Below are 54,944 nucleotides of genomic sequence, written 5' to 3'. Positions count from 1 at the left end.
GCCCTGCCGCCGTGCCACTTGCTGTACCAGTTCCACCCGAATGTGGAGACCAAAGAGATCTCTTTGACTCTGTACATCCGCTCCAACGATTTGGGCCTGGGCACGCCGTTCAACCTTACCGAAGGCGCCGCGCTGCTGAGCCTGATCGGTCGCCTGACCGGTTACACGCCGCGCTGGTTCACCTATTTCATCGGTGATGCCCACGTCTATGAAAACCATTTGGACATGCTGAATGAACAGCTCAAGCGCGAGCCGTTCCCGATGCCGAAACTGGTGATCAGCGACCGTGTGCCGGAGTTCGCCAAGACCGGTGTTTATCAGCCGGAGTGGCTGGAGTTGATCGAGCCGAGCGATTTTTCGCTGGAAGGCTACGAACACCACGCCCCAATGACCGCGCCGATGGCGGTCTAGCCCCACCTGATCGTTCCCACGCAGAGCGTGGGAACGATCATCGGCTGCTAATGGCCGTGGCTGCGGCCGACATGGGAATGCTCAACCTCCGTCGCTACAACCCCGCCGCTGACCTCCAGCCGCTGCAAAATCCCGCACTGATCGATATCCGGCCCTTCGCTGCAACGTTGGCGCAGGTCGAGCAGTTGTGTCTGCAACGCCATCAACCCGTCGATCCGCGCCTTCACGTGATGAATGTGTTCGTCGATCAGCGCATTCACGCTTTCGCACTGATCCTGCGGACTGTCGCGCAGGGCCAGCAGGCTGCGGATTTCTTCCAGCGTCATGTCGAGGGTGCGGCAGTTGCGGATGAACGTCAGACGCTCGGCGTGGGCCTGGGTGTAGACGCGGTAGTTGCCGTCGCTGCGGGCCGGCTCTGGCAGGAGGTTTTCGCGCTCGTAATAGCGAATGGTTTCCACAGCGCAGTCGGTGAGTCTGGCCAGTTCTCCGATCTTCATGACGGCAATCTCCAAAAGGGTGCTTGACCCTATAGTGGCTACAGGGTCTTTACTTGGCAACAGGCACCTTTCCGGACGCGACCCAATGAGCGATTCCCTTCACACGCACAAACCCGAGGCTGATCACGATCACGATCACGATCACGATCACGATCACAGCCACAAGCTGCAGCCTGTACAGAAGCATGAGCATGGCAGCCACGGGGATTCCTGCTGTTCCGCCAAAGTGGCGGCACCGTCGCTGATCAAGTTGAGCGAAACCCCAACGGCCGGTGCGCGACTGAGCAATTTCCGCATCGACGCCATGGATTGTCCGACCGAGCAGACGCTGATCGAGAACAAACTCGGCAAACTCTCGGGCGTGCAGCAACTGGAATTCAACCTGATCAACCGCGTGTTGGGCGTCACCCATGACCTGCCGAGCACTGCGCCGATCATCGACGCGATCAAGTCCCTCGGCATGCTGGCCGAGCCGCTGGAGCAGGGCGTTGAACCGCCAGCGCCGGCGCCCGAGAAAAAGCACTGGTGGCCCTTGGCGCTGTCGGGTGTTGGCGCCCTGATCGCCGAAGTTATCCACTTCACCAACGCTGCGCCGAACTGGGTGGTGGCGGTCATCGCGCTGATCTCGATCCTCAGCGGCGGCCTCGGCACCTATAAAAAGGGCTGGATCGCACTTAAAAACCTCAACCTGAACATCAACGCGCTGATGAGCATCGCAGTGACTGGCGCGATCCTGATCGGTCAGTGGCCGGAAGCGGCGATGGTGATGTTCCTGTTCACCGTTGCCGAATTGATCGAGGCCAAGTCTTTGGACCGGGCGCGCAACGCCATCAGTGGCCTGATGCAGATGACCCCGGAACAGGCCACGGTGCAGCAGGCCGACGGCAGTTGGGTCTTGCAGCCTGTCAAAGCCATCGAGTTGGGTGCGCGGGTGCGGGTGCGTCCCGGTGAGCGAATCGGTCTGGACGGTGAAGTGGTGTCGGGCAGTTCGACCATCGATCAGGCGCCGATCACCGGCGAAAGCCTGCCGGTGGAGAAGACCATCGGCGATAAAGTCTTCGCCGGCACCATCAATCAGGCCGGTTCCCTTGAGTACTCGGTCACTGCGGCGGCCAACAACTCGACCCTGGCGCGGATCATCCACGCCGTGGAACAGGCCCAGGGCGCGCGGGCGCCGACCCAGCGTTTCGTCGACAGCTTCTCGAAAATCTACACCCCGGCGGTGTTCATCCTGGCTCTCGCGGTGGCGGTGATTCCGCCACTGTTTATGGGGGCACTGTGGTTTGACTGGATCTACCGGGCGTTGGTGTTGTTAGTGGTCGCCTGCCCATGCGCGCTGGTGATTTCTACGCCAGTGACCATCGTCAGCGGCCTCGCGGCGGCGGCGCGCAAAGGCATTCTGGTGAAGGGCGGCGTCTATCTGGAGGGCGGCTACAAACTCGATTACCTGGCGTTGGACAAGACCGGCACGATCACCCACGGCAAACCGGTGCAGACCGATTACCTGTCGCTTGATCCGACGGCGGACGAATCAGCCCCGGCGATTGCCGCAGCGCTCGCCGGTCGCTCCGATCACCCGGTATCCCTGGCCATTGCTAACGCGGCTGTGGATAAACAATTCGCTCCGCTGATTGTGGATAACTTCGAGGCGCTGGCCGGTCGCGGTGTACGCGGCGAAATCAACGGTCAGGTTTATCACTTGGGTAATCACCGTTTAGTGGAAGAACTGAACCTGTGCTCGCCTGAACTGGAGGAAAAGCTGTTCGCGCTGGAGCAACAGGGCAAGTCCGTGGTGTTGCTGCTCGACAAATCCGGCCCGCTGGCGCTGTTCGCCGTGGCTGACACCGTGAAAGAGTCCAGCCGCGAGGCGATCCAGCAATTGCACGCGCTGGGCATCAAAACCCTGATGCTCACCGGCGACAACGTCCACACCGCTCAGGCGATTGCCGCGCAAGTCGGCATCGACGAGGCCAGGGGCGATCTGCTGCCGACCGACAAACTGCAAGCCATCGATGACCTTTATGCTCGGGGCCATAACGTTGGCATGGTCGGCGACGGCATCAACGACGCTCCGGCGCTGGCGCGCGCCGAGATCGGTTTTGCCATGGCGGCAGCGGGCACCGATACCGCCATCGAGACCGCCGATGTCGCCCTGATGGACGACGATCTGCGCAAGATCCCGACCTTCATTCGCCTGTCACGGCAAACCTCAAGCATCCTCAAACAGAACATTGCCTTGGCATTGGTCATCAAAGCGATCTTTCTTGGGGTAACCTTCGCCGGGATCGCCACCATGTGGATGGCGGTGTTCGCCGACATGGGTGTGAGCCTGTTGGTGGTGTTCAACGGTTTGCGCCTGTTGCGCAAATAAGCGATGGGGGAAGGGTGTGCTGAGTGCCGAGCTGAAGGCGTTTTACATGGTTGCCCGCTTGGGCAGCATTACCCTGGCGGCAAAAAAACTCGGCCTGAGCCAACCCACGGTGACGACCCAGATTCGCAATCTGGAAAGTCAGTACTCGGTTGAACTGTTCTACCGTGGCGGCCGCCGCCTCAGCGTCAGCGATGAAGGTGCGCGGCTGTTGCCGATGGTGAAGGTGCTGTTGCAGCAGGAAGCCGACATCGAGTTTTTCCTGCGCAACAGCGGTCAGGTCCAGGGCACGTTGCGCATCGCCGCGACGGCGCCGTATTACATCCTCGATCTGGTGAAGACCTTTCGCGAGCGCTTGCCGCAGGTGGAAGTGTCGGTGGAGATCGGCAACTCCCAGCAGGTGCTTGAAGCGCTGGAGGATTACCGGGTGGATGTCGCGGCGTCGTCGCAGTTGCTCGACGATGCTCGGTTGATTCGCCGGGTGCTCGGCAGCGATCCGCTGGTGCTGGCGGTGCATCGCAATCATCCGCTGGCGGTTCACGAGCATGTGCCGCTCAGTGCGTTGGCCGGGCATACGTTATTGATGCGCGAGTCGGGCTCGACTACTCGACGCCTGACCGAAGAGTTGCTGGCCGGCGCCGGGGTGAGTTTCGGGCCGCTGCTGGAGATTGGCAGCCGTGAGTCGATCCGTGAGGCGGTGTTGCGCAACATCGGCATCAGCATCATCGCCCGACAGGAAGTGCCGCATGATCCGCAACTGCGCGTGCTGACCCTGGAGAATGCGCCGCAGATCCCTGAGTATTTGTACTGCCTCAAGGAGCGAAAAAACGCACGGCTGCCGGCGGCGTTTCTGGGGTTGGCGCAGGAAATGGCCCCCGCGTAATGATCGTTCCCACGCTCTGCGTGGGAATGCCTCAACGGACGCTCCGCGTTCGGCTCTTGGGACGCAGAGCGTCCCGGGCTGCATTCCCACGCAGAGCGTGGGAACGATCGGCGGTGAACCCAAATCCTCGAATACCACTATCAGCCGTTTTTGCCTCACTGCCACATGACGGACGCATTACAAATCTAGGATGGCCTTCATCTGCTTGATGAGGCCTGTCCATGAACCACTCGATCGCAACTGCCCTGACCAACCCCGGCGCCCCGATGAAAGTGCGTGGCGTGCAGAAACGCTTCGGCGCCTTTACCGCGCTGGATAACGTTTCCCTCGACGTGGAAGCCGGTGAACTGGTGTGCCTGCTTGGCCCGTCGGGCTGCGGCAAAACCACTTTGTTGCGTTGCATCGCTGGTCTTGAGAAGCAGGACAGCGGCGAGTTGTACCTCGGCGATCGCGACGTTTCCCACCTGGCGCCCCAGGCTCGGGACTACGGCATTCTGTTTCAGTCCTACGCGCTGTTTCCCAATCTCACCGTCGAAGCGAACATAGCCTACGGCCTCGCCGGCAGTGGTCGCGATGAAGTGCGCCAGCGTGTCGGTCAGATGCTGGAGCTGGTCGGCCTGATCGGCAGTGAGAAAAAGTACCCCGGCCAATTGTCCGGCGGCCAACAGCAGCGCGTCGCACTGGCTCGGGCCCTGGCGCCGGCACCTTCGTTGCTGCTGCTGGACGAACCGATGTCGGCCCTCGATGCCCGGGTCCGCGAGCACCTGTGCACCGAACTGCGCCAACTGCAGCGCAACCTCGGCATCACCACCCTGATGGTCACCCACAATCAGGACGAAGCCATGCTGATGGCCGACCGCATCGCCGTGATGAACAACGGCAAGGTCGAGCAATACGCCACGCCTCAGGAAATCTACGACCGCCCGGCCACACCGTTTGTGGCGGAGTTCGTCGGCCAGGGCAACTGGCTGCCATTCCAGCGCAGCAGCGACAGCCATGCCCGGGTCGGCGGGATGAACATGCGCCTGGCCGCCGATTCGGGCAACGCCGCATCGGGTCGTCTGTTTTGCCGTCCCGAAGCGATCAACGTCAACCCGCCCGTGCATGAAGAAAACCTGTTCCCGGCCAAGGTTCGCGAAATCACCTTCCTCGGCAACCGCTGCCGCATGAGCTTCGAACTCGATCAACTGCCGGGCCATGCATTGCTGGCGGAACTGGCACCGGAAGCCATGCCGCGCCTCGGCGCGCAGCAGATCATGGTCGCCTTGCCGCCGCGCTGCCTGCAGGTGTTTGCCTGATGAGCGCGAACCTCGCGCTGCCGATACCGCACAAGCAGGTTCGGCAGACCTCCCGTGCCGAGATCGGCGACCGGGTGTTCGTGGTCGGCGGCAAAGTCCTGTTGCTGGTGTTGCTCGGCGTTGCGGTACTGATGCCGTTGCTGGCGATCTTCTGGCGCGGTTTCAGCTCGGAAGCCGGGCAGGGCGGCGGTCTGGTGGCCGCCCGTGAATTGGCGACCAGTGCGAATTTCCACTGGTTGCTCGGCAATAGCCTGAAAGTTTCCCTGAGCGTGGCGGCGATTGTCGTACCGCTGGCTTACCTGTTTGCCTACGCCCTGCAACGCACCTTGATTCCAGGCAAAGGCATCTGGCGCGGCATGTCGCTGTTGCCGCTGATGGCGCCGTCGATGTTGCCGGGTATTGCGCTGGTCTATCTGTTCGGCAACCAGGGCATGTTGCGCGGTTTGCTCTCAGACAATATCTACGGTTTCTGGGGCATTGTTCTGGGTGAGGTCATCTACACCTTCCCACACGCGCTGATGATTTTGCTGTCGGCCCTGTCCCTGGCGGATGCGCGACTGTTCGATGCCGCCTCCAGCATGGGCGCCAGTCCGGCGAAGGCCTTTCGCAGCATCACTTGGCCGGCAACGCGTCAGGCTGTGTTCGCGGCGTTCTGTCTGGTGTTCACCCTGACCATCACCGACTTCGGCGTGCCCGTGGTGGTCGGCGGCGATTATCAGGTGCTGGCGCTGGAAGCCTACAAAGCCGTGGTTGGCCAGCAACAATTCGGTCGCGGCGCGTTGATCGGCATGGTCCTGCTGTTGCCGGCGCTGTTCAGTTTCGGTGTCGATGCCTGGTTGCGTCGGCGTCACGGCGATTCCATGAGCGGTCGAGCGCAGGTCTTTCAACCGGCGCCGTCGAAACTGCGCGACGGTTGCTACCTGACCATCGTGCTGCTGATCTGCGCGGTGTTGCTGCTGGTGTTCGGCATGGCGGTGTACTCGTCGCTGGTGAAATTCTGGCCGTACAACCTGTCGCTGTCGCTCAATCATTACCAGTTCAACGACACGGCGGGCGGCGGCTGGCTGGCCTATGGCAACAGCGTGAAGATGGCCTTGTGCACGGCGTTGATCGGCAGCGTGCTGATCTTCACCGGCGCCTACCTGATGGAAAAAACCAAGGGCCAGCGCGGACTGAACCTGACACTGCGCATGCTCAGTTTCGTACCGATGGCGGTGCCGGGTCTGGTGCTGGGCCTGGGTTACGTCTTCTTCTTCAACCTCAGCGGCAACCCTCTGCATGTGCTCTACGGGACCATGACCCTGCTGGTGGTCTGCACCATTGCTCACTATTTGACCACCGCGCAAATGACCGCCACCACCGCGTTGCGCCAACTCGACGCCGAGTTCGAAGCCGCCGCGCTGTCGCTCAAGGCGCCGCTGTATCGGCATTACCTGCGCGTCACCGTGCCGATCTGCCTGCCGGCGTTGCTGGACATCGTGCGCTACCTGTTCGTCTCGGCCATGACCACCGTCTCGGCAGCGATCTTCCTCTACAGCCCCGACACCATCCTCGCGGCGGTGGCGGTGCTGAACATGGACGACGCCGGCAACGTCGGCGGCGCGGCGGCGATGTCGACCCTGATTCTGTTCACCTCGGCGGGCGTGTCCCTGCTGCTGGCCTGGGCTTCGCGCGGTTTGTTGCGCCGCTCCCAGGCCTGGCGGCAGACCGCGCCTGGTCATTGATTCAACCCCTCAACTCAAACAGGAAAAGATCATGTTCAAGCCTATGGCCCTGGCCGCTGCTGTCCTCACCGCTTTCAGCCTGAACGCCTTCGCGGCGAAAACCGAGTTGACGGTGTACACCGCCCTCGAAGCCGAGCAATTGAAGACTTACAAAGCAGCCTTCGAAAAGGCCAACCCGGACGTCGAGATCAAGTGGGTGCGCGACTCCACCGGCATCATCACCGCCAAACTGCTGGCCGAAAAAGCCCGCCCGCAGGCTGACGCCGTGTGGGGCCTGGCGGCGTCGAGCCTGGCGATTCTCGACCAGCAAGGCATGCTGCAAAGCTACGCACCGAAAGACCTGGGCAAGATCGGCAGCAACTACCGCGACGCCGCCAACCCGCCAGCCTGGGTCGGCATGGACGTCTGGGCGGCGACCATTTGCTTCAACACCGTCGAGGCCGAAAAGCAGGGTTTAACCAAACCGGTGAGCTGGCAGGACCTGACCAAGCCTGAGTACAAAGGCAAGATCGTGATGCCCAACCCGGCCTCGTCCGGCACCGGTTTCCTCGACGTCAGCGCCTGGCTGCAAACCTTCGGCGAGAAGCAGGGCTGGCAGTACATGGACGACCTGCACCAGAACATCGGCCAGTACGTTCACTCCGGTTCCAAGCCCTGCAAACTGGCGGCGTCGGGCGAATTTCCGATCGGCATTTCCTTCGAGTACCCGGCCGTTCAGCTGAAACGCCAAGGCGCGCCACTGGACATCATCCTGCCGAAAGAAGGCCTGGGCTGGGAGATCGAAGCGACCGCAGTCATCAAGGGCACCCCGCACGAAGAGGCGGCGAAGCAACTGGCTGACTTCTCCGCGAGCCCGGCGGCGATGGAGCTTTATAAAGAGAACTTCGCCGTCCTCGCGCAACCGGGTATCGCCAAGCCGCAGACCGAATTGCCGGCCGATTATGAGCAGCGTTTGATCAAGAACGACTTTGCCTGGGCCTCGAAGAATCGCGACCAGATCCTGGCCGAGTGGCGCAAGCGCTATGACGGCAAGTCCGAGAAAGTGGCTGCCAAGTAAGATTTTCATCGGCTGACAGGGCCCCTTCGCGGGCAAGCCCGCTCCCACAGGTTTTGTGAACACCACGGACCCTGTGGGAGCGGGCTTGCCCGCGAAGGCGGCTTCGAATTCAGGACACCTCTCCATGACACACCACAACGACATGCTGATCGTCGGCGCCGGCATTCTCGGCCTGTCCCACGCCTACGCCGCCGCCCGGCGCGGTCTGAAAGTCACCGTTTTCGAACGCAGCGAAACCCCGCTGGGCGCCTCGGTTCGCAACTTCGGCCAGGCCCTGGTCACCGGCCAGCCACCGGGCCCGATGCTCGAACTGGCCAAAGCCAGCCGCGAGATCTGGGGCCAATGGGCACAACTCGCCGACCTGCAACTCAAGCGCAACGGTTCATACCTGTTTGCCCGCACCGAAGCCGAAGAACACCTGCTGGAAGCCTTCTGCGCCGGTCGCGCCGTGGAACACGGTTACCGCGTCGACCTGCTACGCGGCGCTGCATTGCGCGATGTGTACCGCGGCCAATTCAGCCATCACCGCGCCGCGTTGCACGGGATGGACGATCAGCAACTGTATTCCCGCGAAGCGATTCCAGCGCTGATCGACTACCTGCATCGCGACCTCGATGTCACGTTTCACTTCTCCACACTCGTGCGCGACATCGAGCCCGGCCGCGTGCACAGCACCGCCGGAGCCTTCAGTGCCGAGCAGATCATCGTCTGTTCCGGCCACGATTATCAGACGCTGCTGGCCGAGCCGATCGTCGAACTCAACCCGCAAATCTGCCGCCTGCAAATGCTTCGCGCCCGACCGCATATCAACCTCAACCTGCAACACGCGCTGCTCACCGGTCTGAGTTGCGTGCACTACGGCGCCTTCGCCGATCTGCCGCAAGCGGCGGCGGTGCAGGCGCAAATCCTGCGCGAGGAACCGCACCTGCATGAACACGGCATTCACCTGCTGATCAGCCCGACACCTTATGGCGAGTTGATCATTGGCGACTCCCACCATTACGGCAGCGATCCGTCGCCGTTCAACGCCGAGCAGGTGGATAACTGGATGATTGAACTGGCCGAGCAGGCGTTGGGCTGCAGGGTGCAAGTGGTCGAACGCTGGCAGGGCGTCTATGGTTCACGGGGGCCGGGGCCGTTCTCGTTTCTGCGGCCGATGCCGGGTGTGAGCGTGGCACTGATGCACACGGGTGTCGGCATGAGCGTCGGCCCGGCGATGGCTGAACGTAACGTAGCGACGTTGCTGGGAGAGCGTTGATGGACCGCAATGAGCAAGTGATCGCCGAGGTGTTCGGTCTGTACGAGCGCTTTGGCGACAGCGATTACATCGGCGAGCCGGTGTCGCAGATCGAGCACATGTCCCAGGCTGCCGAACGGGCGATGGCCGAGGGTTTCGATGACGAAGTGGTCCTGGCTGCGTTCTTCCACGACATCGGGCATATCTGCGCCGAGAGTGCCGAGAACATGGGCGGCTTCGGCGTGGTCAGTCACGAGCGCCTGGGCGCGGACTACTTACGCCGGGCAGGTTTCAGCGAGCGCATGGCGCGGCTGGTGGAGTACCACGTTCAGGCCAAGCGTTACCTGACGCTGAAAGAGCCTGGGTACTACGAGCGCTTGAGCAAAGCCAGTCGTCGGACGCTGGAGTATCAAGGCGGGGTGATGACGGCGGCCGAGGCTGAAGCGTTCGAGCAAGATCCGTTGTGCGAGGTCAGTCTGCGGATGCGCCAGTGGGATGAGTTGGCAAAGGAGATGGCGGTGCCGGTGATGGATCTGGAGGTGTTGAAACGCAAGGCGGTCGGTCTCTTGTCCCGCAAGGTGCAATGAGTTGTCTCACAGGCAATTGAGAAACGGCGGATGGAGGGGCTTGCAGTAACGGTTCAATCTGGGCTTTTCGCAAGGAAGCGCACGGATGCGTTATTTGAAAGTGATTGCACAGGATCGAAGCAGGAAGGGCTCGGCAGATACCGTTCATTTTGAGTTCCATGAAGATGATCGGTTGCAGCGTGAGACGATGGATGTGGATCGGCAGCGGCTCAGTTCTTTTGGCAAAACCTATTTGAAATGCGCCTGGTTCAACGAGGGTGAAGGTGAGGAGCGACACTTGCGCATCTTCTCGCAGAATCCATCCGCTGACGGTACACCTGAAACGGTGCGGCTGCATTTTCACGAGGGGCAGAAGATTGCCTATAAAGCCGCGGCTCACGATCTTGATAACGATGGTGGGCTGGAGGTGATACTGAGTTCGGATGTGGACAATGACGGGCGCGCGGATCGCACGGATCGCAGTCGTGTCACAGCGTTGGTGAGAGAGTTTCTGAAGGTCGATTGGTAGTGGTTGATCGTTCCCACGCGGGAGCGTGGAAACGATCAGGTTCAGAGCTGCTGCGCCAACGCTTCGATCTGCTCCTGCCGTTCCGCCTGGCTCAACTTCGGATAGGGATTGAGTGACGACCACTGCGGATGCGCCCGGGCCTTGTTCAGCGGTTCGGGCAGTTTGCCTTCGCGCCAGGATTTGTCCTGGGGTGTGGCGACCTGAATGCTGTCCATCGCCGCGTGCCCGCGCGCATTGAGCGCATGCAGCAGTTGCCGCTGGCGCAACGCCAACAGCCGCAGCACGCTGTCATCGACGGTCAGTTCACGCTGGCCTTTGATCTTGCCCATCAACCGACTGCCATAACTGCGGGCCGTTTGCAGGGCGCCACCGGCAATCGCGCCAGCCAATGCGGCCGCGCCGAGGGTCAGGCCGCCGACCAGCAAGTCCACGCCGGCCCCGGCTGCCGCGCCGGCCGCGATACCGCCACCGACTCGCACGCCGAGTTGCTTCAAGGTTTCCGGGTTGAACAGGTCGTCACCCCAGCGGCCATCGAGCAGCGGCAGATCACTGGCCGCCGCGTCCTGTGGGCGGAAGGCGTAGAGCTTGAGCAGCGCTTCGACGCAGCGTTGTTCCCGTTGTCGAACCGCTTTGCGCAGTTCGTTGATGGCCTGCTGTTCTTGCTCGGCTTCGCTGACCACGCTGCGTCGGCAGGCGGCGCAGTCGATCAATAATTCGGCAATCAGCCGCGCTGCACTCTGTTGCCGGGCCCGACGTTGCGCTTGCTGATCGGCGATCAAACGTTCCAGTTGCGGCCGGGCGTTTTCCAGCAGCAGGGCGAGGCTTTCATAGAGTCGACGTTCGCCATCCTCCGGCGGTGCGACGCTGTCGAAACGCACCAATGCATGCAAGCCCAGACGTGCCAATGCCTCGCGCCAATCCGGTTCGCGGTGGTTGGCGCTGCTGACGAAATTCAATACCGGCAACAGCGGTTTGCCGCAGCTGGCCAACACTTCCAGTTCGTCGCGGTATTTGGCCAGCACCGGTTCCCGGGCGTCGATCACGTAGAGACCGGCGTCGCAGGTCAGCAGTTGCCGCAGCACCTTGGCTTCCTGTTCAAACCGTTGTCGTGCTTCGCTGCCTTCAAGAAATCGCGCTAACCGTGCCGGGCCGTCGAGACGTTCGCCGGGACGTTCCAGGCGTTCGAGATAGTCGAGCAGCGCGATGGCATCTTCCAGGCCGGGGGTATCGTAGAGGTCGAGCAACGGCTCGCCGTCCACCGACAACCGTGCGCCTTCGACGTGTCGTGTGGTGCTGGGGCGATGTGACACCTCACCAAAACCGACATCGCGGGTCAGGGTGCGCAGCAACGAGGTTTTGCCGACATTGGTGTGGCCGACCACGGCGAGCTTCAAGGGCGCTTTCCACGGATTAGTCATGACCGCTCTCCAGCCAGTTCAACGGCGCGCAATCGGCGAACGGCAAGTCCAACTGTTGCAGCGCCACGTGCCAGTCGCCCAGCCTTTGGGCGTCGAGCGCCTCGCCCGGCGGTGCTTGCAGCAACCAGACACGGGTGGCGCTGGCGCTGCGGGCCAGTTCGGCGATCAGTGCCAGGCTGCCGCGGTCCGGCGAGCGTCGAGGATCGCAAGCGATGGCCAGACGGGCCGGGGGAAAGCGGCTCAGTTGTTCGAGGAGTTTGTGCCGCGATTCGCGACTGTCGAGGATGCCGGCATTGCTCACGGACTTCGGCAGTGGCGGCGGCCAGGGGCGTTGATCGTCCAGCTCGATGGCCACCAACAGCGCGCCATCGCTTGGTAGGTCGCTGACCCCGTTTTCGATTCGATGCAGTTGTTCTGGCGCCGCGTCGCTGATGCCCAGGCGTTCACTGGTCGGCATCAGCCGTTCACGCAGTTGGGCGTAGCCGGGCAGGTTCAAATCCAGGTGCAAGGCCGCTTGGCCGGTTTTCCAGCGCCACAGGCAAAACAGCGCCAGCAACAGGCGCGGCAAAACACCGTAGACCACCAGCACGCCGACCAGCCATGTGGCCCAGGCTTGACGGGCGCTTTCGATGTTGAGCGCGGCATCGCCGCTGGCGCGGATCATCTCCACGGTCGGAACGTTGAAACCCAGCATGGCCGGCAGGGCGCCGAGGGCCTGGGTCATGGCGACGAAGGTGTCGCCGCCCAGGAGCGTGGTTTCCCAGACGAAGCCATAACGCCGGGTCGCCATCAGCATCAACAGCATGACCAGCGCGCTGAGCATGGCGAGCAACCACAAGCTGTTGACCAGTACGCCAACCGCCCAGCGATTGAGTTTCTGTCGTTGCAGCAAGAGCAGCAGGGCCGGGGCCAGTTGCGCGGCTTTGGCATCGCGGGCGAGTTTTTCGCTGAGCCATAACCATAGGCGTCCCAGCGTTGCGCCGTGTTCGCCGGCGAAGACTAGGCTCAGCGCCCAGCTCAGCAATAGAATCAGGTTCAGTCCGAGCAAACTGCCCAAGGCCCAGAACACATTGACCGGGGTTTGTCCGTCGCCCAACGCGGCAAACGCCAGGCCGGCGCCGCTGGCAATGGCCAGCAGCGCCATCACGATCAGCGCCAAACGTGCGCCTTGCAGCCAATGTGTGAGGGCATTGGTCAGCCCATCGCGCTCGGCCAGCCATAGGGCGCGGCGTTGAATCCGTGTCGGCAGATCACCGCCCGCGCTGCGGGCCAGTCGGTTGGCTTCCAGATCATCCAGGGGGCCGGCGTGTTCTTCACGCAGGCGCACCGTCTCGGTCAGCCAGAGGTTTTGCAGTGGAGTCAGTTCAGTCACGCGGCATCCCGTCGCTCAATCGAGCTGTGAGCATAACCGCTGTGACGCTTATCGGGGTACGGGAGGCTCTGGTATCCTCGCCGGCATGACTAAATCACTCCCCCTCAGCCTGATCGCAGCCCTCGGTGAAAACCGTGTGATCGGCGTCGACAACAGCATGCCCTGGCACTTGCCGGGGGACTTCAAATACTTCAAGGCCACGACCCTCGGCAAGCCGATCATCATGGGTCGCAAGACCTGGGATTCCCTCGGTCGTCCGTTGCCGGGCCGGTTGAACATCGTGGTCAGCCGTCAGGCGGATCTGCAACTCGAGGGCGCGGAAGTTTATCCGTCGCTGGAGGCTGCGGTGGTTCGCGCTGAAGAGTGGGCTCGGGAGCAGGGCGTCGATGAGCTGATGCTGATCGGCGGGGCGCAGTTGTATGCGCAGGGGTTGGCGCAGGCTGATCGGCTGTATTTGACGCGCGTGGCGCTGAGCCCGGAAGGGGATGCGTGGTTTCCGGAGTTTGATTTGAAGCAGTGGAAGCTGGTGTCGAACGTGCCGAATCCAGCGGAAGGCGACAAGCCGGCCTACAACTTCGAGGTGTGGGAGCGCGCATAGATCGTTCCCACGCTCTGCGTGGGAATGCAGCCCGTGACGCTCCGCGTCACTGGACGCGGAGCGTCCCTTGAGGCATTCCCACGCGGGAGCATGGGAACGATCAGAGCGGGTTAAGCGTGAGCCAACTCCGAATGCGCATCCGCATCCAGCAGCTCTTTATCGGTCTGCTGCATGATCTGGCTGGTGATCGCACCGGCCGTTATCGAACCGCTGACGTTCAACGCCGTGCGGCCCATGTCGATCAGCGGCTCAACCGAAATCAGCAACGCCACCAGTGACACCGGCAAGCCCATCGCTGGCAATACGATCAACGCGGCAAACGTCGCGCCACCGCCAACCCCCGCCACACCGGCCGAACTCAGCGTCACAATCGCCACCAGCGTCGCGATCCACAGCGGGTCCAGCGGGTTGATGCCCACGGTTGGCGCGACCATCACCGCCAACATCGCCGGGTACAGACCGGCACAACCGTTCTGGCCAATGGTCGCGCCAAACGACGCAGCGAAACTGGCGATGGACTGTGGAATACCCAAGCGGCGGGTCTGGGCTTCGATGCTCAGCGGAATGGTCGCAGCGCTGGAGCGGCTGGTGAAAGCAAACGTCAGCACCGGCCAGATCTTGCGGAAGAACCGCAGCGGATTGATCCCGGCCGCCGAGACCAGCAGGCCATGGACCACAAACATCAGGCCCAGCCCGAGGTAGGAAATCACCACGAAACTGCCGAGTTTGATGATGTCCTGCAGGTTGGAGCCGGCGACCACTTTGGTCATCAGCGCCAATACGCCGTAAGGGGTCAGCTTCATCACCAGACGCACCAGACGCATCACCCAGGCTTGCAGGGTGTCGATGGCGTTGATCACTTTCTGACCTTTCTCGACGTCATCTTTCAGCAGTTGCAGCGCCGCGACCCCAAGGAATGCAGCAAAAATCACCACGCTGATGATCGAGGTCGGCTTGGCGCGAGCGAGGTCGGCGAACGGGTTTTGCGGAATGAACGACAGCAACAGCTGCGGCACATTCAGGTCGGCAACCTTGCCCGCGTAGTCGGTCTGGATGGTTTGCAGACGCGCCATTTCCTGAGTGCCAGCCACCAGGCCTTCGGCGGTCAGGCCGAAGAGGTTGGTCAGCCCGATACCGATCAGCGCCGCAATGGCCGTGGTGAACAGCAGCGTGCCGATGGTCAGGAAGCTGATCTTGCCCAGCGACGAGGCGTTGTGCAGACGGGCCACGGCGCTGAGGATCGAGGCGAACACCAATGGGATCACGATCATTTGCAGCAACTGCACGTAACCGTTGCCCACCAGATCGAACCAGCCGATCGAGGCTTTCAGTACCGGGTTGCCGGCACCGTAGACGGTGTGCAGAGCCACACCGAACACCACGCCCAGCACTAACGCGAGCAGGACTTTCTTCGCCAGGCTCCAGGTGGTGTGACGGGTTTGCGCCAGGCCAAAGAGCAGGGCGAGGAACACCAGCAGATTGAGGATCAGCGGCAGATTCATTGGAACTCCGATAGAGACTTGTGCCGGCCACCTTCCGGGGCAGCCGCGAACCGGCAAGCCTAACAGCTTGATATCTAATGAATTAATATCGAAAACATCTGACTACTGTCGTTTTTGGAATAAGCGGATGTCGCGGACAGGGGTGCAGCTGGCGTAATAGGGACGCAAGCGGTCGCGGGCAGACGAGGGCTGTCATATTTATTTGATAGCGTCGAGCTCTTTGAATCAGGGTCTTTTAACAAGGAAGCATTGCCGATGAAGCTCGCACCGAAATTTCTGGTCGCTGCACTTTGCCTGGGCCTTGCCGGCCAGGTATTCGCTACGGATTTGAAGCATTGGCCAGCCGATCAGGCCAAGGCGCTGGACGCAATGATTGCCGCCAATGCCAACAAAGGTAACTACGCGGTGTTCGACATGGATAACACCAGTTACCGCTACGACCTCGAAGAGTCGTTGCTGCCGTTCATGGAAAACAAGGGTCTGATCACCCGCGAGAAGCTCGACCCCTCCCTGAAACTGATGCCGTTCAAAGACACCGCCGATCACAAGGAAAGCCTGTTCAGCTACTACTATCGCCTCTGCGAACTCGACGACATGGTCTGCTATCCATGGGTCGCGCAAGTGTTCTCCGGCTTCACCCTCCAGGAACTCAAAGGCTACGTCGATGAGTTGATGGCGTCCGGTAAACCGGTGCCGGTGACGTATTACGAAGGCGACGTGGTCAAGAAACTCGACGTCAACCCGCCGAAAATCTTCACCGGCCAGAAAGAGCTCTACAACAAGCTGATGGAGAACGGCATTGAGGTCTACGTGATGACCGCCGCCTCCGAAGAACTGGTGCGCATGGTCGCCGCCGATCCGAAGTACGGCTACAACGTCAAACCGCAGAACGTGATCGGCGTGAGTTTGTTGCTCAAGGACCCGAAGACCGGCGAACTGACCACAGCACGCAAGCAGATCACCGCGGGCAAGTATGACGAGAAGGCCAACCTCGGCCTCGAGCTGACCCCGTACCTGTGGACCCCGGCGACCTGGATGGCCGGTAAGCATGCGGCGATCCTGACCTACATCGATGAGTGGAAAAAACCGGTACTGGTGGGTGGCGATACCCCGACCAGCGACGGTTACATGCTGTTCCACGATGTCGACGTGGCCAAGGGTGGCATCCACTTGTGGATCAACCGCAAAGACAAATACATGACCCAGATTAACGGCATGATGGCCAAGCACGCCGCGGCTCAGGCCAAGGAAGGGTTGCAGGTTACGGCGGACAAGAACTGGGTGATCGTGAAGCCTGAAGAGATTCAGTAAGCACCACGATGATCGTTCCCACGCTCCGCGTGGGAATGCAGCCCGTGACGCTCCGCGTCACTGGACGCGGAGCGTCCCTTGAGGCATTCCCACGCGGGAGCGTGGGAACGATCAGCCCCGCACTTAACGGGGCATTTTTATTTCTGCGACTGACGCTTAGAGCCCGTCGAGCATCGCCTTGTTACGCACGGCACCCTTGTCGGCGCTGGTCGCCAACAGAGCGTAAGCCTTCAGTGCGGTGGTTACCTTGCGTGGACGTTTTTCCACTGGCTTCCAGCCTTTCTGATCCTGCTCGGCACGGCGACCGGCCATTTCTTCGTCGCTGATCAACAGGTTGATCGAGCGGTTCGGAATGTCGATCAGCACTTTGTCGCCATCCTGCACCAGGCCAATCGCGCCACCGGCAGCCGCTTCTGGCGAAGCGTGGCCGATGGACAGGCCCGAGGTGCCGCCGGAGAAACGGCCATCGGTGAGCAGGGCGCAAGCTTTGCCCAGGCCTTTGGATTTCAGGTACGACGTCGGGTACAGCATTTCCTGCATGCCCGGGCCGCCTTTCGGACCTTCGTAACGAATGATCACGATGTCGCCGGCCTTCACTTCGTCCGCGAGGATGCCGCGTACTGCGCTGTCCTGGCTTTCGAAGATCTTCGCGTTGCCTTCGAAGACATGAATCGACTCGTCGACGCCGGCGGTTTTCACCACGCAGCCGTCCAGCGCGATGTTGCCGTAGAGAACAGCCAGGCCGCCTTCTTTCGAATAAGCGTGTTCGACACTGCGGATGCAGCCGTTTTCACGGTCGTCGTCCAGGGTTTCCCAACGGGTCGACTGGCTGAACGCGGTTTGCGTCGGGATGCCCGCAGGGCCGGCCTTGAAGAAGTGATGCACCGCTTCGTCATCGGTCTGGGTGATGTCCCACTTGGCGATGCCTTCAGCCAGGGTTTTGCTGTGCACGGTCGGCAGGTCGGTGTGCAGCAGACCGCCACGGGCCAGCGAGCCGAGGATGCTGAAGATCCCGCCGGCGCGGTGCACGTCTTCCATGTGGTACTTCTGGATGTTCGGCGCGACTTTGCACAGTTGCGGCACGTGACGGGAGAGACGGTCGATGTCGCGCAGGTCGAAATCGATCTCGGCTTCCTGGGCCGCGGCCAGCAAGTGCAGGATGGTGTTGGTGGAGCCGCCCATGGCGATGTCCAGCGTCATGGCGTTTTCGAACGCCTTGAAGTTGGCGATGTTGCGCGGCAATACCGACTCATCGTTGTCGCCGTAGTAACGCTTGCACAGCTCGACGATGGTGCGGCCGGCCTGCAGGAACAGCTGCTCGCGGTCGCTGTGGGTGGCGAGGGTCGAACCGTTGCCCGGCAATGCCAGGCCCAGGGCTTCGACCAGGCAGTTCATCGAGTTGGCGGTGAACATGCCGGAGCACGAGCCGCAGGTCGGGCAGGCGCTGCGCTCGTACTCAGCGACTTTCTCGTCAGAAGCGCTGGAGTCGGCGGCGATCACCATGGCGTCGACGAGGTCGAGACCGTGGCTGGCCAGTTTGGTCTTGCCGGCTTCCATCGGGCCGCCGGAAACGAAGATCACCGGGATGTTCAGGCGCAGGGCGGCCATCAGCATGCCAGGGGTGATCTTGTCGCAGTTGGAGATGCAGACGATCGCGTCGGCGCAGTGGGCGTTGACCATGTACTCGACGGAGTCGGCGATGATCTCGCGGCTCGGCAGCGAATACAGCATGCCGTCGTGGCCCATGGCGATGCCGTCATCTACGGCGATGGTGTTGAATTCTTTGGCTACACCGCCGGCGCGTTCGATTTCGCGGGCGACCAGTTGGCCCAGGTCCTTGAGGTGGACGTGGCCCGGTACGAACTGGGTGAAGGAGTTGGCAATGGCGATGATCGGCTTTTTGAAGTCGTCATCTTTCATCCCCGTTGCGCGCCACAGTGCGCGGGCGCCGGCCATGTTGCGGCCATGGGTGGATGTTTTCGAGCGGTAATCAGGCATGAAGCACTCCGGGCGGCTAATCAGGTATCAAAAGGGAAGTGAGCTTCTATTGACGTCTGGAACACTCAGAAATGGCCGTGTGTCCGGAAGTTGCCGATAACTTTGCGGGATCGCCGCGCGCTTCAGCTTGAGCTCATAAACCCGCCGGGGGATGACTGGCGATGAATGTCGCGATTCTACACGGCTGGCGTCAGGAGGGAATGCCGGAAAAGGGGGATCCAGCGCTGACGGGGCGTGTGGGATGACGACCGGCAGGAATCACCCGCTATTCAATGAGAGCTGCCGACGCGTGATCAGCGCATTGAAGGAAACGCCGACGGTGCTCAAGACGAGGAAACTCAACGCCAGAGTCGTTTGCAGATGGGCTCCACTGAGATTGATCAGGGCGCTGATCAGGCCACCGCAGATGAACACCAGCGTGTTTCCGGCCGACGCCGATGTGCCGGCATTGTCCGGGAACACTTCCATGGCTTTGGAGGTGGCGACAGGGCGGACGATGGTCGTGCCGGCGGTGCAGATGATCATCGGAATCAGCACGGTCAGGGCTGAAAGCCCCAGCCGGTTTGAGAGCAAGAGCATCACCAGCCCCGAAAAGAAGATCAGGCCCAGGCCGACGACGATCTGTGTATGGGCCGCGATCCGCCCGGCGAGGGTTCGAGCGACAATGCCGCCGAAGATGTAGGCCACGCCATACAGCAGCAGTGTCAGGGAAAACTCGTAGGCTGAAAGCTGTAACTGCTCCATGAAGATCAGGGGTGAGATGACAATGAAGGAAAAGTGGCAGGTGAAGGCGATTGCGGCGATCAGCCAATAGCCGAGGAACCCTGCATCGCTACAGACACGCCGGTAGGACTGAAGAATGCTTCGGCGCGGGGTGGTGGCGGTGTGCCGGTTTTCAAGAAAGAAGCAGGCCTTGAGGAACACGGCGGCGGCGAGGGCAATAAAGACAATGAAGCTTGCGGGCCAGTCCAGTGCCTGTTGCAACAGGGTGCCAGCCAGTGGCGAGACGGAAATGAAGATGCCGCTGGCGGTAACCATCAGAATCCGCAGTTGGTCCCGCTCCTTGCCGTCGAACAGGTCCTGGATCAGCGCCTGCGAGAGTACGAAGCAACCACAGCCGATGGCCTGCACCACCCGGAACACCAGGAACCAGGCGTAGTCGGTGGACAGCACGCAACCTGTCGCACCGACAATCGAGACCGCCATCCCACCCAGCAGCAGACTTTTACGCCCGATGACATCCGAGAGCGGCCCGACCAGCAGTTGGGACAGTGCGATCCCGATGGCAAACAGACTGATGGAAAACGCGATGTCGCCTGGGGTGGTCCGGAAGTGTTCGGCCAGCGCCGGGAACGATGGCAGCAGGACATCCAGAGGGAAGACCCCGAGCAATACCATGGTCATTAACAGGGTGATGGCAGAGCGGCGGTGTTTGACACTGACCGCGGATTTTCCTTCATCCATCGACAAGTCCCGCCTGTGCGAAGAGCTGCTGGTTAAACGGCAGGTCGAAAAAACCTGCCTTCTCCATTGCCTGGAGCGTCGCGCCAGCACCTGATCGGGCGCGCTGAAGGCAGGCTTGCGGGCCGGTCAAGGTACTGAGGATTTCTGCGACACAATTTTCCCCGAGGTCCACGCTGTTCAGGCTTCCCTTCAGCCATCGCTCATCGACCTCAAAGAACATCAGGATGATGTCCACCAGCAGTTTCGCGGCGAACGTGCGTTGGCTGCTGTTCAGGGTCAGCCACAGATAATGGAACACTTGGCAAAAATAACGACTGTGCCGGGCCTCGTCGGTGAGGTGGTCCCTGAGCATTTCCTGGACGCTGGACACTAGCTCGTTGCGGCAAACCTCGAGCAGTTCCCGGGCGATGATGGTCTCGGACACGAAACCGACGAGAAACCAGGCCAGCGCCTTATGCCTGTCAGGTGCCTGGTCAAGCAGGGCGTTCAGTCGGGTAATGCGACGTGGCATCACCGGGCGCTGGTTCATGCCGTAGAGGTCGGCGATCTGCTCGGCGAGACTGTTGGAGAACAGCGCGTGATAACCCTCATCGGTATACAGCTGGAGGGCGGCGGTTTTCATTCGGCGGGGGATGGACACCCCGAGCTCATCGTGGACGATGGTTTCCACGGAGCGGTTGACGATCCGATGTTCGAGCCGGGTGGTGTAGTCGAGGAAATACACCAGATGGTTGGCCGACAATCGATGGATGATCGCGCTGCCGGCGGCTTCGATCACCGGGTGATTCAGGTAGGACAGGAAGGCGGGCGGGAACCAGTGTCGTGTTTCCAGTTGCCGTTCCAGATCGGATGGCAATTGATAGGTATGTTCGCTGGTGCGTACCGAGGCTCGGCTGTTCCAGTCACCGAGGGTGTAGCGCTGTGCCCAGGCGTCGGGCAGTGACAGGTCGTCTGTGCGAGGCTCGGTCATTGTTGTGGCCCCCGGCTGCTTAGCAGTGCTTTCAATTCCTTGCACATCACTTGCCCGTCACTCTGGCCGCAGCCGACAAAAAACAACGGTTGTTCGGCGCTGTCCTCGATCCCCAGCAACGTTTCGACCTGGTCGTCGGCCAGTGCACCCGTCAGCCAGGTGCTTAACCCAAGTGCGGTGGCCACCAGTTGAAAGGTCTGGGAGATATGACCAGCCTCGACATAAGCCATTCGGTAGGCCCGTGAGTGTTCATATTTCCACCACAGTTTGTCGAAGCGAGCGGTGATGAACAGCCCGACTGGCAGGTTGTTGATGAAGTGCTGCCCACACAACAACTGGCCCAAGGGCAAATCAGGCGTTGGATTGACGAAGCTCAGAGCATGTTCGTCGGGGTGGTAGGCGTAGAGCCCAGGATCCAGGCCACTGACGTTCTGAACATGAAGAAAACCGTCGCAGGCATTCAACCCTCCGCCGGAGGGGCTGCTGCGCCGGGCGCCGAGACCTTCAGCGATGGTTTCGTCGATGTCATTGTCGCGCTCACGCAGATAGCCAAGGGACAAATACAAAAGCGTGCCCACAGCGTCGAGAGAAACTCTTTCACCCGTGAAGGAGCGACAGGTTTTTCGGTCGATCAAGGTCGCTACAAGCGCTTTTGCCGGGAAGCAGGAAGGTTGAGGCAGGGCAATTCGTTCGGTTGTCGGCTCTGTGCGTCGGGTCTCCGGGGCGGGAGTGGCCAGTACTTCGGCGCAATGCTCCAAGTAGTGTCTCGACCATTCATTAATATCCTGGGGAGTATATTCACAAGGAATGTTCTTGGTTCCGATATGAAATATCTTCGACAGTTCATCCCAGCCCCATTCAAGCGGAGTCTGGATGGAAGATGTGAGTATTCCCGCATTCAGGAGTTGCGTGTCGATTATGTTGTTGTCATCAAACTTTTCAGGATTGTCGATAAGCTGTGCGAGACGGGCTGAATATTCAAGATTCAATTCGAATTGTTTGTGGTTCTTGTAATCCCAGACTATTTGGTCGGGCGTGCGAGGAAGTATGAATATATAAGGGTTTATCTGCATGATTGACGACTCACTCTGGTTTTTGCCATAGAAAACGCTGGGTAGCCGGCACTCCCCAGTGTTTTATTTACTTAGCGGGCTTTTGGTGCGACCAGAAAAGCCAGGTTGGCGAGTTTGTTGGTTTCCAGAGTAATTGCTTTCATGTTTTAAACTCCTTGTAGTTGATAGTGAGTGTCACTCCGTTGTGACGACTTAATCATAGTTTGTAATGAATTCTTATCAAGGGGAGATTGGGTAGGAATGTTCCAGTAATTTTGTCGGATTCATCTGACGGGTGAATGAATCTTGTAAGTTCTATCTGAAAATATATAAGGCAAAGCGAAGCATCCTACAAGTCATTAAGACCGCTGGAGTAGGAAGTTGGAGAATTCAATAACAGATAACAGAACAGGGAGCCGACTGGCTCCCTGTCATACCGGCGAAATCAGCTGTTTGGCAGCAGACGGCAGGTGATGCTCTTGATGTAGCGGGTTTCGGCGATGGCCGGGTGAACCGGGTGATCCGGGCCCTGACCGCCACGCTCCAGCATCTGGATATTGCGGTCCAGGTGACGGGCGCTGGTCAGCAGGATGTTCTGCAGATCGTCCTCGGGCAGGTGCATCGAGCACGAAGCGCTGACCAGGATGCCGTCCTTGCTGAGCAGGCGCATGGCTTGCTCGTTCAGGCGACGGTAGGCACCTTCACCGTTCTTCATGTCTTTTTTGCGTTTGATGAACGCCGGAGGATCGGCAACGATCACGTCGAAACGCTCTTCGCTGGCTTTCAGCTCTTTCAGGGCTTCGAACACGTCACCTTCAATGCAGGTCATCTTGTCGGCGAAACCGTTCAGCGCGGCGTTGCGCTCGACGCCGTCGAGGGCGAAAGCCGATGCATCGACGCAGAACACTTCACTGGCGCCGAACGCGGCCGCTTGCACGCCCCAGCCGCCGATGTAGCTGTACAGGTCCAGTACGCGTTTGCCTTTGGCGTAAGGTGCCAGGCGTGCGCGGTTCATGCGGTGGTCGTAGAACCAGCCGGTTTTCTGTCCCTGGATGACGGGCGCTTCGAATTTCACGCCGTTTTCTTCCAGCGCAACCCACTCCGGCACCAGGCCGAACACGGTTTCGACGTAGCGGTTGAGGCCTTCGGCATCACGGGCCGCGGAGTCGTTCTTGAACAGAATGCCGCTAGGCTTGATCACTTGGGTCAGCGCTGCGATCACGTCTTCTTTATGGGCTTCCATGGTCGCCGAAGCGATCTGTACCACCAGGATGTCGCCGAAACGATCGACGACCAGACCTGGCAACAGGTCGGAATCGCCGTAGACCAGGCGATAGAACGGCTTGTCGAACAGGCGATCGCGCAGGGACAGCGCGACGTTCAGGCGATGCACCAGCAGCGACTTGTCCAGCGGCAACTTGATGTCGCGCGACAAGAGGCGGGCGCAGATCAGGTTGTTCGGGCTCATGGCAACGATGCCCAGCGGCTTGCCGCTGGCGGCTTCGAGGATCGCCTGGTCGCCGGCCTTGAAACCGTGCAAAGGCGTAGCGGCTACATCGATTTCGTTGCTGTAGACCCACAAGTGGCCGTTTCGCAGGCGACGGTCGGCGTTGGCTTTGAGGCGCAGGCTAGGCAGGGACATGACGTCGCTCCGGAAAAAAGAGCGGGAGTATAGCGTGTTGCGCACGGCCACGGTTTGGCCGATAGACCTGTGGCGAGGGGGTTTAGCGAAACGTCGCACCGCCCCGTTCGGCTGCGAAGCAGTCGTAGATTCGCCAAACGGGGCCGCTTCGCGCCCCAACGGGGGTAAACCCCCTCGCCACAATGAAATTTCGATGACATACCGGCGAGTGTGTCGGATCCAACTTTATAAGGGTTAGAATCGCCGCCTGTCCCAGAGTGTGTACTTATGTCCCCAGAGCTGACCACCGAACAGATTCAACAGTCCCTGCAAGGCATCAGCGTGCCGGCCCAGCCGCAAATCATGGTGGATTTGCAGATGGAACAGTACATGCCCGATCCGGATCTGGAGGTGATCGCGAAGCTGATCTCCCAGGACCCGGGCCTCTCTGGCGCCTTGTTGAAAATCGTCAATTCGCCGTATTACGGCTTGAGCAACAAGATTGCCTCGATTCAGCGTGCGGTGAACCTGCTGGGCAGCCGCTCGGTCATCAACCTGATCAACGCGCAGTCGATCAAGGGCGAGATGAACGACGACACCATCGTCACCTTGAACCGTTTCTGGGATACCGCCCAGGACGTGGCGATGACCTGCCTGACCCTGGCCAAGCGCATCGGCACCCAGGCTGGCGATGAAGCGTACGCCCTGGGTCTGTTCCATGACTGCGGCGTGCCGCTGATGCTCCAGCGCTTCCCCAACTACATGACCGTTCTGGAAGAGGCTTACGCCAGCGCCAGCGCTGAATGCCGGGTGGTGGATACCGAGAATCGGGTGTTCAATACCAACCATGCGGTGGTGGGTTATTACACCGCCAAATCCTGGCGCCTGCCGGAGCATGTGACCGCCGCCATCGCCAATCACCACAATGCGTTGGCGATCTTCAGCGATGAGTCGTCGCGCAACAGTCAGCTGAAAAACCTGCTGGCGATCCTGAAAATGGCCGAGCACATTTGTGCGTCCTTCCGGGTGCTGGGCAACCAGCGTGATGACCACGAGTGGGACAGCATCGCACCGCTGGTTCTCGATTATGTCGGTCTCTCGGACTACGACTTCGAGTCCCTCAAACAAACGATTCGTGACCTTGGCGCTCACCGCTGAGCGTTGCACAGCCTGATTCGAGAGCGCCATGCCGGAACTGCCTGAAGTCGAAACCACCCGCCGCGGAATTGCGCCACACCTGGAAGGCCAGCGCGTCAGCCGGGTGATCGTGCGTGAGCGGCGCTTGCGCTGGCCGATTCCCGAAGACCTGGATGTGCGGCTGTCTGGCCAGCGCATCGTGCTGGTGGAGCGACGCGCGAAGTACCTGCTGATCAATGCCGAAGTCGGCACGCTGATCAGCCATTTGGGGATGTCGGGTAATTTGCGTCTGGTGGAAGTCGGCATGCCGGCGGCCAAGCATGAACATGTGGACATCGAGCTGGAATCCGGCCTGGCCCTGCGTTACACCGACCCGCGTCGGTTTGGCGCGATGCTCTGGAGTCTCGACCCGCTCAACCATGAGTTGTTGATTCGCCTGGGGCCGGAGCCATTGACCGACCTGTTCGACGGCGAGCGCTTGTTCCAGCAGTCCCGCGGGCGTTCCATGGCGGTCAAGCCGTTCATCATGGACAACGCGGTGGTGGTCGGCGTGGGCAATATCTACGCAACCGAAGCGTTGTTCGCTGCCGGTATCGACCCGCGTCGTGAGGCCAAGAGCATCTCTCGGGCGCGTTATCTGAAACTGGCGATCGAGATCAAACGCATCCTGGCGGCCGCTATCGAGCGCGGCGGCACCACACTGCGCGACTTTATCGGCGGGGACGGTCAGCCGGGTTATTTCCAGCAGGAACTGTTCGTGTACGGCCGTGGCGGTGCGCCCTGCAAGGTCTGCGGCACGGAACTGCGGGAAGTGAAGCTCGGGCAGCGCGCCAGCGTGTTTTGCCCACGTTGTCAGAGCTGAAACGCTTAGGGTCTATAGTCAGTGTTCTGATTGCCTAGCCCAAGGACCCTGCCATGACCCTGTTTCGAACCCTTGTCGTCGTTTTGCTGCTGAGCGTCGGTGCGCCAGCGCTGGCAGCAAACACCGGCAGCGGCGACCCGCGCTACACCATCCAGAATCCCCCGGCGTACGCCATGCTCGGCGATTTGCTGATTGCCCGACCTTTGCTGGTGGTGGCGACGGTGATCGGGGCCGGAGCGTTTGTGCTGTCGTTGCCGTTTACCGCGCTGGGTGGCGGCGTCGGCGATGCGGGGCAGGCGTTGGTGGTCGACCCGGCGAAAGCGGCGTTCGTGCGGTGTCTGGGGTGTATCGGGGAAGGGTTTGAGCAGACGGAGTGAAGTCAGTTACATCTTCGGTGTGGCTGATGGCCCTTTCGCGAGCAGGCTCGCTCCCACAGTGGAATTCCTTTGCCCACAACATTTGGTTAACAACACATCTCCACTGTAGGAGCGAGCCTGCTCGCGATAGGGCCGGTACAGCCGCTACAAAATTATCTGATTCAAGCCTTGCCAGTAATCTTCCGGTACTTCTCCATCAACTGTTCTTCAGTCTCCGGATGCGCCTCGTCCAGCGGAATGCAATCCACCGGGCACACTTGCTGGCACTGCGGTTCGTCGTAGTGGCCGACGCACTGGGTGCACAGGTTCGGGTCGATCACGTAGATTTCTTCGCCCTGGGAGATGGCGGCGTTCGGACACTCGGGTTCGCAGACGTCGCAGTTGATGCAATCGTCGGTGATGATCAGGGACATGCTAACTCCAGCCAGGGACGGAAGGCCCGGGCGCAATAAACCAATGCGCGCAATTGTGCCGCATTGGCGCCCGCAGTGCACGCGGGCGCCGCTTGAGCGGTTGTTACTTCTTGAAGCGTTCGGTCAAGGCGTCCGCCACCGCAGGGTGGACGAACTTGGTGATATCGCCGCCCAGGGCTGCAATTTCACGGACCAGCGTCGAGGAAATGTACGAATAACGCTCGGACGGAGTAAGAAACAGGCTTTCCACATCCGGTGCCAGCTGACGGTTCATGTTGGCCAGCTGGAATTCGTATTCGAAGTCCGATACCGCACGCAAACCCCGCAGGAACACATTGGCGTTCTTCTCTTTGGCGAAATGCGCCAGCAACGTCGAGAAGCCGACGACTTCAACGTTGGGCAGATGTTTAGTGACCTCGCGGGCCAGCGCCACACGCTGTTCCAGGGGAAACAACGGGTTTTTCTTGGGGCTGGCAGCGACGGCGATGATCACATGATCGAACAGGCGCGCGGCGCGTTCGACCAGATCGCCATGGCCCTTGGTAATAGGGTCGAAGGTACCTGGGTACAACACTCGGTTCATCGCGTCGTCCTGGCGGGAGTCCGTTGGGGAGTCGGATGGTATCGCAGCCTTCCCGGTCGGCCAAGTCGCCTTTTGAGTAAGAAAGCACTATAGACGATGGGAATATTCTCCATTTTCATGGGTTTTTCAAACGTTCGGCCAAAGAAGTTGCCAGCTGCGCGGTCAGCCCGTAGACCGACAATTGCGGGTTTGCGCCAATGCTGGTGGGGAACAGCGAGCCGTCATGAATCGACAGATTGCCTAGTTGATGATGCCGGCCGAGGCTGTCGGCCACGGCGTTTTTCGGGTCTTCACCCATGGCGCAACCGCCCATCACATGGGCACTGCCCAGGCGTGTGCGATACAGCTCAAGGCTCAGGCCGTCGATCAGCGTGCGCGCTTCGGCCAGGGTTTTCACGTAGCGAGCGTCGGCGTGCATGGGCATTACCGCCTTGGCACCGCCCGCGAACTGGATCTCGGCCATGCTGTGGAACGAGCGACGCAATCCGTCCCAGGTATAAGGTGAAACCTGATAGTCGAGCACCGGCGTGCCGTCACCGCGCAACTCGACGCTGCCGCCGGGGCTGTCCGGATGAAAGCCGTCCCGCAGCAATGCCAGCATGGCGTGGGTGTGGGGCAGGTTTTCCATGTGCTGGGCGTTTTCTTTGCCAAAACCGCCGAGCAGGGTCGTCGCCAGTGCCGGGTGCAGCGGCGGCACTTCGAGTTTGTAAGACATTTTTCCGGTGGTGCCGTCCTGCCATTGGAAATGGTCGGAATAGATTGATTGTGGGGCGCCAAAAAACGGGTTGATCACCTCATCGAACAGCCCGGCCGACATGTTCACCAGATGTAGAAACGTCCGTTTGCCCAACCGTTTGTGCGGATCGGGCGCCTCGGAGCGCATGAGCAGCGCCGGGCTGTTGATCCCGCCACCGGCCAGCACGTAATGCCGCGCCTTGACCGTGATCGTGTGTCCGGTAGGTGCGACGCAGCGGTCGTCCATCGCTACGCAGTGCAAGCCTGTGACCTTGTCGCCGCTGATCAAGAGCTTTTCGGCGCGAGCCAGATAGAGCAACTCGCCGCCTTTTTCCAGCGCCGCCGGGATGGTCGTGACCAGCATCGATTGCTTGGCGTTGGTCGGGCAACCCATGCCGCAGTAGCCAAGGTTCCAGCAGCCACGCACGTTGCGCGGGATCACATGCCAGGCATAGCCGAGTTTTTCGCAGCCTTTGCGGATCACGTCGTTGTTGGCGTTGGGCGGGATCATCCAGGGCGCGACGCCCAGGCGTTGTTCCATTTTCTCGAACCACGGCGCCATCTCGGCCGGCGTGTGGCCTTTGACCTCGTGTTCCTTGGCCCAGTGGTCGAGGGTCGGGTCCGGCGTACGAAAGCTTGAAGTCCAGTTGATCAGCGTGGTGCCGCCCACTGCGCGGCCCTGAAGGATGGTGATCGCGCCGTCCTTGCTCATGCGGCCAATGCCTTCCTGATAGAGGCTGGTGTAGGCCTGGTCTTCGAGCATCTTGAAGTCGCTGCTGGTCTTGAGCGGGCCTTCCTCGATCAGCAAGACCTTGTAGCCCGCAGCGCTGAGGATTTCGGCGGTGGTGCCGCCGCCCGCGCCGCTGCCGATAATCGCCACGTCCGCTTCGAGGGCCAGGTCTTGGGTCAGTTGTGAACCGTTGTAGGTTTTCCAGCCACGGGCCAGGCCTTCGCGGAACGGATCGGGTACGGGCATCTTCAGGTTCTCTTTTTATTTTGGATTCTATGGTGAAGCGGCTGACGTCATCGCGAGCAGGCTCGCTCCCATATTGGATCGCGTGCCCACTGTGGGAGTGAGCCTGCTCGCGATTGGGTCGACTCGGTCTTAAACGGTGGGCGGCCCGGGATACCCGCAATGTGCCCATGACTCCGGCCGGCTGTACCACGCCATCATCACCAGTTGCATCAAGGAGCTATGACCCATGCGCAGCAAACTCAGCGAGCTGTTTTCCCAGCGATCGAGAAAGTGCCGGATATCGTCGGCACTGGCGTTATCCCAACTGCCCCAGATCCCGGTCAGTGGTCCGCGGGTGATGCTCATTCCCAGCACATCGAATAGCTGCCGGGTCAGCTTGAGCATTTCCGGCGACAGGTGATTCAGACCGTTATCCAGGCAGTGCAGGGTTTCAGCGACGGCCGCCGGCATTTTTTCATCGGCCACGGCGCCGTCGAGCATCACCGGAAGCAGTGCCCGCAGAAACAGCAAGTCACCGCTGCGCAGAATCGCAAAACCGCTGGCTGGCGCGCTCGATGAGCAACCGCTGAGGCTCGCGCCCAAACCGGCGGTGGCGAGAAAAGCGCTGGCACCCAGGCTGAATTTAAGCAAGCCGCGCCGTGACAGCGCGGGTGTGTCGGACAGACTTGGGCTCATTATTGTTATTACCCGATGGGAATGATCGTTAGCGGATAAACAGCTTCTGGATCAGCTTCTGAATGGATTTTCCGTACGGCGGGTAGATCAATTTAGCCGCATTGAACCGTTGTTTGATCAGCACGCTTTTGGCTTTGCTGAAGGTCAGGAAACCTTCATGACCGTGGTAATGGCCCATGCCCGAAGCGCCGATACCGCCGAATGGCATGTCGTCCTGAGCGACGTGCAGCAGGGTGTCGTTCAGGCACACGCCGCCGGAATGGGTTTCGTGAAGTACGCGGTGTTGCTCACGCTTGTCGTAGCCGAAGTAATACAGGGCCAGCGGACGAGGTCGTTCATTGATGTAGGCAAAGGCCTGATCCAGATCCTTGTAGGGAACGATCGGCAACAGCGGACCAAAGATTTCATCCTGCATCACCATCATGTCGTTACTGACATTGAGCAGCAGGCTGTGGCTCATGCGTCGCCCTTGGCCCTTGTCGAACAACGGAATCAGCAGCGCGCCCTTGCTGGTGGCGTCGCTGATGTAGCCGTTGAGGCGCGCCAATTGTCGGTCATTGATGATCGCGGTGTAGTCCGGGTTGTCGGCCAAGGTCGGATAAAAACCGCGAACTGCTTGCCGATAGGCTTCGACGAAAGCGCCGACACGATCTTCCGGCACCAGCACATAGTCCGGGGCCACGCAGGTCTGTCCGGCGTTGAGCGTCTTGCCGAAGGCGATGCGTTCGGCAGCGTCCTTGAGCGGCACGTCGCGCGAGACGATGGCCGGGGATTTGCCGCCGAGTTCGAGGGTCACCGGGGTCAGGTTTTCGGCCGCTGCACGCATCACGTGTTTGCCGATGCTGGTGGCGCCGGTGAACAGCAAGTGATCGAAGCGCAATCTGGAGAACGCGACACCGATGTCGGCTTCACCCAGCACCACGCAAACCAGGTCCTGAGGGAAGATTCGGCCCAGCAGTTCCTTGAGCAACAGACCGGTGGCAGGGGTCGATTCGCTGAGCTTGAGCATCACCCGATTGCCTGCAGACAACGCGCCGACCAATGGGCCGATGGCCAGATACAGCGGGTAGTTCCAAGGCACGATCACCCCGACCACACCCAACGGTTGATAAATGACTTTGGCCGCCGCGGGTTGAAAGGCAATCCCGACCTTGCGCTTCGACGCCTTCATCCAGCCTTTGAGGTGCCGACTGGCGTAGTGAATGCCGTGCAGGCTGGGCATCAGTTCGGCGAGCAGGGTTTCATCGGCGCTGCGATGACTGAAATCCTGGCTGATGGCATCGATCAATGCCTGACGCTCATTGCTCAACAGGTCGCGCAGGGCTTTCAGCCATTGCTGGCGCTGGGCGGCGGGCGGCATCGGGTTGGCGGCGTACGCCGCGCGTTGATCGTCGAACAGGGTCTGGAGTTCTTCCAGAGGCTGCTGCAGGTTTTGCAGATAGGCGATGTCAGCAGTCACGGTCGACTCCGGATTTATTGTAATAAAGGCCTTTTTAGAGTCTATGCTCTAGAAAGTCAAATGACATCCTGGCGCAGCTTTGTTTTATCCATCCGCGGATAGGTCGTAAGATGCCCGTCAACGCACTTTGAATTAAAGCCCAAGCCATGGCCCCTCGGATCAAAACCAGCGAGCGCATCGTGCAGAACAGCCTGGAGCTGTTCAATCAGCAAGGTGAGCGCAGCATCAGCACCAACCACATTGCTGCCCACATGGAAATTTCCCCGGGCAACCTGTACTACCACTTCCCCAACAAGCAGGCGATTATCGCGGTGCTGTTCAGTGAGTACGAAAGCCTGGTGGACAGCTTCCTGCGCCCGCCCCAGGGGCGTGCCGCCACGGTCGATGACAAGCGCTTCTACCTTAAGGAACTGCTGGCCGCCATGTGGCGCTACCGGTTTTTGCACCGTGATCTGGAGCACCTGCTCGACAGTGATCCGGACCTGGCCGCCCGTTATCGACGCTTTTCCCAGCGCTGTCTGATCCATGGCACGCACATCTACGCGGGCTTCGTCGAGGCTGGCATCCTGCAAATGGACAAGGTTCAGATCGAATCCCTGACGCTCAATGCCTGGATCATCCTGACGTCCTGGGTGCGTTTTCTGTGCACCACCCGTGAAAACTCCAATCACCTGAGCGAGCAGGCCATAAAACGTGGCGTGTATCAGGTGCTGGTGCTGGAGGCCGGTTTTGTCACGGATCAGTCTCGCGCCGCGGTGACCGCGCTGTTCGAGGAGTTTTACGTGCCACTGGCCCAGGCGTTGGAAGAAGCGGGCTAGAAAGTGCAGTTGCATCAAATATCGTCTAATCACAGGAGCCCGTTATGCCCATAGCGCAACTGATCAGCCCGCAAGCGTTGGACCTGAAAAAGGAGCAGCCGGGGCTGGTGATTCTGGATTGTCGTTTTGCCCTCGAAGACCCGGATTACGGGCAGCGCAGCTATGCCGAAGGGCATATTGCCGAGTCGAGCTTTGCCGATCTTGAGCGTGATTTGAGCGGGACAGTGGTCAAGGGTGTGACCGGGCGCCACCCGTTGCCTGAACCTGAAGACTTGATCGAACGTCTACAAGCCTGGGGCGTCAACGCCGACAGCGATGTGGTTTTGTACGACGACGGCCCGGGTGCCTACGCGGCGCGGGCCTGGTGGTTGCTGGCCTGGCTGGGTAAACGTGACGGCGTGTTCATCCTCGATGGCGGGCTCAAGGCCTGGCACGCGGCCGGTTTGCCCCTGAGTCTTGATGCGCCGCAGATTCAACGTGGCACCTTCACGGGGACACCGGACAAGTCGCTGGTCTTGAGTGCCGAACAGCTCCAGCAACGTCTCGGCCAGCCCGCGCTGACCCTGCTTGATGCTCGCGGCTTGCCGCGTTTCAAAGGCGAAGTAGAGCCGATCGACCCGATTGCCGGGCACATTCCCGGCGCGCAATGTGCGGCGTTCACCGACAACCTGGGCAGCGACGGGCGTTTTCTGCCGGCCGATCAGCTCAAGCAGCGTTTTGCCGAGAAGCTCGGTAATCGTTCGCCGGCTGATCTGGTGTCGTACTGCGGTTCTGGCGTGACGGCCTGTCACAACTTGTTTGCGCTGTGTCTGGCGGGTTATCCGTTAGGCTCGTTGTATGCCGGTTCATGGAGCGAGTGGATCAACGATCCTGCGCACGCCATCGCCATCGGCGAGTAATCCCGATCGAATGTGGGAGTGAGCCTGTCTCGCGATTAGGGGATACCAGTCAGCATCAATGTTGACTGTTAAACCGCAATCGTCGGAACGCCGCCCGGAGCAGGCTCACTCCCACAAGGGGCAATTGATGCGTTGAGATATCACCGTAAGCGCGCACTTCGATACGCCCCCGGCCCAACCCCGTAAACCTGCTTGAACTGCCGGCTCAGATGACTCTGGTCAGCAAACCCCAACTGCGTCGCCACTTCCAGCGGCAAACAACCGTTCTGTAACAACGCCCGCGCCCGAGCGATGCGCTGCTGCATCAGCCAGGTGTGCGGTGGCATGCCCGTGGCGCGACGGAACACCCGGGCGAAGTGAAAGGGCGAAAGGTTGACCGCCGCTGCCAGTTCTTCCAGCGAAGGCGGCGCCGCCAATTGTGCTTGCAGCAACTCCTTGGCCAGCGTCACCGCCCGGTGTTCCTTGCCCGGCTTGCCTGCAATCGGCACCGCTGCGTGCCGTTGCAGCAGCGACAGCATCATTTCCCGCCACACCGTTTGTTGCTGCAAGGCAGTGGACGGACTCTCCAGCAGACGATGCAGCTGGCAGAAACCCTCTACCAGATCCGGATCGCGATACAGCGTCGCACCGAACGCCGGCAAGTTGCTGGTCGGCAGTTCAAGCTCATCGAGTAGCGACAGAATCTGACCGCTGTCGGGATAGAACGCCCGATACAACCAACCATCCTCCGTGCCTTTATGGCCGGTGTGCAGTTCGTCCGGATTGATCAGCACCAGCGTACCGCTACCGGCCAGGTGTTCGGCGCCGCGATAGCGATAGCGTTGGGCGCCGGCCATGATCATGCCGATCACGTACCCGTCGTGCACATGGGGCGCGAAGCGGTGTTCGATGTAGCGCGCAGACAATAATTCGACGCCGGCCAGCGGCGCTGTTTGCCAGAATCGGATCGACTCACCTTGATCGACGCCCATTCTTACTGGCGGCCCACGGAAGTCAGCCACTGCGGGATGCGGCGTTCCAGGTAGTAACCCGGTTGCTTGAACGAGCCTTCGACGAAGCCGACATGCCCACCCTTGGTCTGTAGCTCGAATTGAGTGCAGGCGGACAATTCGTCGGCTTGCGGCAGGCTATGAGGAAAGACAAAGGGGTCGTCGGCCGCTTGAATGATCAGGGTCGGCGTACGAATCTCGCCAAGGAAATAGCGACTCGAAGCGCGGCGATAGTAATCCTCGGCATCGGCGAAACCGTTCAACGGCGCGGTGACCCGGCCATCGAAATCCCAGAACGTGCGCATGTTCTCCAGTGAGCCCAACGCGGCCAGCGCCGCCAGGCCATCCTCGCGCCCGTCATGCTGGAACTGGCGTTGCTTGTTCTTGATGTAGGCGACCATCTCCCGCATGAAATGCGCCTGATAGAACTTCGAAAAACCCTGGCCGATACGGTCGGCGCATTGATCAAGACGAAACGGCACCGACACCGCCACCGCACCGAGCACGCCACTGTTGCTGCCGGATTCGCCCAAGTGCTTGAGCAACACATTGCCGCCCAGGGAATAGCCGACCGCATACAACGGCGCGAGCGGTCGTTGGGCTTTCAGGTGTTTGATGGTTTCGGCGAGGTCTTCACTGACGCCGGAGTGGTAACTGCGCGGCAACAGATTCGGTTCGCCCGAACAGCCGCGCCAGTTCAGTGCGACGCTGGCCCAGCCTTGGGCACCTAGCGCTTTTTGCACGCCGGCCACGTAAGGCGAATTTGAAGAGCCGGTCAGACCGTGCAACACCAACACCAGTGGCGCACTGACGCTGTGTGGGCCGTGCCAGTCGAGGTCGAGAAAGTCGCCATCCTCAAGCCACAAGCGTTCGCGCTGGCGTTCGATGTGCGTGGTTTTGCGCCACAGTGGTCCCCACAAGGTCTGCAAGTGCGGGTTGCCGAGGCCGAAGGCGGGGGTGAAGCGTTCTGGCAGATGAGGCACGATGGTTCTCGATGCAGCGGTGCGAGCCTCGTGTGAGGCGCGCCCCTTTTTCAGGCCGGTTGATTAACCGGCAATCTCTGCCATACGTTGCCACAGCGCGTAATACACCCGCCCGGATTTCTGCTCCCGGTGCAGGCGCCAGTTGCCTGGTAAGCCAAGGCTCGATGGCGCATTCTCGCTTTCAGTGTAGATCCAGGCTTCGTCGGCCAGCCACTGACGTTCTTCAAGTAATGCACAAACGCCTGGCAACAGGTTCTGGTTGAACGGCGGATCGAGGAACACCAGGTCGTACGCAGTCGCTGTCTGGGTTTCCAGGTAGCGCAGGGCATCGGCGGTCTGAATCTGGCCGGTGGTGCAGCGCAGCGTGCCCAGATGTTCCTTGATGCTGGCGACCGCGATGTTGCTGGCGTCCAGCGCCTGGCCCATGGCCGCGCCACGGGACAAGGCTTCGAGGAACAACGCGCCGCTGCCGGCGAACGGGTCCAGGACCTTGGCGCCAGCGACATACGGCGCGAGCCAGTTGAACAGGGTTTCACGCACCCGGTCCGGGGTAGGTCGCAGGCCTGGGGCATCCGGGAAGCTCAGCTTTCGGCTGCCCCATTCACCGCCGATGATGCGCAGTTGGTTCACGCCGTTATGGACGTTGTGTACGGGTTTTTTTGGACGAGTGGCCATTAATGCTCCGGAACCCCGAGCGGTTGCTCGGCAGGTTTATCAGTGGGGGCCGGTAACGGCTTTTGCGGCACGGTCGGGCCAGCGCTGACGATGACCATTTTGTCCGTGCTCAAGTGTTTGTTCAGTGCAGTTCTGACCTGCTCGACCGTCAGGCTCTGGGACTCGCGCATAAAGTCATCCAGGTAACTCAGCGGCAGGTTGTAGAAACCCATGGCGCCGAGTTGACCGACGATATCGGCGTTGCTGGCAGTGGACAGCGGGAAGCTGCCGGCCAGTTCACGCTTGGCGTCGTCGAGTTCTTTCTGGGTCGGGCCGGTTTTAAGGTAGTCGGCGAGCACATCCTGCACCAGCTTCAACGTGCCTTCGCTCATCTCGGCGCGGGTTTGCAGGTTGATCATGAACGGGCCGCGCGCCTGCATCGGGGTGAAACCCGAATAGACGCCGTAAGTCAGGCCGCGCTTCTCGCGCACTTCGCTCATCAGTCGTGTACCGAAACCACCGCCACCGAGGATTTGGTTGCCCATGGACAGTGCCGCGTAGTCCGGGTCGTCACGGTCGATGCCCAATTGCGCGAGCATCAGGTTGGTCTGCTTGGATGGAAACTCGATGTGGCCGATGCTGGCTTTCGGTTCCTCCGGCTGCGGGATTTTCGCCAGCTCCGGACCTTTAGGCAGCGCACTGGAAACTTGTGCGGCAATCGCTTCGGCTTCAGCGCGAGACAGGTCGCCCACCAGCGCAATCACCACGTTGCCGGCTGCATAAGCCTTCTCATGGAACGCGCGCATCTGGGCCACGGTAATCGCCGGAACGGTCTTAGCCGTGCCGTCGCTGGAATGTGCGTACGGATGATCGCCATACAGACGGTTCATCAGCTCCAGGCTCGCGAGCTTGCCGGGGTTCTGCTTCTGGTACTCGAAACCGGCGAGCATCTGGTTCTTGATGCGCGCAAAGGAATCGGCCGGGAAGGTCGGTTTGCCGACGACTTCCGAGAACAACTTCAGCGCCGGTTCGCGTTTGTTCGCGGCACTGAGGCTGCGCAGCGAAGCCAGAGCCATGTCTTTGAATGCGCCGTTGCCAAAGTCTGCGCCCAGGCCTTCGAAGCCCTGAGCGATGGCGCCGACATCTTTGCCGGCCACACCTTCGTTGAGCATGGCGTTGGTCAGCATGGAAAGGCCAGGTGCGTCACCGTCCTGGCTGCTGCCGGCGGCAAAGATCAGGCGCATGTCGAACATCGGCAGCTCCCGGGCTTCGACGAACAGCACCTTGGCGCCCTCGGCGGTTTTCCACGTCTGCACGTCCAGGGTGCGGTGGCTTGGCGCTTTGCCGTCGAGTTCGGCCAGTGATTGCAGTTTCTGGCTGGCCTTGGCCTTGTCCAGCGCTTCGCTGGCCTTGGAATCGTCGGTCTTGGAGAAGTAGAAAGCGGCAGATCCGATCAAGGCGACAACGATCAGGCCAATCAGCGCCAGGCGCGGTTTTTTACGCTCACTCATGAGTCGTCTCCTCTGGCAATACATGGGCGACGCTGAGACGTTCGCGGGTGAAATACAGCTTGGCGGCTTTCTGGATGTCTTGCGGGGTCACGCTTTCCAGCTCGGCGAGTTCGGTGTCCATCAGCTTCCAGGACAGGCCGACGGTTTCCAGTTGACCAATGGCGGTGGCCTGGCTGGTGATCGAGTCACGCTCGTAAACCAGGCCGGCGATGACCTGCGCGCGGACGCGTTCCAGTTCTTCAGCGGACGGCGCGGTGGTTTTCAGCTGTTCGAGCAGTTTCCAGAGGCCCGCTTCGGCCTGGGCCATGGTTTTGTTTTTCTGGGTATTGGGCGTCGCCGACAAGGTGAACAGGCTGTCGCCACGGGTGTAGGCGTCGTAACTCGACGAACCGCCGGAGACCAGCTCTTCGCCGCGCTCCAGTTGTGTCGGGATGCGTCCGCTGTAGCCGCCGTCGAGCAGGGCGGAGATCAGGCGCAAGGCGTTGACCGAGCGTTTGTCTTCAGCGGTGGCGATGCTTGGCACGTTGAAGCCCAGCATCAGGCTTGGCAGTTGAGTCTGCACATGCAGGGTGATCTTGCGCTCGCCGGGTTCGGCCAGTTCCAACGGGATTTTTGCCGAGGGCACATCACGTTTGGCGATCGGGCCGAAATAGCGCTGGGCCAGGGTCTTGACCTCGTCCGGGGTCACGTCACCGACCACCACCAGCGTGGCGTTGTTCGGCACGTACCAGGATTGGTACCAGTGGCGCAGCTCTTCGACTTTCATGCGGTCCAGGTCAGCCATCCAGCCGATGGTCGGCGTGTGGTAACCGCTGGCCGGGTAGGCCATGGCCTTGAAGCGTTCGTAGGCCTTGGACATCGGCTTGTCGTCGGTGCGCAGGCGACGTTCTTCTTTGATGACTTCGATCTCGCGGGCGAACTCGTCGGCCGGCAGGCGCAAGCTGGCCATGCGGTCGGCTTCCAGTTCGAAGGCCACGCCCAGGCGGTCGCGGGCCAGCACCTGGTAATACGCCGTGAAGTCATCGCTGGTGAACGCGTTCTCTTCGGCGCCGAGGTCGCGCAGGATCAGCGAGGCTTCACCGGGGCCGACTTTCTCGCTGCCCTTGAACATCATGTGTTCCAGGGCGTGGGACAAACCGGTCTGACCCGGGGTCTCGTAGCTGGAGCCGACCTTGTACCAGACTTGGGAAACCACCACTGGCGCACGATGGTCTTCGCGCACGACGACCTTCAGGCCGTTATCGAGGGTGAATTCATGGGTGGGTTGAGGATCGGCAGCCAGGGCCGAGAGGGGCAGACAAACTGTGCTGAGCAGCAGGCCTGCAGCGCGGCGGGCTAGAGCATTCATTCGTTTTTAAACCTTTGGGGCTGCCCGCTTGGTCTTAGCGTCGGCGGGCGAGAGGGTGCTAGGATACTGATCCGTTTTACTGGCGGCCACGCCTATCAGGCCTTTGATCGGTCAGCAGGTTGTTTGGGTTTACGGCGGAAGCTTTGAGTTTGTCAGCTAAACTCTGCGTTTTCGCCGACGATGCCGTTCCAGTCCTTCGTATTAGTCGACCTTTGAGGTGCTGTTTGCACCTCGACAAAATGTTGCGCGTGAACAAGCTGGGTCAATCGCAGTCTGTTCTGCATCGAATATTTATTTGCCGAGGCGCCCTTTGGCGCGTCGCTACCGTGAGATAGCCGTCCTCCATGTTTGGTTCCAACGACGACAAGAAAGCCCCAGCTGCGGCTGGTGAGAAGAAAAGCCTGTTCGGATGGCTGCGCAAAAAGCCGCAGGAACCCGTCGTCGAACAGCCACAACCACTTCCTGAGCCCACGCCTGCGCCGGTAATAGAAGAAGAGCTTGCGCCGATTATCCCGCCGATCTCCGAGCCGGTGTTGCAGCCGGCCATCGAGCCTGAGCCTGCTGTCGTCGCCGAAGTCGTGACCCAAGTGCCGCTCACGCCCGTTGCCGAGCCGTGGCTGACGTTGCCCGTAGCGGAAGAGCCGGTGTCATTGGTCGAAGACGAGCTGGCGCCGCACGTTACGCCACCGATTCCAGCGCCGACTGCGTTTGCTCCTGAGCCTGTTCAAGCGCCAGTGGTTGAGCCGGTTGTCGCGCCAGTGGTTTTGGCCGAGCCTGAACCGGTTGTTACAGAACCTGTGGTGCCCGTATTCATTGCTCCGGTTGCTCCGGTTGCTCCGGTTGCTCCGGTTGCTCCAGCACCTGCGCCGGTCGTCGCTCCCGTCGTTCCCGTCGAAGCGCCTGCCGAGCCTGTGCGTACCGAAGAAACCAAAGCCGGTTTCTTCGCCCGCCTGAAACAAGGCTTGTCCAAGACCAGCGCCAGCATCGGCGAAGGCATGGCCAGCCTGTTCCTGGGCAAGAAGATCATCGATGACGAGCTGCTCGAAGACATCGAAACCCGCCTGCTGACCGCCGATGTGGGCGTCGAGGCGACTTCGGTGATCATTCAGCGCCTGACCCAGAAGGTCGCTCGCAAAGAACTGGCCGATGCCGACGCGCTGTACAAATCCCTGCAAGCGGAACTGGCGGCGATGCTCAAGCCTGTCGAGCAACCGCTGAAAATCACTTCGCAGAACAAGCCGTTCGTAATCCTGGTCGTTGGCGTCAACGGTGCCGGCAAGACCACTACCATCGGCAAGCTGGCGAAGAAGCTGCAGCTCGAAGGCAAGAAAGTCATGCTCGCGGCTGGCGATACCTTTCGCGCCGCCGCCGTCGAACAATTGCAGGTCTGGGGCGAACGCAACAAGATCCCGGTCATCGCCCAGCACACCGGCGCGGATTCGGCTTCGGTTATCTTCGATGCCGTGCAAGCGGCCAAGGCCCGTGGCATCGACGTATTGATCGCCGACACCGCCGGTCGCCTGCACACCAAAGACAACTTGATGGAAGAGCTGAAGAAGGTTCGCCGGGTCATCAGCAAACTCGACGCTGACGCGCCTCACGAGGTGCTGCTGGTGCTTGATGCCGGTACGGGGCAGAACGCGATCAGCCAGGCCAAACAATTCAATCAGACCGTCGAACTCACCGGACTGGCGCTGACCAAGCTTGATGGCACCGCCAAAGGTGGGGTGATTTTTGCCCTCGCCAAGCAGTTTGGCCTGCCGATCCGCTACATTGGCGTCGGTGAAGGTATCGATGATTTGCGTACTTTTGAAGCAGAACCCTTTGTCCAGGCACTGTTTGCCGAGCGGGAGCGTTCATGATTCGTTTCGAACAGGTCGGTAAACGCTACCCGAACGGCCACGTCGGCTTGCATGAGCTGAGCTTTCGAGTTCGTCGGGGCGAGTTTTTGTTTGTGACCGGCCACTCTGGCGCCGGTAAAAGCACCTTGTTGCGCCTGCTGCTGGCGATGGAGCGTCCGACTACCGGTAAATTGCTGCTGGCCGGGCAAGACCTGAGCACCATCAGCAACGCGCAGATTCCTTACCTGCGACGGCAGATCGGCGTGGTGTTCCAGAATCACCAGCTGTTGTTCGATCGCACGGTGTTCAACAACATCGCGCTGCCCTTGCAGATCCTGGGGTTGTCCAAGGCCGAGATCACCAAGCGCGTGGATTCGGCGCTCGAGCGCGTGGCGCTGTCGGACAAGACCGACTTGTACCCTGGCGACCTGTCCACCGGTCAGCAACAGCGTGTCGGTATCGCCCGCGCCATCGTTCACCGCCCGGCCTTGCTGCTGGCGGACGAACCGACCGGTAACCTCGATCCACGCCTGGCGGCAGAAATCATGGGCGTGTTCGAAGACATCAACCGTTTGGGCACCAGTGTGTTGATTGCCAGTCACGACCTGGCACTGATCGCCCGCATGCGCCACCGCATGCTGACCCTGCAACGCGGTCGATTGATCGGTGACGGGGAGGCCGGCGTATGAGTGCGACACGCAGCCCCAAGGTTTCCGAGCGCGTGGCCCCGAAGGCCGCCGACCAACAGCCGCAGAAGAAAAAACGTGACGATGATGACGGCCCGGATTTCGCCACGTTGTTTCGTGCCTGGGTCGAAAGTCATCGCGCCAGTTTGCTCGACAGCTTGCGCCGTTTGGGCAAGCAGCCCATCGGTAGCTTCTTCACCTGCATGGTGATGGCGGTAGCCCTGAGTTTGCCGATGGGCCTGTCACTTTTGCTAAGTAACGTCGAGCGTCTTGGCGGCTCCTGGCAGCGTGCGGCGCAGATTTCCCTGTACCTGCAAATCGAGGCCAGCCCTGCGGAAGGCGAGTCGTTGCGTGAGCAGATCAAGGGGATGCCGGGCGTAGCTGATGCTGAATATGTCGGTCGCGATCAGGCGCTGGAAGAGTTTCAGTTGCAGTCCGGTCTGGGCGAGGCGCTGAAAGAACTGCCGGAAAACCCGCTGCCGGGCGTGGTTCTGGTGACGCCGAACGAGGTCGACAAGCCAGCCCTTGAAGCATTACGACAAAAACTTTCCGAGCTGCCGAAGGTACAACAGGCGCAACTTGATCTAGTCTGGGTCGAGCGTCTGGCAGCCATCCTCAAGCTGGGTGACCGTTTTGTCTTCGGTCTGACCGTGCTTCTGGTGTCTGCATTACTTTTGGTGATAGGCAATACCATTCGTCTTCATATTGAAAACCGCCGCACAGAGATAGAAGTGATTAAACTCGTCGGCGGCACTGACAGCTATGTGCGCAGGCCCTTTCTGTACATGGGTGCGCTTTATGGCTTCGGTGCGGGGATTCTTTCCTGGGGCGTATTGGCGTTCGGCCTTGATTGGCTGAACGACGCGGTGGTTGGGCTGGCCGGGTTGTACGGCAGTGATTTTGCGCTGGCCGGAGTGCCAGTCGCCGACGGTCTGTCTCTCTTGCTTGGCGCGGTGCTGTTGGGGTATATCGGTGCATGGATTGCAGTCGCACGCCACCTGAGGGAGCTTGCGCCTAAGTAGTATCATTTTGCTCGTATTGACCTTTCAGCGTTTATGGGAACTTGTCTTTCGGTTCCCGGTCAATTTTCGCAGTGCTGAACTGCACGAGTTATGTAAGTCGGAGGTTTTTTCGTATGACCAATTCTTTGCAACCTGCATATGCTCTGGTCCCGGGTGCAAACCTGGAGGCCTATGTGCACACGGTGAACAGCATTCCATTGCTGACGCCGGAGCAGGAGCGCGAACTGGCCGAGAGTCTCTATTATGAGCAGGATTTGGGGGCGGCTCGGCAGATGGTGCTCGCCCACCTGCGTTTTGTTGTACATATCGCCCGTAGCTATTCCGGCTACGGTCTGGCTCAGGCTGACCTGATCCAGGAAGGCAACGTCGGCCTGATGAAGGCGGTGAAGCGCTTCAACCCGGAAATGGGTGTGCGCCTGGTGTCCTTTGCGGTGCACTGGATCAAGGCGGAAATCCACGAGTTCATCCTGCGCAACTGGCGCATTGTGAAAGTCGCGACCACCAAGGCCCAGCGCAAGCTGTTCTTCAACCTGCGCAGCCAGAAGAAACGTCTGGCGTGGCTGAACAACGAGGAAGTCCATCGTGTGGCGGAAAGCCTCGGTGTAGAGCCTCGGGAAGTGCGTGAGATGGAAAGTCGCCTGACCGGCCATGACATGGCCTTCGACCCGGCCGCGGAAGCGGACGACGACAGCGCTTTCCAATCGCCGGCCAACTATCTGGAAGACCACCGGTACGACCCGGCCCGTCAGCTGGAAGATGCCGACTGGAGCGACAACTCCAACCACAACCTGCACGAAGCGCTTGAAGTGCTGGACGACCGTAGCCGTGACATCCTCTACCAGCGCTGGCTGGCGGAAGAAAAAGCCACGCTGCATGACCTGGCGCAGAAGTACAACGTGTCGGCAGAGCGTATTCGTCAGCTCGAGAAGAGCGCGATGAACAAGCTCAAGTTGTCGATTGCCGCTTAACAGCAGCTCAGGCACAAAAAAACGCCCCGATCATTGATCGGGGCGTTTTTGTTTGTGCCCATTTTTCCTGAGTCACCATAAACCAATGTGGGAGCGACGGTGCGACGATTCGAGCTGCTCGCGATGGCGTCAGGTCAGTCGCTATAAATATTGAATGATCAATAGCTATCGCGAGCAGGTCGAATCGTCGCACCGTCGCTCCCACAGGAGATTTGCAGTGTCATTGGGACCAAGGTGCGCGGCGTGAATCATTGATCCCGACCAGATAGCTATCGCCCCCGAGCTGACTCATCTGCTGTCGAATCCATCCCGCCCGCCGTGCGACGTAGTTAGTCGGATGACTGGCGCTCCAAACCCGCGGGTTAGGCAGCACCGCAGCCAGCAGGCTGGCCTGCTGCCGGGACAGCGAGCGAGCGCCGACGCCAAAGTGATGCCTGGCTGCGGCTTCAGCGCCAAACACACCGTCATCCCACTCCACGCTGTTGAGGTACACCTCAAGAATTCGCTGCTTGGGCCAGAACACTTCGATCAGCCCGGTAAACCAGGCTTCCAGGCCTTTGCGCAACCAGCTGCGGCCAGACCACAGAAACAGGTTCTTCGAGACCTGCTGGCTCAGGGTGCTGGCGCCACGAATCGTTCCGCCGAGTTCGTTGTGGGCCAGTGCGGCCTGGATCGCGCCAAAGTCAAAGCCCCAATGCTCCGGGAATTTCTGATCTTCGCCGGCAATCACCGCGACTTTCAGGTCATCGGAGATTTCATCCCAGGGTTTCCAGGTGCGTTGCAGGTCGATGGGTTCGCCGTCGAACCAGGATTCGATCTTGCGCTCGACCATCAACGCCGTTCCCGGTGGTGGTACCACGCGAAAGATCAGCACCAGCAATACGCTGCCACCCGCGAACCAGAGCAGGGCCTTCGTGAATCGTCGCAAAAATAAACGCAGCATAGAGATGGCTTGGCCGAACCCGTTGAGCGGGCCATTATACAGACCCTGTGGATCGAGTCTGACTGGAGTTCTTCATGCTGCGTGGCTTTCTGATGCTGGCCGCTTTTTTCGGCTTCACCGGCGTTGCCCTTGGCGCGTTCGCCGCCCACGGCTTGAAAAGCCGCCTGACACCCGAGTACCTGGCGATTTTCCATACCGGCGTCACCTATCAGTTGGTGCACACCTTGGCACTGCTGGGCGTTGCGCTGCTGGCCACGCAGATTCCCGGTCGCCTGATCACATGGGCGGGTGCATCGTTCGTCGTCGGCATCCTGCTGTTTTCCGGCAGTCTGTACCTGTTGACCATGACCGGCGTGAGCAAGCTCGGGATCATCACTCCCTTCGGCGGGCTGGCATTTCTGGTCGGCTGGTTGTGCCTGGGGCTTGCCGCCTGGCGGTTGAGCTGACCGGGCAGTCCATTTCATGACGAATGGCTTGGGTCGCCAAGACTGATCGGGCTAGAATGCCAGCCCCTAAAAATGATGGCGGCATTCGGCATGCGCATTCAGTTGAACGGCGAATCCCTTGAACTGCCCGACGGTGAAACCGTTGCGGCCCTGCTGACCCGTCTGGAACTGACCGGACGCCGGGTGGCGGTTGAACTCAATCTGGATATCGTCCCGCGCAGCCAGCACGCAGAAACCACCCTAAATGATGGTGACTCCGTAGAAGTCGTGCACGCCATCGGCGGCGGCTAGTCGTCTGGCCCAAGAGGCCACAGAATTATTCTGCAAGAACCTCACCCCTACAGAGGATTTCCCATGAGCATCGTTCGTAGCGACAAGCCCTTCGTCCTGGCCGGTCGTACTTACCAGTCGCGTTTGCTGGTAGGCACCGGCAAGTACCGCGACATGGAAGAAACCCGCCTGGCCATCGAAGCCTCGGGTGCCGAGATCGTCACCTTCGCCGTGCGCCGCACCAACCTCGGCCAGAACCCGGGCGAACCGAACCTGCTCGAAGTCCTGTCGCCGGATCGCTACACCTTCCTGCCTAACACTGCCGGTTGCTTCGACGCTACCGAGGCTGTGCGCACCTGCCGCCTGGCCCGTGAGCTGCTCGGCGGCCACAACCTGGTGAAGCTGGAAGTGCTGGCGGATCAGAAAACCCTGTTCCCCAACGTGATCGAAACCCTCAAGGCCGCCGAAGTGCTGGTCAAGGAAGGTTTCGACGTGATGGTCTACACCAGCGATGACCCGATCATCGCCCGTCAATTGGCGGAAATCGGCGTTATCGCAGTGATGCCGCTGGCCGGTCTGATCGGTACAGGCCTGGGGATCTGCAACCCGTACAACCTGCAGATCATCCTCGAAGAAGCCAAGATTCCTGTGCTGGTGGATGCCGGTGTCGGTACTGCTTCCGACGCCACCATTGCCATGGAGCTGGGTTGCGAAGCGGTGCTGATGAACTCGGCCATCGCCCACGCCCAGCAGCCGATCATGATGGCTGAAGCCATGAAACACGCCATCGTGGCAGGTCGCTTGGCCTACCTCGCCGGCCGCATGCCGAAAAAACTCTATGCCAGCGCCTCCTCGCCGCTGGATGGTCTGATCAAGTAAGAGCCATTGATGACTGAATCAAACGACACGCCAATCCAGACGGAAGAAGGCGACGAGCGCCAACACCGCCGCATCAAGAGCTTCGTGATGCGCGCCGGTCGCATGACCGAAGGCCAGCAACGCGGTCTGGAACAGGGTACGCCGCTGTTCGTGCTGCCGCTGGCCGACGCGCCGGTGGACTTCGACCAAGTGTTCGGTCGCGCGGCACCGCGCTCCCTGGAAATCGGTTTCGGCATGGGCCATTCGCTGCTGGAAATGGCCGCGGCCTCGCCGGAACAGGATTTCATCGGCGTGGAAGTGCACCGTCCGGGTGTTGGTGCGCTGCTCAATGGCGTGCTCACTCAGGGCCTGACCAACCTGCGGGTCTACGATTGCGACGCGATCGAAGTGCTCAACCGTTGCATCGCCGACAACAGCCTCGATCGCCTGATGCTGTTTTTCCCGGACCCGTGGCACAAGAGCCGTCACCACAAGCGCCGTATCGTTCAGGCGTCTTTCGCTGAGCTGGTGCGCAGCAAGTTGAAGGTCGGCGGTGTGCTGCACATGGCCACGGACTGGGAACCGTACGCCGAGTACATGCTGGAAGTGATGAACGTTGCGCCGGGTTATCGCAACCTGGCCGAAGACGGCAAATGCGTCCCGCGCCCGACCGAGCGCCCGATCACCAAGTTCGAACGCCGCGGCGAACGTCTTGGGCATGGCGTGTGGGACCTGAAGTTCGAAAAACAGTCTTAAGCCCTACGCAATACAAACTGTGGGAGCGGGCTTGCTCGCGAAGACATCGTGTCAGTCGACATTAAAGTTGAATGACACACCGCTTTCGCGAGCAAGCCCGCTCCCACATTTGTTTTGTGCCGGATTCAAGAATGATGCTTGGCCGCCGAAAGCTCTACGTCCCCACTTGTAAAGGAAGACAAGTTTGAAAGTCATCTTCGCCTGCACGCTGTTTTTAAGTCTGCTGTTTTCTGCGGCTTGCGAGCGCGTTGTAACTCCCGATGAATACTTTGCAATCGCCCAGAGAGTGGCCGCGAAAATCCAGCGTGAAGCCGATGAAAGGATCAGGCTGGAGGCTGCCGGGGAGCCTGAAATCAAGTACAGCCCAGAGCAGCTGCGCAATGCGGAAGGTGATCTTGAGGCACTCGTAGACAATCTGAAGCGAGCGTCCGATGGCGGACATACACTTGCCACGTACTTTCTGGCTAACCTGCAGGACAATCCGATGTTCTCTGAGCGGTCGCGCAAAGAGACCTGTGGTCTTTACCAAAAAGCCATGGATCAAGGCTTGCTTGCGGCTGCGGTTGGCTATTACCACTTGTGCGATAAGGCATACGAAAGGTTTGATCTGCACAACGCGGATCACCTGAAGTACTTGCAGTCGCTGGAACAGTTGCTGAAAAAGCCCAATGTCCATGGTGACGCCTATCCGTTACCGGCCAAGCATTCCCTGTGCTTCTTCGACGAAGGGGCACCGTTACCGCAGCAGGGCGCGTTGGCGGCCATGCGGGCCCGCGCCGTCGCGCTGGTCCTGACAGAAGATCAATATCGGGCCGAGGCCAACTACATTTTGGCGCTGACGCGTGTAAACAGGAATGACCGGTATGACAGTCAAAATATTGCTGATCTGGATGAAGCTGAAGCGCTGGGCTGCAATGACTTCCATGGACTGAGCGCCATGATGCGCAATGCAGTCAAGATCGCTGAAAAGCAATAACGGGCATTCGCAATACAAACTGGGGGAGTGACGGTGCGACCTGCTCGCGAAAGCGGATGTTCATTCAACATTGATGTTGAATGTTATGGCCTCATCGCGAGCAAGCTCAGCTCCTACAGTTTTTGTTTTGTGCCTGGGATCAGCGGCGGTCGGCGACGACACCGATGAGCACCAGCACCACCAACAACACCGGTGCCAGGCTGTAGTTGTTGAACTGGCTCAGGCCTTTGATGATCCATGGCGTGGCGTAGATCAGTGCGACGCCGCTGCCGATCATGCACAGCAGGGCCATCAGCGGGACGCGCAAGGCGCCGGCGATGCTGCCCAGGCGTGCGTCGACCCAGCTTTTGATATCGGCGCCAAACAACACCAGCAGACAGCCCACCAGGGCCAGAGCGATTTCAGACAGGTTGCTACGGCTCCAGCGGGACGCGGTGGCGAGCAGGTCGAGTATCAAATCCATTCGTTTTCCCTTAAGGCTGAAATCAGCTCAGAAATGTCTGCAGCAAGTCATTGAGGAAGAGTTGTCCGCGCTCGGTGGCCGCCAGACGTGACGGTTCGACCTGCAACAAGCCACTTTGTTCGGCGACCTTGCGGCCTTCGGCGAGGCTTTCCAGGCTCATCCCGGTACGTTCCGGATACAGTCGCGATTCCACGCCCTCGGTCAGACGCAAGGCGTTCATCAGGAACTCGAACGGCATTTCTTCATTGGTCAGGGCTTTCTCCCCGGCCTTGAAGCTTTTGGCCGGGTTGAGGTAGTCCTTCGGCAAGCGGGTCTTCCAGGTGCGGACAATGCGCCCGTCCGGGTGGCTGAGCTTGCCGTGAGCCCCGGCACCGATGCCGATAAAGTCGCCGAAACTCCAGTAATTGAGGTTATGCCGCGCCGGACGGCCGGGCTGGGCATACGCCGAGACTTCGTATTGCGCGTAACCGTGCTCGGCCAGTAACGCCTGGCCGGCTTCCTGAATGTCCCACAGCGTGTCGTCTTCCGGCAGCGTTGGCGGCTGGTTCCAGAACACCGTGTTCGGCTCCAGGGTCAGTTGATACCAGGACAAGTGCGTCGGTTTCAGGGCGATGGCCTGGCGCAGGTCGCTCAGGGCGTCGTCCAGGGACTGATCGGGCAAACCGTGCATCAGGTCCATATTGAAGTTGTCGAACCCGGCCTGACGGGCCATGCCGGCGGCACGTACCGCTTCGTCACCGTTGTGAATCCGCCCCAGCGCTTTGAGTTTTTCTTCCTGAAAGCTCTGGATGCCGATCGACAGGCGATTGATGCCCAGCGCGCGGTAGGCGACGAACTTCTCTTGTTCGAACGTCCCGGGGTTGGCTTCCAGGGTGATTTCGATGTCGCTGGCAAACGGGATGCGCTGTTCGACGCCTTTGAGCAGACGGCCCAGGGCTTGAGCACTGAACAGGCTCGGCGTGCCGCCCCCAAAGAAGATCGAACTCAGCTCACGGCCATAGACCGCATGCAGGTCCTGGTCGAGGTCGGCCAGCAGCGCGTCCACATACTCTTCTTCCGGCAGCACCGGGCTGGCGGTGTGGGAGTTGAAGTCGCAATAAGGGCATTTGCGCACACACCACGGAATGTGGATGTACAACGCCAGGGGCGGCAGCACGGGGAGCGCGGCCCGAGGCGACTGGGCGGCGCCGCCGAAGATCAGCGGCGACGCGGATGAGTCGTGGATCATTTCAGGCCCAGACGCTGGCGCAGCAGATCCATTGCACGGGCGCGGTGGCTGATTAGGTTCTTGTCGCTCGGGCTCAGTTCGGCGCTGGAACATTCACGCTCCGGCACCCAGAACAGCGGATCGTAACCAAAACCGTGTTCGCCGCTGGCCGCTGGCAGGATTCGCCCGTGCCACAAGCCTTCGCAGATAATCGGCAACGGATCGTCGGCATGACGCACCAGCGCCAGCACGCAGACGAACTGGGCGCCGCGTTCGGCTTGCGGCACGTCTTTCAACACGTCGAGCAGTTTGGCGTTGTTCGCCGCATCGCCTTGGCCATCAGCATAACGAGCCGAGTAGATACCCGGCGCACCGCCAAGGAAATCCACTGCCAACCCCGAATCGTCTGCCAGTGCTGGCAGGCCGGAGATGCGCGCTGCATTGCGGGCCTTGAGGATGGCGTTCTCGACGAAAGACAGGCCGGTTTCTTCAGGCTCGACACTGCTGAACTCGCCGATCGAGCGCAAGTGCACCGATTCGCCGAGCATGGCCTGGAGTTCCTTGAGTTTGCCGGCGTTGTGGCTGGCCAGTACGAGTTGCGTGAAATTGATCATTGGCCAGGGAAAAGCTCTTGGTTGAAATTGATGGTGTTGGTTTTGTCGCCGGTTTTGACATCGATCTTGAAGGTGCGGGTTTCCTGCTGATCCACCGGGAACTGGGCGATGTAATAGATAGCGCCTTGTTCAGTGATTTCGCGGAACTTCAGGTTCACACTTTGGCTGGTGAGGTCTTTGACCGTTCCGCTGACTTGAGCCATCTGCGGTTTGCCGTCCTTGAGCACCGAAACGTTGATCACACCTTGGTTCTTGCTACGGGTGAGCTGCGCGGCCTTGGCAATGTCGGGTGTCAGGAAAGTGGAGTTGAAGGTGTTGTAATGCACCGTCACATCGCCAAATTTTTCCTGTCGGTCACCTTTTATAGTGTCAGCGGCCATGGCCGTGACGCTCAGGCAGGCAGTAAGTACAAACAGCGCTAGACGACCCATGATCATTCTCCTCGAAGTGACGCTGTTCAGACCGCGACCTTGTGGTCTTGCAGCCCGGGGCTGCTGACGCGGTAAATACCGATTTCACCTAATAGATTAGGCCATAGCTTACTGGCCCACCCGTGGCGGTGCTGTTGATCCACGGCAAGCCGATCAATGACCCTGGCTTCACGTTCGCGACATAACGCTTCAAAGTCTGCGAAGGTGCAAAAGTGGATGTTCGGCGTGTTGTACCAGGTATACGGCAGGAAATCGGACACCGGCATCCGGCCCTTGCTCGCCAGGTACCAGCGGCAGCGCCAGTGACCGAAGTTGGGGAAGGTGATGATGCACTGGCGACCGACGCGCAGCATTTCGTCGAGGATTCTGTCCGGGTAGTGCACGGCTTGCAGCGCCTGGGTCATGACCACGACGTCGAAGCTGTTGCTGGCAAAGTTGCCCAGGCCTTTGTCCAGGTCCTGTTCAATCACGTTGATGCCCTTGGCCACGCACTCGGCGATGTTGTCCGGGTCGTTTTCCAGGCCATAGCCGGTGACTTGCTTGTTATCGCGCAGCCAGGTCAGCAATTCGCCATCACCGCAACCGAGGTCGAGCACGCGGCTGCCGGCGGGGATCCATTCCTGGATGATTTCCAGATCAGCTCTCATGGCTTTCTCACAACGTAATTCGGTTCATGTAGTTGCTGAACGCCTGCAAGTAGCGCGGGATCGGAATCAGGAAGGCGTCGTGGCCTTGCGGAGCGTCGATCTCGAGGTAGCAGACGTCTTTCTTGGCCGCCATCAGCGCGTCCACCAGCTCCCGCGAGCGGGCAGGGGAGAAGCGCCAGTCGGTGGTGAAAGACATCACGCAGAACTTGGCCTGGGCGTTGGCGAAGGTTTTCGCCAGGTCATCGTCGAAGTTCGCCGCTGGATCGAAGTAGTCCAGCGCCTTGGTCATCAGCAGGTACGTGTTGGCGTCGAAGCGCCCGGAGAACTCTTCGCCTTGATAGCGCAGGTAGCTTTCGACCTGGAATTCGACGCTGTGGAAGTCGTAGTTGAGCTTCTCGCTCTTGAGGCCACGACCGAATTTCTCACCCATCGAGTCATCGGAGAGGTACGTGATGTGCCCGACCATCCGCGCCAGCATCAAGCCACGCTTGGGAATTACGCCCGCTTCCTGGAACGAACCGCCGTGGAACTCGGGGTCAGTGAGGATCGCCTGGCGCGCCACTTCGTTGAACGCGATGTTCTGCGCCGACAGCTTGGGGGCCGAGGCGATAGCCAGGCAGTGGCGAATGCGATCCGGGTAGGTGATGCTCCATTGCATCGCCTGCATGCCACCGAGACTGCCGCCAATCACGGCGGCCCATTGGCCAATGCCGAGCAGGTCTGCCAGGCGCGCCTGGCTGTGAACCCAGTCTTCCACGGTCAGGACCGGGAAGTCGGCGCCAAACGGCTTGCCGGTTTCCGGATTGACGCTGCTCGGGCCGGTAGAGCCGTTGCAACCGCCGAGGTTGTTCAGGCTGACCACGAAGAATTTGTTGGTATCAATTGGCTTGCCGGGGCCGATGCAGCTGTCCCACCAACCGGGTTTGCGGTCGTCGGGGCTGTGGAAGCCGGCAGCGTGATGATGACCGGACAGCGCGTGGCAGATCAGCACGGCGTTGCTCGCCGCGGCATTCAGCGTGCCGTAGGTTTCGTAGATCAGGTCATAAGCTGGGAGCGAACGGCCGCAGGCCAAAGCCAGGGGTTCGCTGAAGTGCGCCACTTGCGGCGTCACCAGACCAACAGAATCGGGGGGAAAGGCAGCTGGCATCGACCCTGCTCTCGTTGAAATGAGGCGTAAGTCTAAAGACCGCTGACCCTAGCAGCAAGCTAACTTCCCCACCACTAACGATCGTTCCCACGCTCTGCGTGGGAATGCCTCGCTGGACGCTCTGCGTCCGCTTCGGCTGGGACGCGGAGCGTCCCGGGCTGCATTCCCACGCGGAGCGTGGGAACGATCATGATGCGGTCAGCCTGTCGGGCGCGCCAGATCCGGCAAATCCGGCAGCTTCTTCGGCGAGCAAATCCGCACTCGCTTTTGCCGGTTCAACTCACCGCTGATCAGACTCACCTGACTCTTGGACACCCCAAACGCCTTGGCCAGAAACGCCATCAAATACGCATTGGCTTTGCCTTCAACCGGCGGCGCCGTCAGGCGAATCTTCAATCGATCCCCGTGCAGCCCGCAGAAGTCATCGCTGCGGGCTGCCGGTTGCAGGTGACACTCCAGAATCAGGTCGTCACCGTCCCAGCGAAAGTAGCTCATCAGATCAGGCCGAGCAGCCCCTGCGGCATGAGGGCGTAGTACGCAAGGCGTGGGATCAGCCAGCTTTGCAGCAACTGGATCACGATAAACGCGAAGATCGGCGAGATGTCGAGGCCGCCCAGGCTCGGAATGATCCGGCGGAACGGGGCGAGTACCGGTTCAGTAATCTGAGCGACCAGCTCTGCGCCCGGATTGTGGCTCCTTGGGGCAACCCAGGAGAGGATCACACTGATGATCATCGCGTAGAACAGAATGTTCAAAAACAGCGAGAAGATCGCGATCAGCGCCCAAGGCACCAACAGTAGCCAGTCGACCGCGAAGCCCTTGAGCAACAGGATGACGGCGATCAGCAGCATCTGCACGATCAGCGCCAGCACCAGTGACGACATGTCCAACCCGAACATGCTCGGGATGATCCGGCGCAGAGGCTTGAGCAGCGGTTGAGTGGCTTTCACGATGAACTGGCAGAGCGGGTTGTAGAAATTCGCCCGAACCAATTGCAGGATGAAACGCAAAAGCACGATCAGCAGGTACAGGCTGCCCAAGGTTTTGATTATGAAAATGGCAGCGTCGTTGAGTCCGAGCATCATTGATTCCTTTGTAAGAGCTGATTAACGACCCAGTTGCTCGGCCATCTCGGCCGAGCGGTGCGCAGCGGCGCCGAGTGCTTTTTCTACCAGGGCTTCGAAGCCACCGGCCTGGAACGACTTGATCGCCGCTTCCGTGGTGCCCGCAGGCGACGTCACGCGGCGCCGCAGTTCCGCAGCGTCGACGTCACTGGCCACGGCCATGTGAGCAGCGCCCAAAGCGGTTTGCAGGGTCAGTTGTGCAGCGATGTCTGCCGGCAGGCCGAGCTTCACGCCGGCGGCGGTCATGGCTTCGATCAGCAGGAAGAAGTACGCCGGACCCGAGCCGGAAACGGCGGTGACCGCGTCCAGTTGCTGCTCTTCATCCAGCCACAGGGCGATGCCAACGGCGGACAGCAGTTCTTGCGCCTGTTGGCGTTGTTCGGTGCTCACTTCAGCCGTGGCGAACAAACCGCTCACGCCCTGGCGCAGTAGCGCCGGGGTGTTGGGCATGCAACGCACGATCGGTTGGGCGCCGAGCCAGTTGTTCATGCTGGCGCAGGTGATGCCGGCGGCAATCGAGACCACCAGTTGATTGGGCTTGAGGCTTGGGCGAAGCGCTTCGCAGACGGCTTTCATCGCTTGAGGTTTGACCGCCAGTACGACGACATCGGCGCCCTGGATGGCGTCGGCGTTGTCGGCGAATACCTCGATGCCGTGTTCAGCGTTCACGCGAGCGCGGGTTTCGGCGCCCGGATCGCTGGCGCGGATCTGCGCGGCGTCCAGACCTTTGGCGCGCAGGCCGCCGATCAGACTGGCGGCCATGTTGCCGGCACCGATAAAGGCAATACGAGTCTTGCTCATGTCAGGTCCTTATAAAGAGAGGAGTCAGCCATATTTCAAGGCTGACCATAGTCGCGGGCGCCAAACAGGGCCGTACCGATACGGACCCAGGTGGCGCCCATGGCGATGGCCGACTCAAGGTCGTGGCTCATGCCCATGGAAAGTGTGTCGAGCGGCAGGTTCAGGCTGGCTTGCAGGCTTTGCACGGCAGCAAAAGCGGCATCCTGGGCGGCGCGATCTTCGGTCGGCTCGGGGATTGCCATCAGCCCGCGCAGCTTGAGGCGCGGCAGTTTGCTGATGGCATCGGCCAAGGCCGGCAGGTCGGCCGGGGTGCAGCCGGACTTGCTGGCTTCACCGCTGACGTTGACCTGGATGCAGATGTTCAGTGGGGGTAACTCTGCAGGACGTTGTTCGGACAGGCGTTGTGCGATTTTCAAACGATCCACGGAATGCACCCAGGCGAAGTGCTCGGCGATAGCGCGAGTCTTGTTCGATTGAATGGGGCCGATGAAGTGCCAGATCAAGGGCAGGTCGGCCAATTCGAGCTGTTTGCTCAAGGCTTCCTGCAAGTAGTTCTCGCCAAAGTCGCGGAGGCCGGCGGCATACGCTTCGCGCAGGGCCTCGGCCGGCTTGGTCTTGCTCACGGCCAATAGCTGGACGCTGTCTGCGTCGCGCTTTGCGGCAAGGGCGGCAGCGTGGATGCGTGAACTAACCTGAGCGATGTTGTCTGCTATCGTGGACATCAAGAGGCGCCGGCGGCTGAAGGTTCGCGGCATTCTACTGGAATTGAGGAACGCTATGGATATCACTGAGCTGCTGGCTTTCAGCGCGAAACAGGGCGCATCCGACTTGCATCTGTCTGCCGGCCTGCCCCCGATGATTCGGGTCGACGGCGATGTGCGGCGCATCAACCTGCCGGCCCTGGACCACAAACAGGTGCAGGCGCTGATCTACGACATCATGAACGACACGCAGCGCGTGGACTTCGAGAAGCACCTGGAGACCGACTTCTCCTTCGACGTGCCCGGCGTGGCGCGTTTTCGGGTTAACGCGTTCAACCACAATCGCGGTGCTGGCGCGGTGTTCCGGACCATTCCGTCCAAGGTCCTGAGCATGGAAGACCTCGGTATGGGGGAGGTGTTTCGCAAGATTACCGAAGCGCCGCGGGGGCTGGTGCTGGTGACCGGGCCGACCGGTTCCGGCAAATCCACCACTTTGGCGGCGATGATCGATCATCTGAACAGCCATCGTCATCAGCACATCCTCACCATCGAAGACCCGATCGAGTTCGTCCACGAGTCGCGCAAATGCTTGATCAACCAGCGCGAAGTCCATCGTGATACGCGCAGTTTCGCCACGGCGCTGCGCTCGGCCCTGCGGGAGGATCCGGACGTGATCCTGGTGGGGGAAATGCGCGATCTCGAGACCATTCGCCTGGCGTTGACCGCCGCCGAAACCGGCCACCTGGTA

General features: G+C 60.4%; 56 protein-coding genes (2 of these 56 cut by a window edge). 26 read left to right on the top strand and 30 right to left on the bottom strand.

The genetic code is table 11. From position 1 onward, the window contains the following. Nucleotides 1–411, top strand: the final stretch of a protein-coding gene (locus BLW70_RS03560) for a thymidylate synthase (RefSeq protein WP_033060541.1). Its footprint begins 561 nt before the window's first position; the window shows 411 of its 972 coding nt (coding positions 562–972); its start codon lies beyond the left edge, outside the window; the stop codon is at nucleotides 409–411. Between the two features lie 47 nt (nucleotides 412–458). On the opposite strand, the gene cadR is transcribed toward BLW70_RS03560, so the two are convergent. Next, complete coding sequence (cadR, locus tag BLW70_RS03555; RefSeq protein ID WP_074871740.1) at nucleotides 459–908, bottom strand: Cd(II)/Pb(II)-responsive transcriptional regulator; 450 nt, start codon at nucleotides 906–908, stop codon at nucleotides 459–461. A gap of 85 nt (nucleotides 909–993) precedes the next feature. Between cadR and BLW70_RS03550 the strand changes: the two genes are divergently transcribed. From BLW70_RS03550 to BLW70_RS03515, 8 genes are all read left to right on the top strand, one after another. Further along, nucleotides 994–3,279 (top strand): heavy metal translocating P-type ATPase, encoded by a 2,286-nt coding sequence (locus tag BLW70_RS03550; RefSeq protein WP_074871738.1) that lies wholly within the window; start codon nucleotides 994–996, stop codon nucleotides 3,277–3,279. Nucleotides 3,280–3,295: 16 nt separating this feature from the next. Further along, nucleotides 3,296–4,159: a LysR family transcriptional regulator gene (locus BLW70_RS03545; protein ID WP_074871737.1), complete on the top strand. Its 864-nt coding sequence runs from the start codon at nucleotides 3,296–3,298 to the stop codon at nucleotides 4,157–4,159. A gap of 221 nt (nucleotides 4,160–4,380) precedes the next feature. After that, nucleotides 4,381–5,457: a putative 2-aminoethylphosphonate ABC transporter ATP-binding protein gene (locus BLW70_RS03540; protein ID WP_074871735.1), complete on the top strand. Its 1,077-nt coding sequence runs from the start codon at nucleotides 4,381–4,383 to the stop codon at nucleotides 5,455–5,457. Next, nucleotides 5,457–7,181, top strand: a complete 1,725-nt coding sequence (locus tag BLW70_RS03535) for a putative 2-aminoethylphosphonate ABC transporter permease subunit (RefSeq protein ID WP_074871734.1) — start codon at nucleotides 5,457–5,459, stop codon at nucleotides 7,179–7,181. The genes BLW70_RS03540 and BLW70_RS03535 overlap by 1 nt, the downstream gene beginning before the upstream one ends. Before the next feature lie 31 nt (nucleotides 7,182–7,212). After that, nucleotides 7,213–8,238 (top strand): putative 2-aminoethylphosphonate ABC transporter substrate-binding protein, encoded by a 1,026-nt coding sequence (locus tag BLW70_RS03530; RefSeq protein WP_074871732.1) that lies wholly within the window; start codon nucleotides 7,213–7,215, stop codon nucleotides 8,236–8,238. A gap of 124 nt (nucleotides 8,239–8,362) precedes the next feature. Next, a complete protein-coding gene (locus BLW70_RS03525) occupies nucleotides 8,363–9,496 on the top strand; it encodes a TIGR03364 family FAD-dependent oxidoreductase (RefSeq protein WP_074871729.1) in 1,134 nt (377 codons plus the stop codon). Further along, nucleotides 9,496–10,062 (top strand): phosphonate degradation HD-domain oxygenase, encoded by a 567-nt coding sequence (locus tag BLW70_RS03520; RefSeq protein ID WP_074871727.1) that lies wholly within the window; start codon nucleotides 9,496–9,498, stop codon nucleotides 10,060–10,062. Before BLW70_RS03525 ends, BLW70_RS03520 begins: the two co-directional genes overlap by 1 nt. Nucleotides 10,063–10,147: 85 nt before the next feature. Further along, a complete protein-coding gene (locus BLW70_RS03515; RefSeq protein ID WP_074871725.1) occupies nucleotides 10,148–10,570 on the top strand; it encodes a hypothetical protein in 423 nt (140 codons plus the stop codon). A 41-nt stretch (nucleotides 10,571–10,611) separates the two neighbouring features. Here BLW70_RS03515 and BLW70_RS03510 read toward each other — a convergent pair whose 3' ends face one another. Both BLW70_RS03510 and BLW70_RS03505 read right to left on the bottom strand, forming a co-directional pair. After that, nucleotides 10,612–11,988, bottom strand: a complete 1,377-nt coding sequence (locus tag BLW70_RS03510) for a GTPase/DUF3482 domain-containing protein (RefSeq protein ID WP_074871723.1) — start codon at nucleotides 11,986–11,988, stop codon at nucleotides 10,612–10,614. After that, complete coding sequence (locus BLW70_RS03505; RefSeq protein WP_074871721.1) at nucleotides 11,981–13,360, bottom strand: DUF2868 domain-containing protein; 1,380 nt, start codon at nucleotides 13,358–13,360, stop codon at nucleotides 11,981–11,983. The genes BLW70_RS03510 and BLW70_RS03505 overlap by 8 nt, the downstream gene beginning before the upstream one ends. Before the next feature lie 85 nt (nucleotides 13,361–13,445). Here BLW70_RS03505 and BLW70_RS03500 point away from each other — a divergent pair, with 85 nt between their 5' ends. Further along, nucleotides 13,446–13,958: a dihydrofolate reductase gene (locus BLW70_RS03500; protein ID WP_074871719.1), complete on the top strand. Its 513-nt coding sequence runs from the start codon at nucleotides 13,446–13,448 to the stop codon at nucleotides 13,956–13,958. A gap of 110 nt (nucleotides 13,959–14,068) precedes the next feature. Here BLW70_RS03500 and BLW70_RS03495 read toward each other — a convergent pair whose 3' ends face one another. Beyond that, nucleotides 14,069–15,460, bottom strand: coding sequence for an L-cystine transporter (locus BLW70_RS03495; RefSeq protein ID WP_074871717.1), 1,392 nt, complete (start codon nucleotides 15,458–15,460; stop codon nucleotides 14,069–14,071). A 255-nt stretch (nucleotides 15,461–15,715) separates the two neighbouring features. On the opposite strand from BLW70_RS03495, the gene BLW70_RS03490 reads away from it, so the two are divergent. Then, on the top strand, nucleotides 15,716–16,771 hold the full coding sequence (locus BLW70_RS03490) for an HAD family hydrolase (protein ID WP_074871716.1): 1,056 nt from the start codon (nucleotides 15,716–15,718) through the stop codon (nucleotides 16,769–16,771). Nucleotides 16,772–16,927: 156 nt separating this feature from the next. On the opposite strand, the gene ilvD is transcribed toward BLW70_RS03490, so the two are convergent. The 5 genes from ilvD to BLW70_RS03465 form a co-directional block, all read right to left on the bottom strand. After that, nucleotides 16,928–18,769, bottom strand: coding sequence for a dihydroxy-acid dehydratase (gene ilvD / locus BLW70_RS03485; RefSeq protein WP_074871713.1), 1,842 nt, complete (start codon nucleotides 18,767–18,769; stop codon nucleotides 16,928–16,930). Between the two features lie 258 nt (nucleotides 18,770–19,027). Then, nucleotides 19,028–20,233, bottom strand: coding sequence for a multidrug effflux MFS transporter (locus BLW70_RS03480; protein ID WP_074871711.1), 1,206 nt, complete (start codon nucleotides 20,231–20,233; stop codon nucleotides 19,028–19,030). Beyond that, complete coding sequence (locus BLW70_RS03475) at nucleotides 20,226–21,203, bottom strand: diiron oxygenase (RefSeq protein WP_074871709.1); 978 nt, start codon at nucleotides 21,201–21,203, stop codon at nucleotides 20,226–20,228. Before BLW70_RS03475 ends, BLW70_RS03480 begins: the two co-directional genes overlap by 8 nt. After that, nucleotides 21,200–22,276 carry a SagB family peptide dehydrogenase gene (locus BLW70_RS03470; RefSeq protein ID WP_074871707.1) on the bottom strand — a complete coding sequence of 359 codons (1,077 nt, stop codon included), beginning with the start codon at nucleotides 22,274–22,276 and terminating at the stop codon, nucleotides 21,200–21,202. The genes BLW70_RS03475 and BLW70_RS03470 overlap by 4 nt, the downstream gene beginning before the upstream one ends. 424 nt (nucleotides 22,277–22,700) lie before the next feature. Then, the gene (locus BLW70_RS03465) at nucleotides 22,701–23,897 is read right to left on the bottom strand and encodes a class I SAM-dependent rRNA methyltransferase (protein ID WP_033060516.1); all 1,197 of its coding nucleotides are present in this window, start codon (nucleotides 23,895–23,897) and stop codon (nucleotides 22,701–22,703) included. Between the two features lie 321 nt (nucleotides 23,898–24,218). Here BLW70_RS03465 and BLW70_RS03460 point away from each other — a divergent pair, with 321 nt between their 5' ends. The 3 genes from BLW70_RS03460 to BLW70_RS03450 are packed head-to-tail and all read left to right on the top strand — an operon-like array spanning nucleotide 24,219 to nucleotide 26,252. Then, entirely contained in the window at nucleotides 24,219–25,034 is an 816-nt protein-coding gene (locus BLW70_RS03460) for an HDOD domain-containing protein (RefSeq protein WP_162493967.1), read from the top strand. 28 nt (nucleotides 25,035–25,062) lie between these two features. Then, on the top strand, nucleotides 25,063–25,875 hold the full coding sequence (gene mutM, locus BLW70_RS03455; RefSeq protein WP_074871703.1) for a bifunctional DNA-formamidopyrimidine glycosylase/DNA-(apurinic or apyrimidinic site) lyase: 813 nt from the start codon (nucleotides 25,063–25,065) through the stop codon (nucleotides 25,873–25,875). Nucleotides 25,876–25,928: 53 nt separating this feature from the next. Further along, nucleotides 25,929–26,252, top strand: coding sequence for a multidrug transporter (locus BLW70_RS03450; RefSeq protein ID WP_074871702.1), 324 nt, complete (start codon nucleotides 25,929–25,931; stop codon nucleotides 26,250–26,252). A gap of 161 nt (nucleotides 26,253–26,413) precedes the next feature. On the opposite strand, the gene BLW70_RS03445 is transcribed toward BLW70_RS03450, so the two are convergent. From BLW70_RS03445 to BLW70_RS03425, 5 genes are all read right to left on the bottom strand, one after another. Then, nucleotides 26,414–26,665, bottom strand: a complete 252-nt coding sequence (locus BLW70_RS03445) for a YfhL family 4Fe-4S dicluster ferredoxin (protein ID WP_003195146.1) — start codon at nucleotides 26,663–26,665, stop codon at nucleotides 26,414–26,416. 103 nt (nucleotides 26,666–26,768) lie between these two features. Continuing rightward, nucleotides 26,769–27,248 carry a pantetheine-phosphate adenylyltransferase gene (coaD, locus tag BLW70_RS03440; protein ID WP_074871700.1) on the bottom strand — a complete coding sequence of 160 codons (480 nt, stop codon included), beginning with the start codon at nucleotides 27,246–27,248 and terminating at the stop codon, nucleotides 26,769–26,771. 115 nt (nucleotides 27,249–27,363) lie between these two features. Next, entirely contained in the window at nucleotides 27,364–28,959 is a 1,596-nt protein-coding gene (locus BLW70_RS03435) for a GMC family oxidoreductase (RefSeq protein ID WP_074871698.1), read from the bottom strand. Nucleotides 28,960–29,088: 129 nt separating this feature from the next. Further along, on the bottom strand, nucleotides 29,089–29,634 hold the full coding sequence (locus BLW70_RS03430; RefSeq protein ID WP_074871696.1) for a twin-arginine translocation pathway signal protein: 546 nt from the start codon (nucleotides 29,632–29,634) through the stop codon (nucleotides 29,089–29,091). A 28-nt stretch (nucleotides 29,635–29,662) separates the two neighbouring features. After that, nucleotides 29,663–31,093, bottom strand: coding sequence for a coniferyl aldehyde dehydrogenase (locus BLW70_RS03425; RefSeq protein ID WP_074871694.1), 1,431 nt, complete (start codon nucleotides 31,091–31,093; stop codon nucleotides 29,663–29,665). Between the two features lie 146 nt (nucleotides 31,094–31,239). Here BLW70_RS03425 and BLW70_RS03420 point away from each other — a divergent pair, with 146 nt between their 5' ends. Together BLW70_RS03420 and BLW70_RS03415 are read left to right on the top strand one after the other, a co-directional pair. Beyond that, nucleotides 31,240–31,911 carry a TetR/AcrR family transcriptional regulator gene (locus BLW70_RS03420; RefSeq protein WP_074871692.1) on the top strand — a complete coding sequence of 224 codons (672 nt, stop codon included), beginning with the start codon at nucleotides 31,240–31,242 and terminating at the stop codon, nucleotides 31,909–31,911. 44 nt (nucleotides 31,912–31,955) lie between these two features. Further along, the gene (locus BLW70_RS03415) at nucleotides 31,956–32,810 is read left to right on the top strand and encodes a sulfurtransferase (protein ID WP_074871690.1); all 855 of its coding nucleotides are present in this window, start codon (nucleotides 31,956–31,958) and stop codon (nucleotides 32,808–32,810) included. Between the two features lie 140 nt (nucleotides 32,811–32,950). On the opposite strand, the gene BLW70_RS03410 is transcribed toward BLW70_RS03415, so the two are convergent. The 5 genes from BLW70_RS03410 to BLW70_RS03390 all read right to left on the bottom strand — a co-directional run bounded on the left by BLW70_RS03410 (nucleotide 32,951) and on the right by BLW70_RS03390 (nucleotide 38,295). Then, complete coding sequence (locus tag BLW70_RS03410; protein WP_074871688.1) at nucleotides 32,951–33,781, bottom strand: AraC family transcriptional regulator; 831 nt, start codon at nucleotides 33,779–33,781, stop codon at nucleotides 32,951–32,953. A 2-nt stretch (nucleotides 33,782–33,783) separates the two neighbouring features. Continuing rightward, nucleotides 33,784–34,782, bottom strand: coding sequence for a hydrolase (locus tag BLW70_RS03405; protein ID WP_074871687.1), 999 nt, complete (start codon nucleotides 34,780–34,782; stop codon nucleotides 33,784–33,786). Between the two features lie 63 nt (nucleotides 34,783–34,845). Then, on the bottom strand, nucleotides 34,846–35,457 hold the full coding sequence (gene rsmD, locus BLW70_RS03400; RefSeq protein ID WP_033060498.1) for a 16S rRNA (guanine(966)-N(2))-methyltransferase RsmD: 612 nt from the start codon (nucleotides 35,455–35,457) through the stop codon (nucleotides 34,846–34,848). Beyond that, complete coding sequence (locus BLW70_RS03395; RefSeq protein ID WP_074871684.1) at nucleotides 35,457–36,947, bottom strand: M16 family metallopeptidase; 1,491 nt, start codon at nucleotides 36,945–36,947, stop codon at nucleotides 35,457–35,459. Before BLW70_RS03395 ends, rsmD begins: the two co-directional genes overlap by 1 nt. Beyond that, entirely contained in the window at nucleotides 36,940–38,295 is a 1,356-nt protein-coding gene (locus BLW70_RS03390) for a M16 family metallopeptidase (RefSeq protein WP_074871683.1), read from the bottom strand. Before BLW70_RS03390 ends, BLW70_RS03395 begins: the two co-directional genes overlap by 8 nt. Nucleotides 38,296–38,639: 344 nt before the next feature. Here BLW70_RS03390 and ftsY point away from each other — a divergent pair, with 344 nt between their 5' ends. The 4 genes from ftsY (at nucleotide 38,640) to rpoH (ending at nucleotide 42,812) form a co-directional block, all read left to right on the top strand. After that, nucleotides 38,640–40,157, top strand: a complete 1,518-nt coding sequence (ftsY, locus tag BLW70_RS03380) for a signal recognition particle-docking protein FtsY (RefSeq protein WP_074871681.1) — start codon at nucleotides 38,640–38,642, stop codon at nucleotides 40,155–40,157. Continuing rightward, complete coding sequence (ftsE, locus tag BLW70_RS03375) at nucleotides 40,154–40,825, top strand: cell division ATP-binding protein FtsE (protein ID WP_056738938.1); 672 nt, start codon at nucleotides 40,154–40,156, stop codon at nucleotides 40,823–40,825. The genes ftsY and ftsE overlap by 4 nt, the downstream gene beginning before the upstream one ends. Continuing rightward, complete coding sequence (ftsX, locus tag BLW70_RS03370; protein ID WP_074871679.1) at nucleotides 40,822–41,844, top strand: permease-like cell division protein FtsX; 1,023 nt, start codon at nucleotides 40,822–40,824, stop codon at nucleotides 41,842–41,844. Before ftsE ends, ftsX begins: the two co-directional genes overlap by 4 nt. A 113-nt stretch (nucleotides 41,845–41,957) precedes the next feature. Continuing rightward, entirely contained in the window at nucleotides 41,958–42,812 is an 855-nt protein-coding gene (rpoH, locus tag BLW70_RS03365) for an RNA polymerase sigma factor RpoH (RefSeq protein ID WP_007897890.1), read from the top strand. 220 nt (nucleotides 42,813–43,032) lie between these two features. Here the strand turns inward: rpoH and mtgA are convergent, their stop codons facing one another. Then, the gene (gene mtgA, locus BLW70_RS03360; protein ID WP_074871677.1) at nucleotides 43,033–43,755 is read right to left on the bottom strand and encodes a monofunctional biosynthetic peptidoglycan transglycosylase; all 723 of its coding nucleotides are present in this window, start codon (nucleotides 43,753–43,755) and stop codon (nucleotides 43,033–43,035) included. A gap of 74 nt (nucleotides 43,756–43,829) precedes the next feature. On the opposite strand from mtgA, the gene BLW70_RS03355 reads away from it, so the two are divergent. The 5 genes from BLW70_RS03355 (at nucleotide 43,830) to BLW70_RS03335 (ending at nucleotide 47,061) form a co-directional block, all read left to right on the top strand. After that, a complete protein-coding gene (locus BLW70_RS03355; RefSeq protein ID WP_074871674.1) occupies nucleotides 43,830–44,201 on the top strand; it encodes a DUF423 domain-containing protein in 372 nt (123 codons plus the stop codon). 90 nt (nucleotides 44,202–44,291) lie between these two features. Beyond that, the gene (thiS, locus tag BLW70_RS03350) at nucleotides 44,292–44,492 is read left to right on the top strand and encodes a sulfur carrier protein ThiS (protein ID WP_007897898.1); all 201 of its coding nucleotides are present in this window, start codon (nucleotides 44,292–44,294) and stop codon (nucleotides 44,490–44,492) included. Between the two features lie 63 nt (nucleotides 44,493–44,555). After that, on the top strand, nucleotides 44,556–45,350 hold the full coding sequence (locus BLW70_RS03345; protein WP_008068101.1) for a thiazole synthase: 795 nt from the start codon (nucleotides 44,556–44,558) through the stop codon (nucleotides 45,348–45,350). Between the two features lie 9 nt (nucleotides 45,351–45,359). Next, nucleotides 45,360–46,085 carry a tRNA (guanosine(46)-N7)-methyltransferase TrmB gene (trmB, locus tag BLW70_RS03340; RefSeq protein WP_074871670.1) on the top strand — a complete coding sequence of 242 codons (726 nt, stop codon included), beginning with the start codon at nucleotides 45,360–45,362 and terminating at the stop codon, nucleotides 46,083–46,085. Between the two features lie 184 nt (nucleotides 46,086–46,269). Continuing rightward, nucleotides 46,270–47,061 carry a hypothetical protein gene (locus BLW70_RS03335; RefSeq protein ID WP_074871668.1) on the top strand — a complete coding sequence of 264 codons (792 nt, stop codon included), beginning with the start codon at nucleotides 46,270–46,272 and terminating at the stop codon, nucleotides 47,059–47,061. 139 nt (nucleotides 47,062–47,200) lie between these two features. On the opposite strand, the gene BLW70_RS03330 is transcribed toward BLW70_RS03335, so the two are convergent. From BLW70_RS03330 to BLW70_RS03280, 10 genes are all read right to left on the bottom strand, one after another. After that, a complete protein-coding gene (locus BLW70_RS03330) occupies nucleotides 47,201–47,524 on the bottom strand; it encodes a DUF3392 domain-containing protein (protein WP_074871666.1) in 324 nt (107 codons plus the stop codon). Nucleotides 47,525–47,546: 22 nt separating this feature from the next. After that, nucleotides 47,547–48,752 carry a radical SAM family heme chaperone HemW gene (gene hemW, locus BLW70_RS03325; RefSeq protein ID WP_074871664.1) on the bottom strand — a complete coding sequence of 402 codons (1,206 nt, stop codon included), beginning with the start codon at nucleotides 48,750–48,752 and terminating at the stop codon, nucleotides 47,547–47,549. Next, nucleotides 48,749–49,345, bottom strand: coding sequence for an RdgB/HAM1 family non-canonical purine NTP pyrophosphatase (gene rdgB, locus BLW70_RS03320; protein WP_074871662.1), 597 nt, complete (start codon nucleotides 49,343–49,345; stop codon nucleotides 48,749–48,751). The genes hemW and rdgB overlap by 4 nt, the downstream gene beginning before the upstream one ends. Beyond that, nucleotides 49,342–49,776: a DUF4426 domain-containing protein gene (locus tag BLW70_RS03315; RefSeq protein ID WP_074871661.1), complete on the bottom strand. Its 435-nt coding sequence runs from the start codon at nucleotides 49,774–49,776 to the stop codon at nucleotides 49,342–49,344. The genes rdgB and BLW70_RS03315 overlap by 4 nt, the downstream gene beginning before the upstream one ends. A 26-nt stretch (nucleotides 49,777–49,802) precedes the next feature. Next, nucleotides 49,803–50,423 carry a methionine biosynthesis protein MetW gene (metW, locus tag BLW70_RS03310; protein ID WP_074871659.1) on the bottom strand — a complete coding sequence of 207 codons (621 nt, stop codon included), beginning with the start codon at nucleotides 50,421–50,423 and terminating at the stop codon, nucleotides 49,803–49,805. 7 nt (nucleotides 50,424–50,430) lie between these two features. Next, entirely contained in the window at nucleotides 50,431–51,570 is a 1,140-nt protein-coding gene (metX, locus tag BLW70_RS03305; RefSeq protein WP_074871658.1) for a homoserine O-succinyltransferase MetX, read from the bottom strand. Between the two features lie 198 nt (nucleotides 51,571–51,768). Then, a complete protein-coding gene (locus BLW70_RS03295) occupies nucleotides 51,769–52,065 on the bottom strand; it encodes a DUF167 domain-containing protein (protein ID WP_074871655.1) in 297 nt (98 codons plus the stop codon). Beyond that, the gene (locus BLW70_RS03290; RefSeq protein WP_074871653.1) at nucleotides 52,065–52,652 is read right to left on the bottom strand and encodes a YggT family protein; all 588 of its coding nucleotides are present in this window, start codon (nucleotides 52,650–52,652) and stop codon (nucleotides 52,065–52,067) included. Before BLW70_RS03290 ends, BLW70_RS03295 begins: the two co-directional genes overlap by 1 nt. A gap of 24 nt (nucleotides 52,653–52,676) precedes the next feature. Beyond that, nucleotides 52,677–53,495 carry a pyrroline-5-carboxylate reductase gene (proC, locus tag BLW70_RS03285; protein ID WP_074871651.1) on the bottom strand — a complete coding sequence of 273 codons (819 nt, stop codon included), beginning with the start codon at nucleotides 53,493–53,495 and terminating at the stop codon, nucleotides 52,677–52,679. Nucleotides 53,496–53,530: 35 nt separating this feature from the next. After that, the gene (locus BLW70_RS03280; protein ID WP_074871650.1) at nucleotides 53,531–54,217 is read right to left on the bottom strand and encodes a YggS family pyridoxal phosphate-dependent enzyme; all 687 of its coding nucleotides are present in this window, start codon (nucleotides 54,215–54,217) and stop codon (nucleotides 53,531–53,533) included. Between the two features lie 55 nt (nucleotides 54,218–54,272). Between BLW70_RS03280 and BLW70_RS03275 the strand changes: the two genes are divergently transcribed. Next, nucleotides 54,273–54,944, top strand: the 5' portion of a protein-coding gene (locus tag BLW70_RS03275) for a type IV pilus twitching motility protein PilT (protein WP_074871648.1). It continues 363 nt past the right edge of the window; 672 of the gene's 1,035 nt are visible here — the first part of the coding sequence; its start codon is at nucleotides 54,273–54,275; its stop codon lies beyond the right edge, outside the window.

The organism is Pseudomonas frederiksbergensis, from assembly GCF_900105495.1.
Lineage (GTDB): Bacteria > Pseudomonadota > Gammaproteobacteria > Pseudomonadales > Pseudomonadaceae > Aquipseudomonas > Aquipseudomonas frederiksbergensis.
The sequence above is the reverse complement of the archived record's forward strand: the minus strand, read 5'-3'. Positions and strand labels throughout refer to the sequence as shown.

Excerpts from the sequence above, each read along its gene's own strand:
- BLW70_RS03520 (WP_074871727.1), top strand. The coding sequence starts at position 9,496 with ATGGACCGCAATGAGCAAGTGATCGCCGAGGTGTTCGGTCTGTACGAG.
- BLW70_RS03345 (WP_008068101.1), top strand. The coding sequence starts at position 44,556 with ATGAGCATCGTTCGTAGCGACAAGCCCTTCGTCCTGGCCGGTCGTACT.
- BLW70_RS03395 (WP_074871684.1), bottom strand. The coding sequence starts at position 36,947 with ATGAGTGAGCGTAAAAAACCGCGCCTGGCGCTGATTGGCCTGATCGTT.
- proC (WP_074871651.1), bottom strand. The coding sequence starts at position 53,495 with ATGAGCAAGACTCGTATTGCCTTTATCGGTGCCGGCAACATGGCCGCC.
- BLW70_RS03500 (WP_074871719.1), top strand. The coding sequence starts at position 13,446 with ATGACTAAATCACTCCCCCTCAGCCTGATCGCAGCCCTCGGTGAAAAC.
- BLW70_RS03550 (WP_074871738.1), top strand. The coding sequence starts at position 994 with ATGAGCGATTCCCTTCACACGCACAAACCCGAGGCTGATCACGATCAC.
- rpoH (WP_007897890.1), top strand. The coding sequence starts at position 41,958 with ATGACCAATTCTTTGCAACCTGCATATGCTCTGGTCCCGGGTGCAAAC.
- BLW70_RS03415 (WP_074871690.1), top strand. The coding sequence starts at position 31,956 with ATGCCCATAGCGCAACTGATCAGCCCGCAAGCGTTGGACCTGAAAAAG.
- ftsY (WP_074871681.1), top strand. The coding sequence starts at position 38,640 with ATGTTTGGTTCCAACGACGACAAGAAAGCCCCAGCTGCGGCTGGTGAG.
- BLW70_RS03540 (WP_074871735.1), top strand. The coding sequence starts at position 4,381 with ATGAACCACTCGATCGCAACTGCCCTGACCAACCCCGGCGCCCCGATG.
- BLW70_RS03315 (WP_074871661.1), bottom strand. The coding sequence starts at position 49,776 with ATGGGTCGTCTAGCGCTGTTTGTACTTACTGCCTGCCTGAGCGTCACG.
- BLW70_RS03390 (WP_074871683.1), bottom strand. The coding sequence starts at position 38,295 with ATGAATGCTCTAGCCCGCCGCGCTGCAGGCCTGCTGCTCAGCACAGTT.
- ftsX (WP_074871679.1), top strand. The coding sequence starts at position 40,822 with ATGAGTGCGACACGCAGCCCCAAGGTTTCCGAGCGCGTGGCCCCGAAG.
- metX (WP_074871658.1), bottom strand. The coding sequence starts at position 51,570 with ATGCCAGCTGCCTTTCCCCCCGATTCTGTTGGTCTGGTGACGCCGCAA.
- BLW70_RS03490 (WP_074871716.1), top strand. The coding sequence starts at position 15,716 with ATGAAGCTCGCACCGAAATTTCTGGTCGCTGCACTTTGCCTGGGCCTT.
- BLW70_RS03470 (WP_074871707.1), bottom strand. The coding sequence starts at position 22,276 with ATGCAGATAAACCCTTATATATTCATACTTCCTCGCACGCCCGACCAA.
- BLW70_RS03530 (WP_074871732.1), top strand. The coding sequence starts at position 7,213 with ATGTTCAAGCCTATGGCCCTGGCCGCTGCTGTCCTCACCGCTTTCAGC.
- BLW70_RS03495 (WP_074871717.1), bottom strand. The coding sequence starts at position 15,460 with ATGAATCTGCCGCTGATCCTCAATCTGCTGGTGTTCCTCGCCCTGCTC.
- BLW70_RS03290 (WP_074871653.1), bottom strand. The coding sequence starts at position 52,652 with ATGCTCGGACTCAACGACGCTGCCATTTTCATAATCAAAACCTTGGGC.
- BLW70_RS03510 (WP_074871723.1), bottom strand. The coding sequence starts at position 11,988 with ATGACTAATCCGTGGAAAGCGCCCTTGAAGCTCGCCGTGGTCGGCCAC.
- BLW70_RS03295 (WP_074871655.1), bottom strand. The coding sequence starts at position 52,065 with ATGAGCTACTTTCGCTGGGACGGTGACGACCTGATTCTGGAGTGTCAC.
- BLW70_RS03330 (WP_074871666.1), bottom strand. The coding sequence starts at position 47,524 with ATGGATTTGATACTCGACCTGCTCGCCACCGCGTCCCGCTGGAGCCGT.
- BLW70_RS03410 (WP_074871688.1), bottom strand. The coding sequence starts at position 33,781 with ATGGGCGTCGATCAAGGTGAGTCGATCCGATTCTGGCAAACAGCGCCG.
- thiS (WP_007897898.1), top strand. The coding sequence starts at position 44,292 with ATGCGCATTCAGTTGAACGGCGAATCCCTTGAACTGCCCGACGGTGAA.
- BLW70_RS03525 (WP_074871729.1), top strand. The coding sequence starts at position 8,363 with ATGACACACCACAACGACATGCTGATCGTCGGCGCCGGCATTCTCGGC.
- mutM (WP_074871703.1), top strand. The coding sequence starts at position 25,063 with ATGCCGGAACTGCCTGAAGTCGAAACCACCCGCCGCGGAATTGCGCCA.
- BLW70_RS03420 (WP_074871692.1), top strand. The coding sequence starts at position 31,240 with ATGGCCCCTCGGATCAAAACCAGCGAGCGCATCGTGCAGAACAGCCTG.
- rdgB (WP_074871662.1), bottom strand. The coding sequence starts at position 49,345 with ATGATCAATTTCACGCAACTCGTACTGGCCAGCCACAACGCCGGCAAA.
- trmB (WP_074871670.1), top strand. The coding sequence starts at position 45,360 with ATGACTGAATCAAACGACACGCCAATCCAGACGGAAGAAGGCGACGAG.
- coaD (WP_074871700.1), bottom strand. The coding sequence starts at position 27,248 with ATGAACCGAGTGTTGTACCCAGGTACCTTCGACCCTATTACCAAGGGC.
- hemW (WP_074871664.1), bottom strand. The coding sequence starts at position 48,752 with ATGATCCACGACTCATCCGCGTCGCCGCTGATCTTCGGCGGCGCCGCC.
- ftsE (WP_056738938.1), top strand. The coding sequence starts at position 40,154 with ATGATTCGTTTCGAACAGGTCGGTAAACGCTACCCGAACGGCCACGTC.
- rsmD (WP_033060498.1), bottom strand. The coding sequence starts at position 35,457 with ATGGCCACTCGTCCAAAAAAACCCGTACACAACGTCCATAACGGCGTG.
- BLW70_RS03465 (WP_033060516.1), bottom strand. The coding sequence starts at position 23,897 with ATGTCCCTGCCTAGCCTGCGCCTCAAAGCCAACGCCGACCGTCGCCTG.
- BLW70_RS03435 (WP_074871698.1), bottom strand. The coding sequence starts at position 28,959 with ATGCCCGTACCCGATCCGTTCCGCGAAGGCCTGGCCCGTGGCTGGAAA.
- mtgA (WP_074871677.1), bottom strand. The coding sequence starts at position 43,755 with ATGCTGCGTTTATTTTTGCGACGATTCACGAAGGCCCTGCTCTGGTTC.
- BLW70_RS03515 (WP_074871725.1), top strand. The coding sequence starts at position 10,148 with ATGCGTTATTTGAAAGTGATTGCACAGGATCGAAGCAGGAAGGGCTCG.
- BLW70_RS03480 (WP_074871711.1), bottom strand. The coding sequence starts at position 20,233 with ATGGATGAAGGAAAATCCGCGGTCAGTGTCAAACACCGCCGCTCTGCC.
- BLW70_RS03445 (WP_003195146.1), bottom strand. The coding sequence starts at position 26,665 with ATGTCCCTGATCATCACCGACGATTGCATCAACTGCGACGTCTGCGAA.
- BLW70_RS03430 (WP_074871696.1), bottom strand. The coding sequence starts at position 29,634 with ATGAGCCCAAGTCTGTCCGACACACCCGCGCTGTCACGGCGCGGCTTG.
- BLW70_RS03475 (WP_074871709.1), bottom strand. The coding sequence starts at position 21,203 with ATGACCGAGCCTCGCACAGACGACCTGTCACTGCCCGACGCCTGGGCA.
- cadR (WP_074871740.1), bottom strand. The coding sequence starts at position 908 with ATGAAGATCGGAGAACTGGCCAGACTCACCGACTGCGCTGTGGAAACC.
- BLW70_RS03450 (WP_074871702.1), top strand. The coding sequence starts at position 25,929 with ATGACCCTGTTTCGAACCCTTGTCGTCGTTTTGCTGCTGAGCGTCGGT.
- BLW70_RS03280 (WP_074871650.1), bottom strand. The coding sequence starts at position 54,217 with ATGTCCACGATAGCAGACAACATCGCTCAGGTTAGTTCACGCATCCAC.
- BLW70_RS03355 (WP_074871674.1), top strand. The coding sequence starts at position 43,830 with ATGCTGCGTGGCTTTCTGATGCTGGCCGCTTTTTTCGGCTTCACCGGC.
- ilvD (WP_074871713.1), bottom strand. The coding sequence starts at position 18,769 with ATGCCTGATTACCGCTCGAAAACATCCACCCATGGCCGCAACATGGCC.
- BLW70_RS03535 (WP_074871734.1), top strand. The coding sequence starts at position 5,457 with ATGAGCGCGAACCTCGCGCTGCCGATACCGCACAAGCAGGTTCGGCAG.
- metW (WP_074871659.1), bottom strand. The coding sequence starts at position 50,423 with ATGAGAGCTGATCTGGAAATCATCCAGGAATGGATCCCCGCCGGCAGC.